The organism is Desulfatitalea alkaliphila (genome assembly GCF_022968795.1).
Taxonomy (GTDB): Bacteria; Desulfobacterota; Desulfobacteria; order Desulfobacterales; family Desulfosarcinaceae; genus Desulfatitalea; species Desulfatitalea alkaliphila.
The window spans coordinates 1-57,671 of sequence record NZ_JALJRB010000008.1; the positions used below are offsets into that span (position 1 = coordinate 1).

At 58.5% G+C, this 57,671-nt stretch carries 54 protein-coding genes and 3 tRNA genes (1 of these 57 running past the window's edge); 32 read left to right on the top strand and 25 right to left on the bottom strand.

The features are described 5' to 3' along the window. Positions 1–742: DUF3553 domain-containing protein (locus MRX98_RS08850; protein WP_246905802.1), on the bottom strand; the 742-nt coding region annotated here is incomplete at its 3' end. 708 nt (positions 743–1,450) lie between these two features. Continuing rightward, a complete protein-coding gene (locus MRX98_RS08855) occupies positions 1,451–3,181 on the bottom strand; it encodes a sigma 54-interacting transcriptional regulator (RefSeq protein ID WP_246905813.1) in 1,731 nt (576 codons plus the stop codon). Positions 3,182–3,468: 287 nt separating this feature from the next. Between MRX98_RS08855 and MRX98_RS08860 the strand changes: the two genes are divergently transcribed. From MRX98_RS08860 to MRX98_RS08910, 11 genes are all read left to right on the top strand, one after another. Further along, complete coding sequence (locus MRX98_RS08860) at positions 3,469–5,085, top strand: carboxyl transferase domain-containing protein (RefSeq protein WP_246905816.1); 1,617 nt, start codon at positions 3,469–3,471, stop codon at positions 5,083–5,085. 20 nt (positions 5,086–5,105) lie between these two features. After that, entirely contained in the window at positions 5,106–6,590 is a 1,485-nt protein-coding gene (locus tag MRX98_RS08865) for an acetyl-CoA carboxylase biotin carboxylase subunit (protein WP_246905819.1), read from the top strand. 39 nt (positions 6,591–6,629) lie between these two features. Next, positions 6,630–7,187 carry an acyl-CoA carboxylase biotin carboxyl carrier protein subunit gene (locus tag MRX98_RS08870; protein ID WP_246905821.1) on the top strand — a complete coding sequence of 186 codons (558 nt, stop codon included), beginning with the start codon at positions 6,630–6,632 and terminating at the stop codon, positions 7,185–7,187. Next, positions 7,187–7,966, top strand: coding sequence for an enoyl-CoA hydratase/isomerase family protein (locus tag MRX98_RS08875; protein WP_246905824.1), 780 nt, complete (start codon positions 7,187–7,189; stop codon positions 7,964–7,966). The genes MRX98_RS08870 and MRX98_RS08875 overlap by 1 nt, the downstream gene beginning before the upstream one ends. A 5-nt stretch (positions 7,967–7,971) precedes the next feature. Further along, the gene (locus MRX98_RS08880) at positions 7,972–8,121 is read left to right on the top strand and encodes a hypothetical protein (protein WP_246905827.1); all 150 of its coding nucleotides are present in this window, start codon (positions 7,972–7,974) and stop codon (positions 8,119–8,121) included. After that, on the top strand, positions 8,108–9,895 hold the full coding sequence (locus MRX98_RS08885; protein WP_246905842.1) for an acyclic terpene utilization AtuA family protein: 1,788 nt from the start codon (positions 8,108–8,110) through the stop codon (positions 9,893–9,895). The genes MRX98_RS08880 and MRX98_RS08885 overlap by 14 nt, the downstream gene beginning before the upstream one ends. Beyond that, on the top strand, positions 9,895–10,713 hold the full coding sequence (locus MRX98_RS08890; RefSeq protein ID WP_246905845.1) for a TIGR03084 family metal-binding protein: 819 nt from the start codon (positions 9,895–9,897) through the stop codon (positions 10,711–10,713). Before MRX98_RS08885 ends, MRX98_RS08890 begins: the two co-directional genes overlap by 1 nt. Next, positions 10,710–11,861 (top strand): acyl-CoA dehydrogenase family protein, encoded by a 1,152-nt coding sequence (locus tag MRX98_RS08895; RefSeq protein WP_246905863.1) that lies wholly within the window; start codon positions 10,710–10,712, stop codon positions 11,859–11,861. Before MRX98_RS08890 ends, MRX98_RS08895 begins: the two co-directional genes overlap by 4 nt. Positions 11,862–11,938: 77 nt before the next feature. Then, positions 11,939–13,447, top strand: a complete 1,509-nt coding sequence (locus MRX98_RS08900) for a long-chain-fatty-acid--CoA ligase (protein ID WP_246905866.1) — start codon at positions 11,939–11,941, stop codon at positions 13,445–13,447. A 213-nt stretch (positions 13,448–13,660) separates the two neighbouring features. After that, positions 13,661–13,897, top strand: a complete 237-nt coding sequence (locus MRX98_RS08905; RefSeq protein ID WP_246905869.1) for a hypothetical protein — start codon at positions 13,661–13,663, stop codon at positions 13,895–13,897. A 352-nt stretch (positions 13,898–14,249) separates the two neighbouring features. After that, positions 14,250–16,187: a TIGR03768 family metallophosphoesterase gene (locus MRX98_RS08910; RefSeq protein ID WP_246905872.1), complete on the top strand. Its 1,938-nt coding sequence runs from the start codon at positions 14,250–14,252 to the stop codon at positions 16,185–16,187. A gap of 240 nt (positions 16,188–16,427) precedes the next feature. On the opposite strand, the gene MRX98_RS08915 is transcribed toward MRX98_RS08910, so the two are convergent. From MRX98_RS08915 to MRX98_RS08930, 5 genes are all read right to left on the bottom strand, one after another. Further along, the gene (locus MRX98_RS08915) at positions 16,428–17,630 is read right to left on the bottom strand and encodes an FAD-dependent oxidoreductase (protein ID WP_343217744.1); all 1,203 of its coding nucleotides are present in this window, start codon (positions 17,628–17,630) and stop codon (positions 16,428–16,430) included. A 15-nt stretch (positions 17,631–17,645) separates the two neighbouring features. After that, positions 17,646–17,780 carry a hypothetical protein gene (locus tag MRX98_RS22010; RefSeq protein ID WP_281432283.1) on the bottom strand — a complete coding sequence of 45 codons (135 nt, stop codon included), beginning with the start codon at positions 17,778–17,780 and terminating at the stop codon, positions 17,646–17,648. A 165-nt stretch (positions 17,781–17,945) separates the two neighbouring features. Next, positions 17,946–18,290 carry a CGGC domain-containing protein gene (locus MRX98_RS08920; RefSeq protein WP_246905878.1) on the bottom strand — a complete coding sequence of 115 codons (345 nt, stop codon included), beginning with the start codon at positions 18,288–18,290 and terminating at the stop codon, positions 17,946–17,948. A 120-nt stretch (positions 18,291–18,410) separates the two neighbouring features. Then, complete coding sequence (locus MRX98_RS08925) at positions 18,411–19,268, bottom strand: GAF domain-containing protein (RefSeq protein ID WP_246905881.1); 858 nt, start codon at positions 19,266–19,268, stop codon at positions 18,411–18,413. Positions 19,269–19,295: 27 nt separating this feature from the next. Then, complete coding sequence (locus tag MRX98_RS08930; protein ID WP_343217745.1) at positions 19,296–21,635, bottom strand: hybrid sensor histidine kinase/response regulator; 2,340 nt, start codon at positions 21,633–21,635, stop codon at positions 19,296–19,298. A 356-nt stretch (positions 21,636–21,991) separates the two neighbouring features. Here MRX98_RS08930 and MRX98_RS08935 point away from each other — a divergent pair, with 356 nt between their 5' ends. From MRX98_RS08935 to MRX98_RS08965, 7 genes are all read left to right on the top strand, one after another. Then, positions 21,992–22,678, top strand: coding sequence for a GntR family transcriptional regulator (locus MRX98_RS08935; protein ID WP_246905887.1), 687 nt, complete (start codon positions 21,992–21,994; stop codon positions 22,676–22,678). 30 nt (positions 22,679–22,708) lie between these two features. Next, positions 22,709–23,491, top strand: a complete 783-nt coding sequence (locus tag MRX98_RS08940; protein ID WP_246905890.1) for an SDR family NAD(P)-dependent oxidoreductase — start codon at positions 22,709–22,711, stop codon at positions 23,489–23,491. A 20-nt stretch (positions 23,492–23,511) separates the two neighbouring features. Further along, positions 23,512–25,020: a class I adenylate-forming enzyme family protein gene (locus tag MRX98_RS08945; RefSeq protein ID WP_246905893.1), complete on the top strand. Its 1,509-nt coding sequence runs from the start codon at positions 23,512–23,514 to the stop codon at positions 25,018–25,020. A gap of 53 nt (positions 25,021–25,073) precedes the next feature. Then, the gene (locus MRX98_RS08950) at positions 25,074–25,871 is read left to right on the top strand and encodes a cyclase family protein (protein ID WP_246905896.1); all 798 of its coding nucleotides are present in this window, start codon (positions 25,074–25,076) and stop codon (positions 25,869–25,871) included. 128 nt (positions 25,872–25,999) lie between these two features. Continuing rightward, entirely contained in the window at positions 26,000–27,028 is a 1,029-nt protein-coding gene (locus tag MRX98_RS08955; RefSeq protein ID WP_281432284.1) for a TAXI family TRAP transporter solute-binding subunit, read from the top strand. A gap of 43 nt (positions 27,029–27,071) precedes the next feature. Continuing rightward, complete coding sequence (locus MRX98_RS08960) at positions 27,072–28,952, top strand: TRAP transporter permease (protein WP_246905901.1); 1,881 nt, start codon at positions 27,072–27,074, stop codon at positions 28,950–28,952. 47 nt (positions 28,953–28,999) lie between these two features. Then, a complete protein-coding gene (locus MRX98_RS08965) occupies positions 29,000–30,163 on the top strand; it encodes an acyl-CoA dehydrogenase family protein (RefSeq protein WP_246905904.1) in 1,164 nt (387 codons plus the stop codon). Positions 30,164–30,442: 279 nt separating this feature from the next. Here MRX98_RS08965 and MRX98_RS08970 read toward each other — a convergent pair whose 3' ends face one another. From MRX98_RS08970 to MRX98_RS08980, 3 genes are all read right to left on the bottom strand, one after another. Next, on the bottom strand, positions 30,443–31,267 hold the full coding sequence (locus tag MRX98_RS08970) for a nitroreductase family protein (protein ID WP_246905913.1): 825 nt from the start codon (positions 31,265–31,267) through the stop codon (positions 30,443–30,445). Between the two features lie 329 nt (positions 31,268–31,596). After that, positions 31,597–31,674, bottom strand: a tRNA-Glu gene (locus MRX98_RS08975). Positions 31,675–31,712: 38 nt separating this feature from the next. Beyond that, positions 31,713–31,788: transfer RNA gene (locus MRX98_RS08980), tRNA-Lys, on the bottom strand. Between the two features lie 205 nt (positions 31,789–31,993). Here MRX98_RS08980 and MRX98_RS08985 point away from each other — a divergent pair. The 3 genes from MRX98_RS08985 to MRX98_RS08995 all read left to right on the top strand — a co-directional run bounded on the left by MRX98_RS08985 (position 31,994) and on the right by MRX98_RS08995 (position 33,454). Then, a complete protein-coding gene (locus MRX98_RS08985; protein WP_246905915.1) occupies positions 31,994–32,710 on the top strand; it encodes an RNA 2'-phosphotransferase in 717 nt (238 codons plus the stop codon). Between the two features lie 80 nt (positions 32,711–32,790). Then, positions 32,791–32,867, top strand: a tRNA-Lys gene (locus MRX98_RS08990). Between the two features lie 119 nt (positions 32,868–32,986). Further along, positions 32,987–33,454, top strand: a complete 468-nt coding sequence (locus tag MRX98_RS08995) for a TspO/MBR family protein (protein ID WP_246906469.1) — start codon at positions 32,987–32,989, stop codon at positions 33,452–33,454. Positions 33,455–33,515: 61 nt separating this feature from the next. Here the strand turns inward: MRX98_RS08995 and MRX98_RS09000 are convergent, their stop codons facing one another. Beyond that, positions 33,516–35,174, bottom strand: coding sequence for a long-chain-fatty-acid--CoA ligase (locus MRX98_RS09000; RefSeq protein WP_246905917.1), 1,659 nt, complete (start codon positions 35,172–35,174; stop codon positions 33,516–33,518). Positions 35,175–35,686: 512 nt separating this feature from the next. Here MRX98_RS09000 and MRX98_RS09005 point away from each other — a divergent pair. The 10 genes from MRX98_RS09005 (at position 35,687) to MRX98_RS09050 (ending at position 43,063) form a co-directional block, all read left to right on the top strand. Next, positions 35,687–36,061 (top strand): hypothetical protein, encoded by a 375-nt coding sequence (locus MRX98_RS09005; protein WP_246905919.1) that lies wholly within the window; start codon positions 35,687–35,689, stop codon positions 36,059–36,061. 45 nt (positions 36,062–36,106) lie between these two features. Further along, positions 36,107–36,964 carry a thiolase family protein gene (locus MRX98_RS09010; RefSeq protein ID WP_246905922.1) on the top strand — a complete coding sequence of 286 codons (858 nt, stop codon included), beginning with the start codon at positions 36,107–36,109 and terminating at the stop codon, positions 36,962–36,964. Between the two features lie 2 nt (positions 36,965–36,966). Next, entirely contained in the window at positions 36,967–37,374 is a 408-nt protein-coding gene (locus MRX98_RS09015; protein WP_246905925.1) for a Zn-ribbon domain-containing OB-fold protein, read from the top strand. Between the two features lie 232 nt (positions 37,375–37,606). Then, positions 37,607–38,116: a 30S ribosomal protein S6 gene (gene rpsF, locus MRX98_RS09020; protein ID WP_246905928.1), complete on the top strand. Its 510-nt coding sequence runs from the start codon at positions 37,607–37,609 to the stop codon at positions 38,114–38,116. A 12-nt stretch (positions 38,117–38,128) separates the two neighbouring features. Beyond that, a complete protein-coding gene (gene rpsR, locus MRX98_RS09025) occupies positions 38,129–38,395 on the top strand; it encodes a 30S ribosomal protein S18 (RefSeq protein ID WP_246905931.1) in 267 nt (88 codons plus the stop codon). A 119-nt stretch (positions 38,396–38,514) separates the two neighbouring features. Continuing rightward, positions 38,515–38,958 (top strand): 50S ribosomal protein L9, encoded by a 444-nt coding sequence (rplI, locus tag MRX98_RS09030; protein ID WP_246905934.1) that lies wholly within the window; start codon positions 38,515–38,517, stop codon positions 38,956–38,958. A 79-nt stretch (positions 38,959–39,037) separates the two neighbouring features. After that, a complete protein-coding gene (dnaB, locus tag MRX98_RS09035) occupies positions 39,038–40,393 on the top strand; it encodes a replicative DNA helicase (protein ID WP_246905937.1) in 1,356 nt (451 codons plus the stop codon). Then, complete coding sequence (gene hflX, locus MRX98_RS09040) at positions 40,390–42,039, top strand: GTPase HflX (RefSeq protein WP_246905940.1); 1,650 nt, start codon at positions 40,390–40,392, stop codon at positions 42,037–42,039. Before dnaB ends, hflX begins: the two co-directional genes overlap by 4 nt. A 35-nt stretch (positions 42,040–42,074) precedes the next feature. Next, positions 42,075–42,863: an inositol monophosphatase family protein gene (locus MRX98_RS09045; protein ID WP_246905943.1), complete on the top strand. Its 789-nt coding sequence runs from the start codon at positions 42,075–42,077 to the stop codon at positions 42,861–42,863. Between the two features lie 2 nt (positions 42,864–42,865). Next, complete coding sequence (locus tag MRX98_RS09050; RefSeq protein ID WP_246905946.1) at positions 42,866–43,063, top strand: hypothetical protein; 198 nt, start codon at positions 42,866–42,868, stop codon at positions 43,061–43,063. A gap of 236 nt (positions 43,064–43,299) precedes the next feature. On the opposite strand, the gene dnaA is transcribed toward MRX98_RS09050, so the two are convergent. Beyond that, complete coding sequence (gene dnaA, locus MRX98_RS09055; protein ID WP_246905962.1) at positions 43,300–44,664, bottom strand: chromosomal replication initiator protein DnaA; 1,365 nt, start codon at positions 44,662–44,664, stop codon at positions 43,300–43,302. Positions 44,665–45,631: 967 nt separating this feature from the next. Here dnaA and uvrA point away from each other — a divergent pair. Further along, the gene (gene uvrA / locus MRX98_RS09060) at positions 45,632–48,484 is read left to right on the top strand and encodes an excinuclease ABC subunit UvrA (RefSeq protein ID WP_425523876.1); all 2,853 of its coding nucleotides are present in this window, start codon (positions 45,632–45,634) and stop codon (positions 48,482–48,484) included. A 330-nt stretch (positions 48,485–48,814) separates the two neighbouring features. On the opposite strand, the gene atpE is transcribed toward uvrA, so the two are convergent. From atpE to MRX98_RS09125, 13 genes are all read right to left on the bottom strand, one after another. Then, positions 48,815–49,093 (bottom strand): ATP synthase F0 subunit C, encoded by a 279-nt coding sequence (atpE, locus tag MRX98_RS09065; protein WP_246905977.1) that lies wholly within the window; start codon positions 49,091–49,093, stop codon positions 48,815–48,817. Positions 49,094–49,257: 164 nt separating this feature from the next. Then, entirely contained in the window at positions 49,258–49,947 is a 690-nt protein-coding gene (atpB, locus tag MRX98_RS09070) for a F0F1 ATP synthase subunit A (RefSeq protein ID WP_246905980.1), read from the bottom strand. Between the two features lies 1 nt (position 49,948). Then, positions 49,949–50,335 (bottom strand): ATP synthase subunit I, encoded by a 387-nt coding sequence (locus MRX98_RS09075; protein ID WP_246905982.1) that lies wholly within the window; start codon positions 50,333–50,335, stop codon positions 49,949–49,951. A gap of 39 nt (positions 50,336–50,374) precedes the next feature. After that, a complete protein-coding gene (locus tag MRX98_RS09080) occupies positions 50,375–50,596 on the bottom strand; it encodes an AtpZ/AtpI family protein (protein ID WP_246905985.1) in 222 nt (73 codons plus the stop codon). 175 nt (positions 50,597–50,771) lie between these two features. Next, positions 50,772–51,569 (bottom strand): dihydroorotate dehydrogenase electron transfer subunit, encoded by a 798-nt coding sequence (locus tag MRX98_RS09085; RefSeq protein ID WP_246905988.1) that lies wholly within the window; start codon positions 51,567–51,569, stop codon positions 50,772–50,774. A 53-nt stretch (positions 51,570–51,622) separates the two neighbouring features. Further along, positions 51,623–52,405, bottom strand: a complete 783-nt coding sequence (locus MRX98_RS09090) for a purine nucleoside phosphorylase YfiH/LACC1 family protein (protein ID WP_246906001.1) — start codon at positions 52,403–52,405, stop codon at positions 51,623–51,625. 44 nt (positions 52,406–52,449) lie between these two features. Then, on the bottom strand, positions 52,450–53,286 hold the full coding sequence (locus MRX98_RS09095) for a ComF family protein (protein WP_246906004.1): 837 nt from the start codon (positions 53,284–53,286) through the stop codon (positions 52,450–52,452). After that, positions 53,279–54,511 carry an isocitrate dehydrogenase (NADP(+)) gene (gene icd, locus MRX98_RS09100; protein ID WP_246906007.1) on the bottom strand — a complete coding sequence of 411 codons (1,233 nt, stop codon included), beginning with the start codon at positions 54,509–54,511 and terminating at the stop codon, positions 53,279–53,281. Before icd ends, MRX98_RS09095 begins: the two co-directional genes overlap by 8 nt. Before the next feature lie 181 nt (positions 54,512–54,692). After that, positions 54,693–55,484 (bottom strand): 23S rRNA (guanosine(2251)-2'-O)-methyltransferase RlmB, encoded by a 792-nt coding sequence (gene rlmB, locus MRX98_RS09105; RefSeq protein ID WP_246906010.1) that lies wholly within the window; start codon positions 55,482–55,484, stop codon positions 54,693–54,695. A 17-nt stretch (positions 55,485–55,501) separates the two neighbouring features. Continuing rightward, positions 55,502–56,116 carry a guanylate kinase gene (gene gmk / locus MRX98_RS09110; RefSeq protein ID WP_246906013.1) on the bottom strand — a complete coding sequence of 205 codons (615 nt, stop codon included), beginning with the start codon at positions 56,114–56,116 and terminating at the stop codon, positions 55,502–55,504. Continuing rightward, positions 56,113–56,379 (bottom strand): extracellular matrix/biofilm regulator RemA, encoded by a 267-nt coding sequence (gene remA, locus MRX98_RS09115; protein WP_246906015.1) that lies wholly within the window; start codon positions 56,377–56,379, stop codon positions 56,113–56,115. Before remA ends, gmk begins: the two co-directional genes overlap by 4 nt. A 39-nt stretch (positions 56,380–56,418) precedes the next feature. Beyond that, entirely contained in the window at positions 56,419–57,300 is an 882-nt protein-coding gene (locus MRX98_RS09120; RefSeq protein ID WP_246906018.1) for a YicC/YloC family endoribonuclease, read from the bottom strand. 13 nt (positions 57,301–57,313) lie between these two features. Beyond that, a protein-coding gene (locus tag MRX98_RS09125; protein WP_246906020.1) for a DUF4416 family protein crosses the window boundary here: on the bottom strand, positions 57,314–57,671 show its 3' portion. 206 nt of this gene lie beyond the right edge of the window; only the last 358 of its 564 coding nucleotides appear in the window; the start codon falls outside the window, past its right edge; its stop codon occupies positions 57,314–57,316.

Genomic DNA, 57,671 nt, shown 5'->3' on the forward strand with positions numbered 1-57,671 from the left:
AATTCAATTCGGGCTTGTAATTCAACTCGGCCTTGGCGAGGGCGGCGGCGTTTTGGGTGACTTTCGGCTTAAGGAACATGTGCTTTTCAGGATAAGCCAAAAAGGGAAAGTAAGTCATGGTGGTCCACTTTGCCGCCACAACCTCCGTCAGACATTGGGCGAAGCCCTCAAACCGTTTCAAGTATTCGCTGCGGCCGTAAAGCAGATCAAACAAACGCCCGGAAAATAGTCGCATGTTGTCGGCCGTTTTCAGACCATCCTTGAGGTCCATCTTCTCATTGGGAAATATCAGGTTGGTCTTATTGACCACCTTAAGCGCCCGGCGCACGATTTCATCAAACTTTCCGCCTTCGAGCAGTTCCCGGTATGCCTTCTCGTTGAGTAATTCCAACAAAAGATCCCTGGCAGCGACCTTGTAATCGCGTTCCTCCCGGAGATAAACGGGATCCTCAAATCCTTCCGGAAAACTTTTAAGAAAGTCCGACCGGGCATCCGGCAGACTTCTGTGCCCTTTCTCGGCGACTCGCTCAAAAAAGGATGGACTGTCGAGAATCGGATGTTTGGCTTCTTCGCCCTCGATTTTTTCAAAAGCCACATGGCTCAATAGAAAGTATCTATCACCGGCATTAATAAAAAATATTCTCGCCTTTCCATCAGCAGTGATCTGCATGACCTTGCCGCTCCCCCAATCATGCTTCTCCGGATGTCGCACCTTATCCCCGGCCTTGATCTTCATCGCCATCAAATCCCTCCTCAAATCTCGCCCTTCAACCACAGTTGTTGGACTTCCGGAAAACGGATGACGGACACCTGACCACCGCGGGATATCGGATGCCGAAATATCCCGCGGTAAAGGTCACTTCTTGCCAACTGGGCAGTTCCATCACCTGTGCCTCCTATCAATTCCTCGCATCAACGGCCACTCCAGCCATGTCGGTCTTGTACCCTTGTCAACAACAACGCTTTCGTTTCAATCAACGCCCCTGTAAATTATTGCAGTGCGGCGCCTCCATGCAATGTTGTATCCTGGAGCATACCACCCCTCTTTGTCGGATGGGGTCAATTGTGCTGGTGTTTTCACCCTGCACCTTTTTCCTAAACGATGGCCGTCATCCCGATTCACCTGAACCCCGGCGCAATGAAGCGGTAATTCAATCTGTCATCGGCCGGAGCCTTGCAATCTTGAGTTTTCGATAGGGATACACAATCCATATGAAAGCCGCTGACAGCCGCAGCCATTTTGATAACGCGGACGCATCGCACTGCGGGCTGGAGTTTAGAATATTAAAAACGCAGCGTTGGTAAGTTGGGAAGGTGCCGCACACTGGATGCAAGAAGGGTGGCCCGGAGGTGGTGTTTCAAGATCCAGCCGAATGAAAAAACCAAAGCCATTGTTCCGGACAGGATCGATGAGGCCGTGAAAACCAAGGCCGATGTCGTGATCATCGATTCAAGGTCCTTGCCTGCGCGACGGTGCTTGTAACGGATCGTACTTTTTTCTTCTCCGCCACAATGTCACCCGGGATATGCCCAACTCCCCGGCGGCGGCGCCCAGGTTGCCGTCATGTTTGGCGATGGCCGCAGTGATGGCCCGGTACTCTTGCTCGCGCCGTTTTTTTTGCACGTCGAGGGTGGTGGCGAGGTCGGTTTCACAGGCATCGGCCGGCACAACTGTTTCCGGACTGGAAATTTGCAAGGGCAGGCAGTCCGGGGTGATTTCACTTTCGCGGCTCATGGCGAGGGCGTGCTCGATGGCGTTCTCGAGCTCGCGAATGTTGCCCGGCCAGTGGTAGCGCAGCAGGAGTTGTTGGGTGGACAGGCTGAAGGTTTTCAAATGCCGGCGCTCGTTTTTCTGATGCTTGTCGATGAAATGACCCGCAAGTCTCAGGATGTCTTCGGTTCTTTCCCGCAGTGGTGGGATGTGCAGGGGGATCACGGCCACCCGGTAGTATAAATCCATCCGGAATTTACCTTGCTGGATGCGGGCCGCAAGATTCTGATTGGTGGCGCAAAGGATGCGTACATCCACTGGATATAAGCGGTCCGAGCCGACAGGGCGCACCTTGCGTTCCTGCAGCACCCGGAGCAGCTTGACCTGCATGCTCATGTCCAGCTCTCCGATTTCATCCAGAAAAAGCGTGCCCTCCCGGGCTTCCCGGAAAAGGCCGGCCCGGTCCGAAATGGCGCCGGTGAAGGCGCCTTTGACATGACCGAACAGTTCCGACTCGAGCAGTGCTTCCGGTAGGGCGCCACAGTTGACGGCCACGAAGGGTTTGTTCTTGCGATGGCTCTGGCCGTGAATGGCCCGGGCGGCCACCTCCTTGCCCACCCCGGTTTCGCCGCTGATCAAAACGCTCGAATCGACTTCGGCGCAGCGCACGATGGTCTCGAAGACGCCCTGCATCTTGCGGTCGCCGCCGATCATGCCCGTCTGCAATGCGTTGCGGCGCTGCTGGCGTTTGAAGTGAAACAACTCCCGCTCCTTTTCGGCCAGGCGCAGGTTGTCGGTGATGTCGGTGAGGGTTTCGGCCTGGGCGAACAAACGGCCCCGGGCGTCGTAGATCGGGCGGATCTCGCCGATGAATTGGCGCAATCGGCCGTCCACGGTCAGGGTCAACTCCACCGGCCCCTTGACGCCCAAGGGCAGCAGCGGCGATTTGCGGCCGCAGTGCAGGGCCGCGCTCTCGGGGCTGCCGAACATGTAGCGCCCGTTTTCATCGAAGATCGAGACGCAATCCCGGATGCCGAAAAGGATGCTTTGGAGCATGCGCTTTTCCTTTTCCAGTTCGTCGCGCATGCGCTTTTGCTCGCTGATGTCCACCAAGATAACGTTGACGGTGGCCGGTCGTCCGTTTTCGTCGGTGTTGAGGGACTGGTGAAACAGGATCGGTATCTTCTCCCTGTTCTCCGGTCCGTAGATGTAGAGTTCATACTGGACCGACTGGTGGCCCTCCCGGAGCAGCCGGGCATAATGTTCCACCATTTGGATTTCTTCGACGCTGATCAGGGTGCGCATGTCCCGGCCGATCAGATTGGCGCGGTCGGCGCCGGCGAATTCGAGAAAGGTGTCGTTGACATCCAGCAGAATGAAGTTGAGATCGGTAAGCCAGAAGCTGACCTTCAGATCGTCCAGGATGCGCTTGAGATTGACGTTGGGGTGGACCGTCGGGCTTGGAGGCATGGGATGCCGCTCCTGATATCTCGAGGCTGTTTCACCTGTGATTCAGATGATTCACATGTTTCAGTGATGTTAAGCATAAAGTGAAACATGCCGAACTGTCAACCGGCTGCGCCGTCCGCCAATGTCTTTGATTTCAAAACAAAAGCAACTTCGGGCAGGTTGGCATCAACCTTGAATTACTTACTCTGATGGCTGGGCCGTCGTTCCTGGCGCCCTGACTACCGGCTGCGTTCATCCCGCCACAGGCTATCGCTTAAATGCAAGCGTTCAAAGGAGGCCGCGACACCATGCATGTGATCGAGTCCCGCATCGACACCCAATCGGATGCCTATCGAAAAAACTACGAGGCCATGGCGGCCCGGGTGGCCGAGTTGAACACGGAATTGGACCGGGCGTTGAACGATCGCCCGGACAAGGATTTGAAACGGCTGACGGCAGCGGGAAAGCTGCCGACCCCTAAAAAGCTCGAGCTGCTGCTGGACCCCAACACGCCCTTTCTCGAAATCGGGCCATTGGCCGCCAAAGGGATGTACGACGGCAAGGTGCACAAGGCCGGCATGATCATCGGGGTCGGCCTGGTCTCCGGCAAGGAGGTGCTCTTATCGGTCAACGACCCCAGCATCAAGGGGGGCGCCTCCTTTCCCATGAGCGTGAAAAAAACCCTGCGCAGCCAGGTCATTGCCATGGAGAACCGGCTGCCCATGGTGAATCTGCTGGATTCGGCGGGCGCCTTTTTGCCGTTGCAGTCCGAGATTTTCCCGGATGTGGATGACGGTGGTCGCGTCTTCTACCATCAGGCGCTCATCAGCAAGATGGGGATTGCCCAAATCACGGCCGTCATGGGTTTGTGCACGGCCGGCGGCGCCTATATACCGGCCATGAGCGACGAGGTGGTGCACGTGCAGGGCCACGGCGCGATCTTCCTGGGCGGCCCGCCGCTGGTCAAGGCCGCCACCGGCGAGGAGGTCACGGCGGACGAATTGGGCGGCGCGGAGGTGCACTGCGCCGAATCGGGCGTATCGGATTACTTCGCCGAAGACGACGCCCATGCCATCGAAATCGTGCGCCGACTGGTGGCCAACCTGCCGGACAGCCCCAAGGCCCTATCCCCCCTCCGGGAGCCCCGGCCGCCGATCTACGACCCCAAGGAGATCTACGGCATCGTTCCGGGGGATATCGCCGAACCCTACGACATCCGGGAAGTCATCGCCCGGATCGTCGACGGCAGCGAGTTCATCGAATTCAAGCAGATGTACGGGCCGACCTTGATTTGCGGTTTCGCCCACATCCACGGCTACCCGGTGGGCATTCTGGGCAACAACGGCATCCTTTTTTCGGAAAGCGCCTTGAAGGGCACCCATTTCATCCAGTTGTGCGACAAGCGCCAAATCCCCCTGGTCTTCCTGCAAAACATCACCGGCTTTATCATCGGACGGGATTACGAGCGCGGCGGGATCACCAAAAACGGCCACAAAATGGTCAACGCGGTGGCCACGGCCACCGTTCCCAAGTTCACCGTGATGGTGGGGGCTTCGTTCGGCGCCGGCAACTACGCCATGTGCGGCCGGGCCTACGGTCCCCGCTTCTTATGGACCTGGCCCAATCACCAGATCGGGGTGATGGGCGGCCGGCAGGCGGCCGATGTGCTCGTCACCCTGCAAAACGACCAGCGCGCGCGGGCCGGGCAGCCGCCGATGAGCGAAGCGGAAGCCGCCGCCATCCGCGAGCCGGTGGTGGCGGCCGCCCTCAAGGAGGGCAACGCCTATTACAGCACCGCCAATCTTTGGGATGACGGCATCATCGATCCGGCCAAGACCCGCGACGTGCTGGGGTTGAGTATCGGCGCGGCGCTCAATGCGCCGATTCGCAGCGATGTGCACGGCTACGGCATTTTCCGTATGTAACCCAACCCATGGGGAACCTGATGTTCAAGAAAATATTGATTGCCAACCGCGGCGAGATCGCGGTGCGGATCATGCGCACTTGCCGGGAGATGGGCATCGCCGCGGTCGCCGTCCATTCCGAGGCCGACCGGCATGCCCCGCACGCCCTTTCGGCCGACGAGGCCGTGCCCATCGGACCCGCCGAGCCGTCCCAAAGCTACCTGAACATGGACCGCATCATCGCGGCCGTGAGACAGACCGGCGCCGATGCCGTTCATCCGGGCTACGGTTTTCTGGCCGAAAATGCCGACTTCGCCGAACGCTGCGAGCGGGAAGGGATCGTCTTCATCGGCCCCCCGGCCCGGGTGATCCGGCAACTGGGCGACAAAATCACGGCCCGGCGCATCATGCACAAGGGCGGGGTACCCATTATCCCCGGCATGCTCGAGGCGGCGGATGACCCCGCCGCCTGGGCGGCCGCTGCCGCGCAGACCGGTTTTCCATTGTTGATCAAGGCTTCGGCCGGCGGGGGCGGCAAAGGCATGCGCATCGTCGAGCGCCCGGCGGACCTGGCGGAAGCCTGCCGGGCCGCCTCCCGGGAAGCCGCCGCCGCTTTCGGCAGCGGCACCATCTACTTGGAAAAATTTCTTCCCCGATCCCGTCATGTGGAGATCCAGATCTTGGCTGACGGCCGGGGCCACACCGTCCACCTCCTGGAACGGGAATGCTCCATCCAGCGCCGGCATCAGAAGATCATCGAAGAGACCCCCAGTTCGGCACTGTACCCGGTGCTGCGCGCCGCCATGGGGCAGGCGGCGGTGGCGGCCGCCCGCGCGGCAGGTTACGTGAACGCGGGCACGGTGGAGTTCATCCTGGACCCGGAAGGCCGCTTTTACTTCCTGGAAGTCAACACGCGCCTGCAGGTGGAGCACCCCATCACGGAGATGATCACCGGCTTGGATTTGGTGCGCCGGCAGATCGAAATCGCCGCCGGCCGGCCGCTCTCATTGACCCAGGAAGAAGTATGCGGCCGGGGGCATGCCATCGAATGCCGCATTTACGCCGAAGATCCCGAGCGGGATTTCATGCCCTCGCCGGGACGGATCGCCTATCTGCGGGAACCGGCCGGACCGGGTGTCCGCAACGACTGCGGCGTTTGTGCCGGCTTCGAGGTACCGGTGGAGTACGATCCCATCCTGTCCAAGCTTGTGGTCCACGCGGAAAGCCGCGATCTGGCCATCCGGCGCATGATCCGGGCGTTGCAATCGTATGTTGTTCTGGGGGTGAGGACACCCATCGACTTTTTGCTGGATGTGCTCGCCTCGGCACCGTTCCGGTCCGGAAAGACTTATACCGATTTCATCGCCACGCATATGGCCGAGTGGGCGCCGGACGGCCAAGCGCTGGAACTGGCCGCCCTGGCGCATGCGGCGGACGCCATGGCACCCAAGGCGCGCCCGGCCGGGCGCGTTGCGGCGGAAACCCGCCCCGGCCCCTGGCATACCTTGAAGCACTGGCGACTGTAACCAAAATCGACCTTTACCGGCAAGCGGAGGACCGTCTGCATGGATGTCCGACTGAGACACAAAGAGAATATCATCGCCTTTGCAGTGGAACCGGCGGGCGACGGCAAGTTCAGCGCCACCTTCGGCGATCGGCGGGTCGATGTGGCTTTCGAGCGCATTTCCGAACACCAGATACGCCTGAGCGTGGACGGCCGCCAGACCCTGGCCTTCGTGGCCGAGACCCCTGAGGGCAAATCGGTGATGGTGGACGGGCGCACCTTCCTGCTTGCGGACGAGCGCGCCGCGGGAACACGGCCCCGGGCAAGATCGACCGACGGCCCCAAGGCGGTTACACCGCCCATGCCGGCAGTGGTGACCCAAATCCTGGTGACCGAGGGCGGGGCGGTAGAAAAAGGGCAAGGGCTGCTGGTGGTCTCGGCCATGAAGATGGACACCCTTCTCACCGCGCCGTTCGCGGGCGTGGTCAGGCGCATCAACGTGGCAGAAGGGCAGAAGGTGGCGCCCGGGCAGGTGTTGGTGGATATCGATCCCCCGGCGGCCGATGGTGTGGCGGCGCCCGCCGCCGACGCGGCAGCGAACGATCAAGGAGACCGTTGATGACGGAAAAGGATTTGCTCTACCGCGTCGAACGGCATGTGGGCACCATCACCATCCATCGGGCCGCCACGCGCAACGCCATCACCCTTGAAGCGGTGACACTGTTCCATGCGGCCCTGGACCAGGCCCTGGCGGATGTCGATGTGCGCGCGGTCTGCATCACCGGCGCCGGCGACAAGGCCTTCTGCTCGGGGGCCGACCTGGGAAGCGGCATGCAGGACGACGCGGCAGGCCGACGCGACCGCTTCGACAGCTATGCCCGGCTCATCAGCCGCCTGGCGGAATTTCCCAAGCCCACCGTGGCGCGGGTCAACGGCCACTGTCTGGCCGGCGGCACCGGTTTCATGCTGGCCTGCGACATCGTGATCGCCAAAGCGTCGGCCCAATTCGGCACCCCCGAGGTCAACGTCGGGCTGTTTCCCATGATGATCGGGGCGCTGATTTTCCGCAATGTTCCGCGCAAAAAGGCCATGGAGATGATCTTGCTGGGCCGGCGCCTCACAGCCGACCAAGCCCTTTCGATGGGACTGGTCACCCGGGTCGTGCCGGATGCCGATTTGGACGCCGAGGTGGACCAGGTGCTCGCTGAACTTGCCGCCAAGAGCCCCATCGGCCTCAAGCTGGGCAAGACGGCCTTTGCCGCCGCCGAGCAGATGCCCCTGACCGAGGCGGTGCGTTACCTGGGCAGTCAACTGGCGGTGGTGGCCGCGACGCAGGATGCCCGGGAAGGCATCCGCGCTTTTGTGGAAAAACGCGCCCCGCAATTCAAAGGAGAATGATCGCCATGCTGTATCGTTTCGCAGGCCACACCCCGTCCATCGGCGAAGGGACTTTTGTCGGCGCGCCGGCCGGTGTTATCGGCAACGTCGTCATCGGCGACGGGGCCGTCATCGGGCACCGCAACCAAGGAGGGTGGCAGCATGCGCGATCCTGAAAAACTGATCATCGCCAATTGCAGCGGCTTTTACGGCGACCGCCTGTCGGCGGCCAGGGAAATGGTTCAAGGCGGCCCCATCGATGTGCTCACCGGGGATTACCTGGCTGAACTCACCATGGCGATCCTGCTGCAGAAGAAACGCAAATCGGCCGAGGGCGGTTACGTCCCCACCTTTCTCAAACAGATGGAAGAGGTCATGGGAAAATGCCTGGAAAAGGGCATACGCGTGGTCTCCAACGCCGGCGGGCTGAACCCGGCGGCCCTGGCCCGTGCGCTGGGAGCCGTCGCTGAGGCGCTCGGGCTTTCGCCCAAGATCGCCTATATCGAAGGGGACGATTTGATGCCGCGGCTGGCGGAGCTCCAGCAGGCGGGTGAACCTTTCACGCATATGGACAAGGGCATCCGCCTGGCCGATGCCGGGGCCGTTCCTATTTCGGCCAATGCCTACCTGGGCGCCTGGGGGATCGCCGCGGCCCTGGCGCAGGAAGCGGACATTGTGGTCTGCGGCCGCGTGGCCGATGCCGCCCTGGTGGCCGGCCCCTGCGCCTGGCGCTTCGGCTGGCGGCGCACCGACTGGGACCCGTTGGCCGGTGCTTATGCCGCCGGGCACATCATCGAGTGCGGCGCCCAGGCGACGGGCGGCAACTATTCCTTTATTCACGAAGTGCCTTCCTACCACGATGTGGGATTTCCCATCGCCGAGATGCATGCCGACGGCAGCTTTGTCATCACCAAGCACCCCGGTACCGGCGGACTGGTGTCGGTCGGCACGGTGACCGCCCAGTTGCTCTACGAAATCGACGCCCCCACCTACCTGACGCCCGACGTGGCAGTGCGCTTCGACACCCTTTCGCTGATCCAGGAGGGGCCTGACCGGGTGCGCGGCACGGGCACGCGGGGCGAACCGCCCCCTGCGACCACCAAGGTCTGCATCAACACCCTGGGCGGGTACAAGAATACCATGACGGTTGTCCTGACCGGTCTGGACATCGACCGCAAGGCCGAGATCGTCAGCCGAACCCTGCTCGACAGCCTGGGCGGCCGCGAGCGGTTCCAGACGGTGGACGTGCAGCTCGTGCATTCCGAAAAGAGCGACCCGCGCAGCAACGACGAGGCCTTCGCCTATCTGCGCATCACGGTGATGGACCCGGATGCGGACAAGGTCGGAAAAGGCTTTTCGGCCAAGGTGGTGGAGATGGCCCTGGCCGGCATTCCCGGCTTCACCTTGACTTCGCCGCCCACCAACGGGGCGCCGGCGGTGGTGCATTGGCCTGCGCTGGTTGCAAACCGCCACATCCATCAAACGGTCTGCATCGACGGCCGGCCGGCCGAGGTGATCGAGGCCGCCGTGGTCTGCGAACCCTTTACGGTGTCTCCCGGCGAACCCGAGATCATGGCGGTTCCGGGCGGCAAAACCGTCCGGGCGCCTCTGGGGAGGGCCTTTGCCACGCGCTCCGGCGACAAAGGCGGTAATGCCAACCTCGGCATCTGGGGCAAAACGCCGGAAGCCTACGCGTTCCTGCAAAGTTTTCTGACCACCGAACGCCTCAAGGCGCTGCTGCCCGATTGCGCTTCTTTTACCATCGACCGATATGCGCTGCCCAACCTGCTCGCGCTCAATTTCTACATCCGCGGGTTGCTGGGCGACGGCGTGGCGGCGTCGGTGCGCAGCGATCCCCAAGCCAAGACCCTGGGGGAATACCTAAGGGCGAAAATGGTGGAGATGCCCGCCTCGATCCTGGTGGCCTTTCCGGACAACAAGGAGCAATGATGAAATCGATATGCGCCGATCTGGCTGGGGAACAAAACCGCCTGGATGCCCTGGTGAGCGATCTTGCCCCCGCCGATTGGGAAACCCTGGCGCCCTGCGGCAACTGGACGGTCAAGGATGAGATTTGCCACCTGGCTTACTTCGACTATACAGGCCGCCTGTCCGCCACCGATCCCGCCGCATTCCAGCGACACCTGGCCGAGGACCTGGGACGCTTCAAGAACATGGACGAAGCCGTTGCATTCACCCTGGCCAAGGGGCGGGCCATGTCCACCAGCGAGCTGCTCGCCTGGTGGCGCCAGGAGCGCGGGCAACTGGTCGACGCCCTGTCGCGCCTGAGCCCCAAGGCGCGCCTGCCGTGGTACGGACCGACCATGAGCGCACGCTCGTTCGCCGGCGCCCGGCTCATGGAGACCTGGGCCCACGGTCAGGATATCCATGATGTCCTGGGGGTCCAACGCACCGCCGGCCCGGGGTTGCGCCATATCGCCCATCTGGGCGTCGTCACCTTCGGCTGGAGCTTCAGCAACCGGGGTCTGCAAATTCCCGAAACCCCGGTGCGCGTGGAACTGACCGCGCCCTCGGGCGAAATCTGGACCTGGGGCGATGCGGCCGCGGCCCAACGCATCAGCGGCCCGGCCGTGGATTTTTGCTTGGTGGTCATCCAGCGGCGCCACGTGGACGATACCGCCCTGGTGGTCATCGGCGATGTGGCCCGCAAATGGATGGCGGTGGCCCAGTGCTTCGCCGGACCGCCCACGCCGGGCCCGGCCCCGGGGACCCGGCTCACGCGGCAGCAAAAGGGAGACACAGCATGAGTCAAAATTTGTATTTCAGCAAAGAACACGAGCAGGTGCGCGCGGCGGTGCGTGATTTCGTGAACAAGCGCATCAACCCTTTCATCGATGAATGGGAGGAAAAGGGGGCCGCGCCGCTGCACGCGCTGTTCAAGGAGATGGGCGAACTCGGCTTCCTGGGCATCCGCTACGACGAAAAATACGGCGGAGAAGGCCTGGACTACTGGTACGAGACGGTGATGCTCGAGGAGATCGCCCGCGCGCGCTGCGGCGGCGTGCCCATGGCCATCGCCGTCCAGACCAACATGGCGACCCCGGCGATTGCGGAGTTCGGCAGCGAGTATCAGAAGCAGACATATCTGCGCCCGGCCATCCGCGGGGAAATGGTGGGCGCCATCGCCGTCACGGAACCCGATGCCGGCTCGGATGTGGCGGCGATCAAGACGTTCGCCAAACGGGACGGCGACAGTTACGTGCTCAACGGGTCGAAGACCTATATCACCAACGGCACCCAGGCCGACTTTCTGACGCTCCTGGCCCGCACCAGCGATGCGCCGGGGTATCACTCCTTCAGCCTCTTCGTGGTGCCCACCGATCTTCCCGGATTCAAGATCAGCAAGAAGCTCGACAAGCTGGGCATGCGCAGCAGCGATACGGCCGAGATCTACTTCGACGACCTGCGGATTCCGGCCGAAAACCTCATCGGCCGGGAAGGCGAAGGGTTCATTTACCAAATGAAGCAGTTTCAGCATGAGCGCTTTTCGGCCCTGCCCATCTGCTACATCGGCGCCGAAGAGATGATCAACGAAACCGTGACCTATATCAAAGGGCGCCTCGTTTTCGGCAAGCCTCTGATCACGAAGCAGGTCCTGCGCCATCGCCTGGTGGACTGGCTCAGCGAGATCGAGTGTCTGCGGCAGCTCACCTATCACATCGTGCGCCTGAAGATGGCCGGCCGGGACGCCACCCGTGAGATTTCCATGGGCAAATTGATGGGCGGGCGGGTCCTGAACCAGGTGGCCGACGGCTGTCTGCAAATGCACGGCGGCATGGGGTTCATGAACGAAATGCGGGTGTCGCGGTTTTTCCGGGATGCCCGGCTGATCTCCATCGGGGCCGGCGCCAGTGAAGTCATGAGCGATATCATCGCCAAACTCGAAGGGTTTTGACACAGGAGACATCGGAAGTGCCATAAGCGTACGTAGGGTCCAGAACGATTCAACCATTTTCAGAAGGAGCTGGGATCATGAAAATCAACATCGGTTATCTGCTCTACAAGCGGGCTATGCTGAGTCCCAAGCTGGAGGCCCTGGTGGTGGGTGATGTGCGGCGTTCCTATCGGGAGTTGAACGATCGCGCCAACCGGGTTGCCAACGCCATGCGCGCCATGGGGGTCGATCGGGGCGATCGCGTGGCGGTGCTGGCCTTGAACGATCCGGAATATCTGGAACTCTACTTCGGACTGGCAAAAATCGGTGTGGTCATGGTGCCCATGAATTATCGTCTGGCGCCTCCCGAGGTGGCCTACATCGCCAATGACTGCGGGACACAGCTTCTCATCTTCGGCAAGGAGTTCGTCCCGGTGGCCGAAGCCATCCGCACCCAGATCCCGGCCAAGCGCTTCATCGGCATCATGGAGGACCCCCCGGCCTGGGCCCAATCCTACCAAACGCTCATGGAAGCCGCCCCGACCGACGAACCCGAGCACATCGGCGGGGATGACGACACCTTGACGATCCTCTACACCTCCGGCACCACCGGCCGGCCCAAAGGGGCTGAATTGACCCACAACGGCTATTATCATACATCGGTGGACCTCAAGGCCACGCTTACCGATGTCGGCACCCGCATGCTGATGCCCCTGCCCCTGTTTCATATCGGCGCCCTGGCGCCGGTGCCCATGTGCGCCCACTTCGGTACGACAATGATATTTCAGCGCGCCTTCGAACCGGCCGAATTTCTCAATCTGATTCAGACCGAGCATGTTTCCTGGTTCGGCTCGGTGCCCCAGGTGCTGATGTTCCTGCGCTCGGTGCCCCAATTCGAAACCTTCGATTGGTCCACCATCAAACTGGCCCTGGTCTATGCGGCGCCCGTGCCGGTGCCCCTGATCGAGGCCTTTGCCGAAAAGGGAATGGAGGTGCGCCAACTCTACGGCTTGACCGAATGCACCGGCCCGGCATCGGTCATCGATGGGGAATGGGCGATCCGCAAAGCCGGCTCCTGCGGCCCCCCGTTCTTCCACACCGACATCCGGGTGGTGGACCTGGACGGCAAGCAGGTCGCCCCCGACGCGCCCGGCGAGTTGCTCATGCGCACCACCCACCTCATGAAGGGTTACTACAACAACCCGACGGCGACGGCGCAGACCATCATCGACGGGTGGCTCCACACCGGTGATATCGCCAGGATGGACGCCGACGGGTTTTTGTACATCCTGGACCGCAAAAAGGACATGATCATCTCCGGCGGCGAGAACATCTATCCGGCCGAAGTGGAGGGGTGCCTGCTCGGCCACCCGAGCATCGCCGACATCGGCGTGATCGGCATTCCGGACGCAAAGTGGGGTGAAGCCGTCAAGGCCGTCGTGGTGCTCAAAAAGGGGGAAAGCCTCACGCAGGAAGACCTCATCGACTGGTGCCGGGACAAACTGGCGAAGTACAAAACCCCGAAGCAGGTGGTCTTCACCGATCAAATCCCGCGCACACCCACGGGCAAAATTCTTAAACGGATACTGCGCGAACAGTTCGCATAGTCAAACCAATCGTTCAAGGTGACCCATGTGGGACGGGCGCCCCGAAGCGCGGGGCGCCACTCACCAGACGGGCAGTTGCCGTCCCCTATCATGAGTTCGCCATCGGCGATGCACTGGGATGGCCGACTGGGTTTTTAAAAAGGGTATAAAGGTTTTATGCGGATCCGCCGATACTATTTCCAGCCCGAAACTCCAAAAATAGGATCCTGGTCGATGTTGGAAATATTGGTGGGCCTGGCGACATTATGGATCTTGAAGCGGCGCTTCCCGAATGCCGGTGCCGCAGATGGAAAAGACGCTGAGATCGTCCCCTTCCCCTTCATTCATCACCAAGACCGGGGGGATGGCGCGCCTTTTTCGTTTGTGGATGACGATTTCGACAGCGACTGCGACACTGCTCTGATTGATGAAATCCTCGATGAAGGCGGCGATGATGAATTCATAGAATGACCCGCCCGGGGCGTCAATCCATCCAAAATGGACATGGCGATCCTGATGGGCGGTGATCGAAGGTATCTCTCCAATCCCTGAACAATGGCCTTCCCGACGGCTACCCGGCTTCACAGCTTTTTCCGGTTCAACAAACGACTACCTGGCGCACCTGGCGGTTCACTGTATTCAAGGTCGGTGAGCGTGCCATCGTCATCGGTGCTGATCACCGGTGCTCAAGTTAATATCCAACTGGCCGATATTGACCGCAGATATTTGTGCCGAAGGGTAAGGCACGCATGCGAGCGGATATGGCCCATGGAATTGCAATTGGATTTTCACTTTGGCACAAATCATTGAGCAGGAGCGACGAATGAAAAACCACTTTTCGAATCACAGCGGCGATGCCGTGCAGGGCAGCGGCTTATCGCGCCGTGACTTTATAAAAGCGACCGCCGGTGGTGTTGCATGTATTTCTTTCAGTACATGGATGCTTGGGTGCGGCGGCCACGGCAACCGGTCGGCCCAGGTCCCGAGTTATCCGATTGATACCGATGTTCAAACGACGCTTGAGAGGACCATCGAGCCCGGCATGACATCGGGCGCGATTGCGCCTGAAGATCTCCGCAGGATTTCAGACTATGACCAAAACGGCTATGGTTTCTGGAATTATGGCGCACCGCTGGTTGCCGAACAACGCGACGACATCATGGGGACGTCCTATGCTCCTCCGAGAAGCAATGATCCTGCGACCCTGCTGAGATTTTTTGCCATTTCCGACATCCATATCACGGATAAAGAATCGCCATCGCAGTTGATCTATTTGCAACCGCTGAATCAATATGGGTTCGAGGCCGGCGTCACATCGGTCTATTCGCCCGTCATGCTGTACACCACCCATGTGCTCGACGCGGCGATCCAAACGGTGAACGCCCTGCACAAAAGCAATCCCATCGACTTCGGCATCTCTCTGGGAGACACCTGCAACAGCACTCAGAACAACGAGCTGCGATGGTATATCGATGTGTTCGACGGCCGGATCATCCACCCCGCTTCCGGTGCGCAGGTGGGCGCCGACCGCATCGATTATCAGCGGCCTTTCAAGGCCGCGGGGCTCCATCCGTCGATTCCCTGGTATCAAACCATGGGAAATCACGATCATTTCTGGATGGGCTCGATCCCACCGGACGGCCGAGAGGGCAATGATTCGAGCCTGCGGGATTCCTGCACCAGCAACGAAGTGATTGCCATGTCGAATCTCCTCGTCAGGGGTAACGACATATACAGCTATAAACAACCCGGGGAGACCAGGTACTATATGGGCGTCCTTGATGGCGCCACCCCGAACGGGGAGATCATAAATTGCGGTCAAGTCGAAAACTTCAGCAGGCCGCCCAGGGTTGTCGCCGACCGGGACCGCTATTCATTGACCAAAAGGGAATGGGTTGAAGCCTTTTTCAACACCTCCACCGAGCCGGCCGGTCACGGCTTCGGTCTGGTCCCCGCCGGCAAGGATCCCGATTTTGCCTGTTACAGCTTCGTGCCGAAAGCAGATATCCCCATCAAGGTGATCGTCCTGGACAACACCCAACGGGAAGACGACCAATCCACCGCCATCCATGGGCATGGTTATCTGGACGAAGCCCGCTGGCAATGGCTCAAGGCGGAGCTTGCGGACGGTGATGCACGGCATCAACTCATGATCATCGCATCGCACGTGCCGATTTGCGTCCAGAAAACCGGTAGCTTTATGGAGTGGCTCGATAATTCCACCAATCCCGATGCACCGCAAAATGCGGCCACCCTCGTCGAACTGCTTGAAGAACTGCACAGCCATCCCAATTTACTGATGTGGATGGCCGGTCATCGTCATTTCAATACCGTCAAGGCATTTGAATCGCCTGATGAAAACTTTCCTGAGAATGGCTTCTGGCAGGTGGAAACCTCGTCGCTGCGTGATTTTCCGCAGCAGCTGCGCATGTTTGATATCAAGCTCAACAGCGACTATACCGTTTCCATCATGACGACCAATGTCGATCCGGCCGCCAAGGAGGGAACGCCCGCCTGGACCGCACGCAAGTATGCCGTCGCGGCGCAGCAGATTGTCAACACAGAGGGGATTTATCAAGCGGACAACACGACCAATTACCTTGTCGATCCCGTCACTCAAAACGAAACACGCTCGGACGGCGAGGTTCTTATGGACCCGAGCATTCGGCCGATGCCGACGGGTTCGTACAATGCCGAGCTGCGCATGCAATTGAGCCCGGCAATGAGGGCGCAAATGCAGTCGCTGTTCCCCGCACTGTAGGCGAACAGAGGTCAGCGATGAAACGCCGGTCGGCAAGCGGTGCTTTGGTATTGTGCGGCAAGCCGCAAAGACCTATGGGCTGGCCAGGAAGCAATTATGGATGAATGCTGTTCGCGTGGCAACCGTCACCAAGTGGTGGTTGCCACGCTCCAATACATGGTTTCAGTTGCGCTTTTGCAAGAAGATCGGCCCGGCGCAAAACGGTGCTGATCGACCGGATGCGCCGGGATTGGCAAGATGTCATCCTGATTGCTGCAGAGCCTGTTCCGCCGCGATGGTGATGGGTTCCATGCTCGGCTCGGAGGAGATGTCCGGGTTGCAGGCCGATGTGAAGGTGGTGAGATCGGCCATGGTTTTGCCGCCGAGAATGAACGCGCTGACGGCGTCGATTTCGCGGGCGGGCGCAACGTCGTGGCTGACGATCTGACCGCCGATCAGCTTTTTGGTTTCCCGGTCGAAAACCAGCTTGATCCGCCAGGGCTGCATGCCGGGGATCATGCCGTGCTTGCTGCGAGAATCCACGGCGGCACAGATCGTTTCGAACCCTTCCCGGGCGGCGGTCTCTTCGGTCAGACCGGTGGAGGCGACCACAAGGTCGAACATCCGACAGCCGCCGGCGTTGAGCACGCCGGGAAAGCCGATGTCGAATCCGGCGAGGCGCTTTGCCGCCAGGCGTCCCTGCATCACCGCCGGCCCCCTGAGGCATCCGGCGTCGATCTTGCCGGTGATGAAGTTGATCTTTTCGACACAATCGCCGCCCGCCAGGATGTCCGGGTCGGATGTTTCCTGGAACCGATTCACCTGTATCCCGAACCGGCCCATTTTCAGGCCTGCTTTTTCCGCCAGCGCGACGTTGGGTCTGACCCCCACATTGACAAAAACCATATCCGCGTCGATGATCTTTCCGGAATCGAGGGCCACGCCGCGGACATGGGTGTCTTGCCCCACAATTTGTTCCACCTTTGCGTCGGTCATCAGGCGAATCCCCTGCTTATCAAGATATTCCGCAACCGGACCGGCCATATCTTTATCCAGCATCAGGGGCAGGGGTCGATCGCACTGTTCCACCACGGTGATGTCATAGGCGCCGGGGTTCTGGGTGGCCAACAGCGACGCGATTTCCATGCTGATAAAGCCCGCGCCGATAAAGACCAGCTTGGCGGGCTTTGTTTCAGCCAGAAAAGCTTTGATCCGTTCGGCGTCGTCAAGGCCGCGAAGGGCGCACACCCCGTTGAGCTCCCGGCCGCCGAGTGGCGGGATGAATGCGCTCGATCCGGTGGCCAGAAACAGCTTGTCATAGGGAAATCGCCGGCCGTCGGCCGTCAACGCCTGCTTTTGGGCGGTATCCAGCTCCGTTACTTCACCTACGGTGACGTTGATGCCTGCTTCCTCGAGTTTTTTGTCCGGCACCACAATGGACTCCGGCGCGGCCAGACCGGCCACGACATGGGGAAGCGCTCATCGGACGATGAAATTGGGTTCCTTGCGGATCACCGTGACATCGACCTCGGGCATCAATTTCTTGGCCAGCATGGCGGCTGGACCGCCCGCGCCGCTGCAACCGACGACAACCAATTTTTCACCTTTTTTCATGGAAGCCTCCTTGCCGCGTGGAAATTCAAAGACACGCGGACCTTTTACCGCTTCAACCGTGCGGACGGGAAGCGGCCTGGACCGGCCCATATCGATGGATGTGGGCCGGCATGAATCATAAAGATCGACTTGGAAGTCGGATCTTCAGGGCCCGCGAAACCGCACCTAGTGATAGTCATGGGTGCCCAGAAAAACGGGTACGCCGGTTTTTTCGCCGATGATGGTGGCCATCTCCTCGGCGGATGTGTAGGGGCATGCTGGTTTGGCATTGGCCATGCAGGAACTCAGATAGATCGCGTCGGGCTTGACCTGGGACATTTTGATGGCCACGCCGGTGTTGGGCGCGACACTGCGGCCCGGACACTCGCATTTTACAAACGCCACCACCGCCACCGGCTCGTCAAACTTGCCCTCTCCCATGGCTGCCGCCTTAAGACAGCGCCATTCACCGGCGCATCCGTATCCACTGTCCATGTAGGCGCCGCATCCGATAATCGCAACTTTTTTCATTTGCTACTCCTTTCGTGTCTGGAAATATTATTGCTGACAAAGCGTCGCGGCTGCTGATGCAGCCGCAGCATACATCAGATTCACCCCCTTCCCTTTGCGGAAATGTATTGTTGCGGTGAATCAATCGTCATAGATATCAATATCGGGATAATATTCCTTGGCGCAATCCGGGCAAACACTATGGCTGAATTCAGCTTCCGAATGCTTATGGATATAGGTTTCAATTCGATTCCAATACCCCTTGTCATCGCGAACATTCTTGCAGTGGCTGCATATGGGCAGCAAACCGCTCAACTTTTTAACTTCAGCCAGGGCTTGCTTCAAATCGCCGATTGTTTTTTCACGCTGTTTTTCAGCCTGTATTCTATCATCCAGGTTTCTACTGTTCTGTAAAGCGATCGCTGCCAATTCGCCAAATCCGGTCGCCATTTTTGCATCGTTATCATTAAAGTCGCCATCCTTATTGGCAAGACCAATGATCCCGACCGTTTTCCCTTTCAGCACAAGGGGTGCAAACATCACATTTCTTAATATCATATGGCCTTTGGGCATTAAATGGACCCATTCGCTGTTCATAAAATGATTGTGATAAACCGCCTTATTGGTATGATAAGCTTCCGCTCGCAATCCTTGAATCGGCATTGGCAAATCTGGATCGACATTACAAGAATGCCCTCCTGCTTCCAGAAAGAGAACCTCATTTTCTTCCCCGGTTTCATTTAGCAGGGCAACATAACCGGAGGTAGCTCCAATCAAATCTTTACAGTGGTCGAAAATGGATCGTGCCGACTCTGCAAACCCTTTCTGGTCAAGTACTGCCTTCGATCCATTCATGATTGCACGCAATTCTTTTTCGCGAAGGGATGATTCTTGTATGACTTCGCACACTTGGTCCAATAGTCCATCTTCGATAAAGGATTTCGCCTTGAGCTTTTGTACTTTTTGGAGCAACTCCTCTTTTGCAATATCAGTACTCATAGACCACTCCTGATTGATTTTATTCGGCTATTTCTGGTCCAATGTTGCTCTCACCTGAAAGCTTAACTCCTTGATGGAAAAAGGCTTTTGAATGAAATTCACACCCTTTTCCAGCACGCCTCTCTGAGCGATCACATCGGCCGTGTAGCCTGACATGTACAAAGTCTTCAGGTTCGGATAGAGGGAATGCATTTGATGGGCCAGATCGCGACCGTTCATCTCGGGCATCACCACATCGGTCACCAGCAGATCGATGTCATCGGTGTGCGTTTTGGCCAACTGCAGCGCCTGGCTCGGCGAGCCGACAGCAAACACTCGGTAGCCCAACCGTTGTAGCAGCGCCTGGGTCATCTTCATGATGGCCGGCTCATCCTCTACCACTAGAACCGATTCGCCGTGACCCACCGGCGGCTGCAGCTCGGTTTCCATTTCGATGGGTGCCGGGTCGGCGGCGTGCCGCGGCAGGTGGATCTTGAAGGTGGTCCCTTGCCCCGGCGCGCTATGTACATTGATGAATCCCTCGTTTTGTTGGACAATACCGTAGATTGTGGCCAGACCGAGCCCGGTGCCCTCGGCGACGCCTTTGGTAGTGAAAAACGGCTCGAAGATCCGTCCCAAGGTCTCTTTATCCATCCCGCAACCGTCGTCGGACACGGTCAGGACCACAAACTCACCGGGTCGGCTGCCTGCATTGGCGTTACACCAGGCATCATCGCAGACCGCGTTGCCGGTCTCGATGGTCACCCTGCCCACCCCGTCGATGGCATCGCGGGCATTGACGCACAGATTGGCCAGGATCTGGTCCACCTGGGCCGGGTCCATTTCAACGGCCCACAGGTGCTTGCCGGGATACCAGACCAGCTCGACCTCCTCGCCGATCAGCCGCCGCAGCATCCGAAGCATGCTTTCCACCAGCTCATTGAGATCCACCACCTGCGGGTCGATGGTCTGCTTGCGGGCAAAGGCCAGCAATTGCCGGGTGATATCGATGGAGCGCTTGGCCGCCGCCTGGACCTCCTTCAAATCGGCGTGCAGTTCGCTGTCGGGAGCGGCCCTCTCCAGGGCCAGCTCAGTGTAACCTGCGATCACGCTGAGCATGTTGTTGTAATCGTGGGCCACGCCCCCGGCCAAACGGCCCACCGACTCCAACTTTTGCGCTTGGAGCAGTTGCCCCTGCATCCCTGCCCGCTCCTCCTCCGCCTTGATGCGTGCGGTGATGTCAATGATATTGCCCAGGACGCGAACCACCCGGCCCTCATGCATCTCGGGCCGTCCAATGGTGCGCACCCATTGGACGGCACGGTTTTCGGAGCACAAACGCAGTTCCAGATCATAGGGCTCGCCCTTCTCCACCGCACGCCTGAAGGCCTCAGAAATGATCTTTTGATCCTCGGGATGATACAGTTGGATGTTGCGGTCAGGATCGACGGGGTTGAATTCACCCTTGGCAAGACCATGAATGGCATAGGTGCCATCGGTCCATGATACTTTCTGAGTGGACAGCTCATATTCCCAGCCGCCGACCCTGGATATTTTTTCCATGGATTGCAGCAAGTACCGTTGCTTCTCGATCTCCTTTTGGGCAACCTTGCGATCGGTGACATCAAAGGCATAATGCAGATACAGGTCATCGGAGACCGGCACCCAGTGCGCCTCCCAGGCCGCCGACAACCCCTCGAACTCCAGGTGGTGGGCCTTGCCGTCGGCCCATGCGGCGGGAGCCAAGCACCAGGGACAGGGCTCCTTGAACTTGGGCCAAGTCTCGTAACAGGTATGGCTGTATTCGCAACCGGCCTCTTTGGCCGCTTTGTTCATTGCGACAATTTCCCTGGTTTCGGGGCGCAAAAGAATTGCGATACAAGGAATTGAGTCGAGCAGCAGCTGGTTCAGGTACTCCTGCCGATCATGCCGCTCTTGAGCGAGCTTGCGCTCCGAGATGTCCCTTACGATAATGCTGGCCCGTTCGTCGCCCGCCTTGGTGTTGAAAACAACCGATGTGATCTCCACCGGCACGATGGTGCCATCCTTGCGTTTGAAGTTGAGCTCCCCGGAAAAATATCTGTTTTCAGCCCTTTGCCGCAAGGCGGGCGCAAGTCTGGGATCATCCGGATCGACGATGGCCTCTCTGCCCAAGCGAAGCAGCTCTTCCAAGCGATATCCAAACATTGCGCAGGCAGCGGGGTTGGCCTCCAAAATCGCGCCATCCGGTTTTGTGATCAACAGCCCATCCAGATTGTTATCGAAAAAGGCGCGGAATTTATTGTCGCTATCGGACATTTGGAGAACTCTGCGGCGAAGCTCGGCACATTCATTTTCAAGGGATCGGATGCGTTGAATGAGCTCTTCGTGAGTCGGAGTTTGATTCATGTTTGCGATCTCCTACCCGTTTGAATAGATCCGCGCTGCTTGAGCACCTTGACATTAAACGCGCAAAGCCCCCGGATCTCGATCCGATCGCCCTGCATCGCGGCGATGTCCGTACATTCTTCAATTTGCCACTTCCCGGTTGTAAAATCAACGACCTCACCCACATTCGGTGAGCGTGCTTCTGAATTGACCGATTTTCATTTTTTCATCTGGGGGCATCACTATTTCCTCCATACTGATCCTTCTGCGGTATCTCAGAATCTGAACGTCCATATTTGTGCTTGACAAAGACCCTGTCATTGGTTTTATTGTTGGACAATATTGTCGGACAATTATTCAAGGATCAAAAAACACCCATGGAGAAAAATAGTCGACTGCCACTCAGGGAGAGAGTTTGCCGGGAACTTCGGCAGGCAATCGTTTTTGGCTCTCTGACGCCGAACGAACACCTCAAGGAAATTCCGCTGGCCAAACATTTCGGGTGCTCACGCGGATCCATCCGCGAAGCCCTCGGCCTTCTCGAACAACAAGGTTTTGTCACTCATGTGCCCAATCAGGGCGCAACCGTTAAGGAGCCGTCAGCAAAAGAGGTCGAGGATTATTACAATTTATTGGCTGTAATGGAGGGCAAGGCAGTCCAATGGGCCACGCCGAATTTATCGCAGGGCGATATCGATCGTCTCAAGTCGATCAACGATATGCTTAAACGCTCTCTGCAAAAAAGTGGCGCCTCGGTGGAGGCATGGATTCCCTTGAATATTGAATTCCACCGAATGTTCCGGGAAAAGTGTGGCAATGCCAAAATGAACTGGGTCGTGGAGGAAATCCGTACCAGAATCACACGATATCGTTACACCAGTTTGATGGTGACAGCTTTCGGCGATTACGCTGATGATCATGACGAAATTATTGCTTCGATTGCCGATAAAGATGCCCCGAAAGCCGGCAAGGCCATGGAGAATCACATCCAAAGGGCCAAACAGATTCTCGTCAAGTTTCTTGTCAACGACCCACCTGCAAACGCCATTTTTCCAATTGGTTAAGCTGCAGGCATACTTACAGAGGAAACAACCATGGAGGAAATTCATCTTCCTGACATGCGATTGAACGGCCAGGTTGCCATGGTGACAGGCGCATCGCGCGGCATCGGCAAGTGGATTGCTCTGGGGCTTGCCGATGCCGGCGCGCGTGTGGCCGTTGTTTCGCGAAGCCTGGAAGGCAGCCGGGCGACAGCCCAGGAAATTGGCGAGCGGGGAGGAAGCGCCGCATTACCCATCGAGGCAGATGTAAGCGATGTCGATGCAATTCAACGCATGGTGCAGGAAGTGGTGGAACACTTCGGTCGCATCGACTGTTTGATCAACAACGCCGGCATCAATGTGCACAAACCCATGCTGGAAATAACACCGGCCGATTTCGATGCTGTTAGCGGCGTCAATTTCAGGGGGGTCTATTTCACCAGCCAGGTCGTTGCCAAGGCAATGATCGCTCAAGGCGGCGGAAGGATCGTCAATATATCTTCATCGGCGGGGGTACTTCTGCGACCCGGTATTCCAAATTCGGTTTATGCCGGTACCAAGGCAGCCGTCATCATGCTCACCAAGGCGTTTGCAGAAGAACTGGCACAGCACAAGATCAATGTGAACGCAGTAGCACCAGGTTACTTTGCAACACCCATGACCACTGATCGGATCAGCGACCCGGAAATTCACCGCACCATCCTTGCTTTGACCCCAATTAAACAGATAGGCGGTCCTGCGGACATCATCGGACCGGTGCTTTTCCTGGCATCGGAGGCCGCAAGATTCATCACCGGCCAGACCATTTTCGTGGATGGAGGCAGAACGATCATTTAGCCGCCATGGCAGAGGGTAACATGGCTAAAGACCTTGCAACGTTTGTAAAAGATAAGGCCCAAAAGTACACCGACCGGGTTTTCTTGAAAGACTTTGGATCAGATCGCGAAATTAGTTACAAACAGCTGGAGGAGATCACCAACAGGCTTGCCTGGGGTTTCAGGGCGATAGGACTCAAAAAGAATGATCGTGTCGCCCTTTTGCATCCCAACCACTCAGATGTCATTCTCGCCTATATTGCCATCGCTAAAGCCGGCGGCGCCACCGTTCCGATCAACACCCTCTATTCTCCGGCCGAAATCGAATACATCATCAACGATGCCGGGGCTTCATTCCTTGTAACCACCGCAGATCACCACGATCAGTTGGCGCAAATCATTCCGAACCTGACCGAAATGAAACAGGTTCTGGTCAAAAGAGGCGCCCAAACGATTGAAGATGTCTTCGAAGGGCATATTGGACCATTAAAAACGGTAAAACAGGAACATTCCGACCCGGAGGCACCGGCAATCATATTCTATACCTCGGGGACCACGGGAAAACCTAAAGGGGTCAAGATCACCCATAAAAACCTTACTTTTTCGGGCCCCAATGTCGCCCAAAGCTATGGCTTGCGGGAAAACGACGTCACCATCGCCGCCCTTCCCTTGGTGCATGTGTTTGCAAACGCAAGCCCTGTCTTTGGAAGCCTGAGCTCTGGTGGCACTGTGGTGGTGATGGAGCGCTTCAAAAGCGAGGATGTGTTTGCAGCTGTAGTGAGGCACGGGGTCACTTGGTACCCGGGTGTCCCTACCATGTTCCATTACCTGCTATCAGCCCATTCAAAAGATCAATACGACTTGCGCTCGCTGCGAATGATGTTGTCCGGGGGTGCGTCTCTTTCGGTGGAGGCCCTAACCAAACTTGAAAAGCAATTCAACATAGATGTCCTTGAAGTATATGGCTTGACCGAATCTACCGGGTTGGTCACCGCCAACCCGGTCTATGGCGTTCGCAAGCAGGGATCTATCGGGATTGCGGTGTCCGGCGTGGAGGTCAAGGTCGTCGACACCGAAGGCAGGCACCTTGCACCCGGAGAGGTCGGCGAACTTGTTTTCCGTGGACCCAATGTCTGTCAAGGTTATTGGCATCTGCCACAACTGACCGAGAAGAAAATTTTTAACGGATGGATGCACACCGGCGATCATGCCTACAAGGATGAAGACGGGTATTATTTCATCGTGGGACGCGAAAACGATCTTATTATCACCATGGGCTACAACATTTATCCAAGAGAAATCGAAGAGATTTTCTATAAACACCCGGACGTACTTGAAGTGGCGGTCATCGGCCTGCCTCACCCTGAAAAAGGCGAGATTCCAAAGGCATATGTAGCGGTTCGATCAGGAACAAGCGTCAACGAAGCGGATCTTCAAGAATTTTGCAGGACACAATTGGCAGGTTACAAAGTCCCCGAAATCAGCTTTCTGGAAGATCTCCCCAAAAATCATACCGGAAAAATCATGAAAAACATGCTGCCCAAAACCTGAAATGTCCGATTTGCTGAAAGCATAGTTCGAAGATTATCAAAGGAGACACAATAATGAAGGATTATATAGAAACCTTGTTGAATAATAGCCGCGTTTTCGACTTGGGCCAACCCATCTACCCGGGCATGCCGCATCATCCCAATCAACCGCCCTTTGGTTACGTGCTTTTGAAAAAGCATGGTGATATCACAATGGGCGATCAAGAGATCAGCTTTTTGAATGATCTTTTCATGATGGGTGGCCACACAGGCACCCATCTGGATGCCGTGGGCCATGTTGCCTGCAACAACCGCGTCTATAACGACCTTGATATCTCCGATTTGCAAAGCTACCAAAACGGCCTGCAGCGCTGGAGCATCGAGGAAACCGCTCCCGTGGTGCGACGCGGCATATTGCTGGACATCCCTGATCTTCTCGACATGGAGGTTTTGCCAAACGATTTCGCCATTGGCCAAAAAGAACTGCAGGATGCGTGCAGCCGCAAGAAGGTGCGGATTCAGCGGGGGGATGTGGTGCTCATTCGCACCGGATGGATCCGATATTGGGAGGACCGCAAAAAATACCTGTCCATAAAGGAGGGCGTGCCGGGCGTCGTAGAATCAGGCGCACGTTTTTTGGCATCCTGCCAAGCAGGCTTTGTTGGCAGCGACACTACCGCATTCGAAAAGGTACCCCCACACCATCTTCCGTGTCATGTTATTCTCTTGAAGGAAAACGGCATCCAGATCATGGAAATGCTCAATTTAGAAGAACTTTCGTCCAATGGGATCATCGACTTTTTGTTCATCGCGCTTCCTTTGAAAATTCGGGGAGGCGCAGGCTCGCCCATAAGACCCATTGCAATTGTATGAAAACGGTTTTTTCAGTGTGTTGACCCGACAATCAAAGGAAAAATAGATCCGCATAATACTCTTGCATACCCTGAAACACCCGGCAACCATAAACCCAGGCGTTAGCAATCGGAAAGGAGCGTCACTCCATGAAAAAGAACGATAACAGCGGTCGGATTGAAGTGATTCGGAGGGAAGGTTTCAACAGGAGAGAATTTCTCAAACTCACAACCGCCGGCGTCGCCGCCGCAAGCCTGCTGCACTGCCTTCCCGGCAAGGTCTTGGCCCAACGGATCCAGCAATACACCTTCGGCTCTGCCAGCGCCTCCGGCGCTTGGTATCCACTTGCGGTAGCAATGTCAAAGGTGATCAACGACAATGTTCCAGGCTATCATGTCACCGGGGTGACCACAGCCGGCGCTTCCAGAGAAAACATCATGCGGATTCACCGGCGAGAAATGGAGTTGGGATGGACCACTGCGGATTTCCTGCGCAAGGGGTACAACGGAATGGATCCGTTTGAAGCAACACAAGACGTCCTGGGCTGGTTTGCCGCCTACCCGGGCATATTCACCATCGTTGCCCGCAGCGCCACCGGGGCCAAAAAGATCAGCGATCTCAAAGGGATGACCATCGCCACCAGCACACCCGGTTCAATGACCCAAATCAATAACGACGAAATCATTTTTCCGGCTCATGGCCTGCTCCCCGGCAGGGATTACCGTTCGGAGCAGATTCAATTCGACGATGCCATCCAGAAATTGATCGACGGTCATATCGATGCTTGCTCCTACTTCATGGGAGCAGGAGTCCCTGGCTTCACACGAATGGCCGAATCGACCCGCTTAAATTTCATCCCCATCGAAGAATCGGCCAAAGCCGCAATCCAATCCAAGGAAGGTGCACTCTATTTTGATTACCTCCCGGCCAACACCTACCGCGGACAAAAGGAGCCAGTGGAATATGCCATGCTGGCCTACACCATGTGCTGCGGGGCCTATTTGGAGGACGAGTTCATGTACAAGGCCACCAAGGCGATCATGGATAATCTTGGTTTCATAACAAGCGCCTCGGCGGTGTTCAAGGATACCAAACCACAAAAAGTTTATGACGGCATGCCCATCCCCGTGCATCCCGGTGCCGCCAAGTATTATGCTGAACACGGCGTTGCCATTTAACATCCGGGGCTACGCGACAGCCATATTCTTCAAGGGGGGGCGAATGGAAGTTCCTAAAAAAAAGGCAATCGATCATTTCTTGATGGTATGCGCGGTGATCCTTTCCGTAGTGTCGCTCTATACCGCTTTTTTCGGTACTTTCCCGACCATGATTCAAAGAACGTTTCATCTGACCATGGTCTTCATAATCGCGCTTTTCTTGTATCGATACCCGTTCGCCCAACGTTTCCCGAAAATCGATCTTACCATCAACATGTTGTTCGCCGGGCTGTTCATAGCCGCCAATCTCTACCTGGCCTTTAATTGGCAGGCGCTGTATGTTTCCCCGTTTCTTACCAACATGGAAATTTTTCTTGGGGTTGCGGCCATCGTCATCATCCTTGAGCTCACCAGAAGAACTGTAGGCATTTTCCTTTCCATCATAGTTCTCTTATTCATGGTGTATGCCTATTTCGGTGCCTACTTTCCAGGTTTTCTCGCCCACAGAGGTTATAGTCTGGAACGTATCGTCGTTCAGGTTTTCGCAGGGACCGAAGGTATTTATGGCATCCCTATCGGCGTCAGCGCCACATTGGTCATTGTCTTTGTCGTTTTCGGGGCTTTCATCGAAAAAGGCGGCGCATCGGATGTTTTTTTGAATATCGCCACCGCCTTGGCCGGGGGTCGAAGAGGAGGACCGGCCAAGGCCTCCATTTTTTCCAGCGGCTTTATGGGTATGCTCTCAGGCAGTTCTGCGGCCAATGTGGCCACCACCGGATCGGTTACCATTCCCATGATGAAAAAATCCGGTATGGAAAGCTACGTTGCCGGCGCTGTTGAAGCCGTGGCCTCTTCCGGCGGTTACAAAACACCGCCGATCATGGGCGCCGTGGCCTTCATCATGGCCCAAATGGCAGGCATGAGTTACTGGGATGTAGCGTTGGCAGCCACTTTACCGGCGTTTTTCCATTACTATGGTCTCTATCTGATGGTCGATCTGTATGCCGGCTACAAAGGGTTCAAGGGAATAGAGAAACAACTTATACCCCCATTTCTGCCGGCCGTCAAAAAAGGGCTTGTATTTATGGTCCCGGTTGTGATCCTGGTCGTGCTCATGGCCATGCGCTACTCGGCCATGTATGCCTGCGCCTATTCTTTGTTGTCGCTGTGGATCATTTCAATTTTCACCCGGTCATTGAATTTATCCAAAATTATCGGCGCCCTTTATGACGGCGCCGTGCGGATGATCTGGATCACCGTGCCCTGTGCCGCCGCCGGAATCATCCTTGGCATCCTGACAATGACCGGTGTGGGAATGAAGCTCAATGAGATCATCGCCTTCCTGGCGGGCCAGAGCCTGTTTTTCACATTGTTCTGGATCATGGTGATTTCAATCATTTTGGGGATGGGACTTCCGCCGGTTGTTTCATATTTGGTATTGGCGGCCCTCGAAGTGCCGGTGCTGGTCCAAATGGGTGTCACGCCTTTGGCAGCCCACATGTTTATTTTCTACTTTTGTGCCCTGTCTCTGATCACTCCACCCATTTGCACCACGGCTTTCACGGCGGCGGCCATCGCCGGTGCACCTCCAATGAAAACCGGGTTGGAAGCGGTCCGCTTCGGCATAGTACTTTACACGCTGCCGTACCTTTTTGTCTACAACCCTGCATTGCTGCTTCATGGCAATCTATTGCAAATTATCTTCGTATTCATAATCGCGGCCATCGGAATTTTCGCGCTGGCAATCGCCGCACAGGGATATTTCAAACGAAATGTTGGTTGGATCGTGCGCGTCCTGTTTTTTGCCAGCTCCATTCTCGTTTTTTCGCCTAGCCTGAGGGTGACAGCGGCGGGCATGGTGTTGTTAATTTTCCTGTTGGTTTTTGAGATGCGGGCCGCCAAGAAGCTCAATGCTCAGTCGATTACAGTGGCCAAATCACTTTAAGAGCGGCGATCAAAACCCCTTCGGTTGAATTCACGTAGGAGACGACTATGTTCACACTACTTCCTTTAGAAGATCAAGAGTTCAAAGAACGCTGTTTGCAATATGCCCGGTCCGTTTTGGCACCTTTGGCCAAGCAGCTTGGCGACGTCAACGACGTTCCTGAGGCACTGCGTGCTTCTCTGGCCGATTCAGACATCTACGGGCCACTATTTCCCAAAGCCTATGGCGGCACGGGTTTGAGTGCCGTTCGGATTTGCCTGGTCCGGGAAACCATCGCCGGAATCTATGCACCAGCGGATACCACGTTTGCTATGCAGGGACTCGGGGGATACCCAATTGTGCTGGCCGGCAGCGAATCACAGAAAGCGCGCTATTTACCAGAACTGGCGGCAGGCAGGCGACTTTCCACTTTTTGCCTTACCGAACCAGAAGCAGGCTCGGATGTGTCCGCTCTGCAAACCGAAGCACGAGATGCGGGGGACCACTATGTGATCAATGGGCGCAAGCGATTTATCTCAAACGGCTATTCGGCCGACATGGGCGTACTTTTTGCCCGGACACCCACCTCGGAAAACCCAATGGCGCTTTCAGCATTCATTGTCGAAAAAGACATGACTGGATGGAATGTCGATTGGCGAATCGAACTGATGGCCAGCCACGACATTGTAGAATTTGAAATCAAGGATTTGCACGTCCCAAAGGAAAACTTGTTAGGACCACCGGGTGCTGGGTTTAAGCTGGCCATGCAAACCCTGGACTTGATGCGCATGTCGGTGGGTGCTGCAGCGGTGGGCATGGCCCAAACCGCCCTGGACGAAAGCATGCGCTATGCCCGCAAACGCGTTCAGTTCGGAAGGCCCATCGTCGATTATCAATCCACTGGTTTCAAGTTGGCCGATATGGTCACAGAGATCCAGGCCGCTCGCAGCCTGGTATACTTGGCGGCGATCAAAAAAGACCGCGCCGATCCTAGCGCCACCTTGCATTCGTCTATCGCCAAAATGTATGCTACCGAAGCCGCCTTCCGCTGCATCGACCAGGCCGTCCAGATCCACGGCGGCATGGGTGTAGTTAAAGGTGCGACGGTAGAGCGCCTCTACCGCGAGATCCGCCCCCTGCGCGTTTACGAAGGCACTACCGAGATTCAGAAATTGATCATTGCCAACCAACTGCTCAAGGAGGCCAAAAAGAACGAGCCGCTGACACCCTGACCTGTAAGCTAAAAAAGATAGAATGCCGTGTTATCGACTGCCCTCGGTTCAACTGTTTTGCGGGGAACCGGATGACGTGCTCTTACCAAAGCTGATACGGCCGGAAGCACAAACCGTCCCCGGCCATTGACTGTCCTGGACAGCTGCATTGCAACCTGTGCGATCAGGTAAAGTACGACATCGCCGAAGCAGTATGACCGCAGAATCCATCCATCCCCGACCTGACCCTTAAGAAAGATCCGGTGGAGTTCACATCCCCGGGCGCCCCTTTTTTATTGCCTATTTCCAGAAAATACGGGCCGCTTTTCTCTCCGGCAGGCGGTAGTATTTGAATTTGGGATGCCCCAGCACCATGGCATAAAAGTGCGTATGGTTCTCGGGCAGACCCACCAATGCTTTGAGCGGTTCGGAAAATTTCAAAGCCCGGGTAATCAACCCGAGCCATAACGTCCCGAGTCCTTTGGCAGTGGCAATCAATTCAAAGTAAGACAAGGCAATGGACAGATCCACCATGCCATTGTCATAATAGCCAGGGGCGGAAGCCACAATCAGACAAGGCGCATCCCGGGTGATGGAATTGATACCGGCATCATAAGCTGCCACAATTCTGGCAAAATAAGGCGGCAGCTTCTTGGCGGTCTCCGATGTCAGCATCATTTTCATCCACTGCACCGTCAGATCCGATATTTCTTTTAATTCGGCCTTATCCGTATGAACCGTCCAGGCCAGCAGCTGCGAATTGCCACCGGTGGGGGCATAGCGCGCCGTGTCGATCAGGGCCTGTATCGTCTCGCGAGCCACCGGCTCATCCTTATACCTCCGGATCGATCGCCTGGTCCTTAGGAACTGGTTGGCCCGGGCGGTATCCAATACCAACTCTTTTTCAATTTCCGGGCTGTTCGCCAGGGGTACATTGTCATGATCCAGGGCGCCATGGGGACACACCGCTACACAATGCCCGCACCGCAGGCAGCTTTTATCCCCCTGAGAAATCATCACTGGCACACTCTCCTTGTCCGCCTGTTTGATAATGCCGGCCGGACAGTCCATGACGCATAACCCATCTTTCTTGCACTTGCTTTCATCAATTTTTATCAATGCCATCTATTACCTCTATAAACGAAACGGGTTGAAGTTGCCCGCCAATTATGTCCTTGATCTGAAAAATACGCAATCATGGATTTGCCGCCCCACCAAACAATCTGTTGTTTTTGCGTCTGATATTATTCTCAACGGATCGGTATTTGCGTGCTCCGGGATAAAATTTTGTAAAGGAAGCCCTGGTGGAAGGTTTGAAACGCGAAGCTGAAATAATCCCGTTTCCACTGAACGTACATATCGCAACCGGATAGGAGGTTGGGCCCCCTTTGCACCAACCTTTGCATCCAGCACCAAAACGAAAGGGGGTTGCATTATGCAACCCCCGATATAATTGGCGTCCCCAAGGGGATTTGAACCCCTGTCGCCGGCGTGAAAGGCCGGTGTCCTGGACCGGGCTAGACGATGGGGACGAAACTGCGTGTCCTTTTGTTTCGTCCTAGCAGTGAGCTGGTGGGCCGTGTTGGACTCGAACCAACGACTCTCTGCTTAAAAGGCAGATACTCTACCGACTGAGTTAACGGCCCCGTCGGACGAAAAATGGGTTTTTAACCCCTTCTCCCACCGTTGTCAACACAAAATAGTGCAAAATTTTGCAGCCTCGCGGCGCGCGCGCCTTGGTTGACTTTATCGCCCGGGAATCATATGGGGGAATCAGGTTGAGTGATGCCTGTGACAATGGATTCAGGTGGGTGGTGTGCAATGGCGATGTCTCCGAACGAGTTGCGTAAGTTGGCAAAATTTTTGGGGTACGCGCTGGGGCGCCGGCCGGATGCCTTCGGGCTGGTGCCGGATGCCGAGGGATTTGTCAAGATCAAGACGCTGCTGCAAGGATTGCAGGGTGATCCGGAATGGCGTCATGTGCGCCAGGGGGACCTGCAGATGGTGGTGCTGACCGAACAGCCGCCCCCCATCGAGATTCATGAGGCGCAGGTGCGCGCCACCGACCGTGCCCATTTGCCAAAAATGGCGATGGCACAAGATCTGCCCAAACTGCTGTACACGACGGTGCGGCGACGGGCCTATCCGGCGGTGCATGCCAACGGCATAGGCCCGATCGGCGGATCCCATGTCATGCTGACGACGGATGCCCGGCAGGCCGAGCGCATCGGCCGGCGCTGGGACAATGAACCGGTGGTGCTGACGGTGCAAGTTGCCGAGGCCCGGACTGCCGGCGTGGTGTTCCACTGTTATGGCGATGCATTGTTTCTCGCCGACGGGATCCCGGTGGGCGCCTTCACCGGGCCGCCCTTGCCCAAGGTGCCACCGGCCAAGGCGGCCGTGGAACCATCGCCACGACCGAAAACACCAGGCAGTTTTTTTCCGGACATATCCGCCCTGGCCGGCAAGGGCGATCCGGATCGCAACGAACGCACCCGGCGCGATGAAGCATCCTGGAAAAAAGACCGGCGCCGAGCGCGGCGGGAAAAGGAGCGGGAGCGATTCTGAGGTGTATCGTATTTGGATGGGGTCGGAAAACCGTTTGACAAGCGGTTGGTGATTTGGTACCAAGCCCCCGGTGTTTCACTGGGCCGTTAGCTCAATTAGGCAGAGCACCTGACTCTTAATCAGTAGGTTGATGGTTCGATTCCATCACGGCCCACCAAATTAGAGAAAAGAAGGGTTACAGGCGTCGCACTGTAACCCTTTTCTTTTTTTGTGGAACGCTTTATGGCACAATGTGTTCAATCGCTTCTTAGAAACCACCAACGTGCCTGATTGAAAATGAAAGTCCTGCAACTCATCATCGCCATCCTCATCGCCCAATGCGCCGGTCTGATCGGCTCCCTGTTCACGACACCGGCCATCCCGACCTGGTATGCCCAACTGGTCAAACCCGTCTTCACGCCGCCAGGGTGGCTTTTCGGGCCGGTTTGGCTGTCGCTCTACAGCCTCATGGGCATCGCATCCTTTTGGATCTGGCGGCGGCGGGGGCGCCATCCGTTGGCCGGTAAGGCGCTTGTGGTCTATGGGGTCCACCTGGCATTCAATGCCTTGTGGTCGGTTCTGTTCTTCGGGCTGAAAAACCCGGGGCTGGCCTTTGTGGAGATCGTCCTTTTGTGGGGTATGATCGGCGTCACGGGCATCCTGTTTTTCCAGGTCGACCGGCGCGCGGCTTACCTCCTGGTCCCTTACTGGCTTTGGGTGAGCTATGCCGCCGTCTTGAATTTTTCCATTTGGCAGTTGAATTGACCGTTGCCGGATGCCACTTCACACGCCCTGCTGTTGATGAAAGGGCGCGAACGGTTCGCCATCAATCCTGTCCGTGCTTGTTGAGTGCCTCATCCCTGAGCACCCGCCGGAGAATCTTGCCCGCGGTGGACTGGGGAAGCGCGTCCCGAAACTCAATCTGCCGCGGCACCTTGTAGGGGGCCATCTTCTCTTTGCAGAAAGCGATGATCTCCTCGGCCGAAATCGTTTGCCCTTCCTTGGGGACGATAAAGGCCTGGACCGTTTCGCCGCGATAGGCATCCGGTATGCCCACGGTGACGGCGTCTTTGACCTTGGGATGGCTGTAGAGCACCTCGTCCACCTCCCGCGGGTAGATGTTGAAACCGCCGGCGATGATCATGTCTTTTTTGCGATCCACGATGAAGAGAAAACCGTCCTCGTCCTGGACGACGATGTCACCCGTGTGGAGCCAGCCGTCCACCAGTTGACGCGCCGTTTCCTCGGGGTTGTTCCAATACCCCTTCATCACCGACGGCCCCTTGATGAGCAGTTCTCCCGGCTGTCCCCGGGGCACTTCGGTGGTGCCGTCGACAGTGTCCACGATGCGGATATCGTTATCCGGGGCGGGCACGCCGATGCTGCCGGGTTTCTTTTTGCCGAGGATGGGATTGAACGCCCCCATGCTCGCGGTTTCGGTCATGCCCCAGGCTTCCGTTATAAAAACACCCATGTCGCGCAGCCGCTCGAGCAGCTCCACCGGACAAGGGGCCGCACCGGAATTGACCACATGTATTTTGCGGCCCAAATCGATCTCGCCGATGCGCGGATGGTTGATCAGGGCGGTGAGCATGGTGGGTACGGCTGGAAAATAGGTCACCTCTTCCACTTCCAGAAGCAGGTCGATCACCTCATCGGGGTCGAAGCGGGGCACCAGGATCAGTGTCACGGCGTTGAACAGGGACCAGTTGGCGATCAGGTTGCCGTAGACATGGTAAAGGGGGATGATAATCAGCGCCGTCCGTCGCTCGGGTGGAATGAACTGCATGATGGGAAACATTCGCGGCGAGGTCTGCATCACGGCCGCGAGGATATTGGCGTGGGTCAGTACGGCCCCCTTGGGAATTCCGGTGGTGCCTCCGGTGAACTGGATGACGGCTGGGTCCTCGGTGTCGACTTCGATCCGCGGCCTGCGTTCATCGTCACCGCCTTCCAACAGGGATGCAAAGAGATGCCAATCCAGCCGGGCACTGTTGGTGGACACGGCCGCTTTGCGCTTGGCGAACTCATAGCGCCCGGTGAGGATGACATGGGGTATGGGTACCCGGCTGCACAAATCCCGGATGCGGGGGGCGGTTTCATCCAGGGTGAACAGGGTGCAGAGGCCCGTGTCGGAGGCGATTTTGGTGAGCTCCTCCAGAGCGTAGGCGGGGTTCAGGTTGACCACGACGGCGCCCAGGGAAAGGGCGGCGTAATATGCAATCAGAAACTGAGGGCAATTGGGCAGCTGGATGCCCACGCGGTCGCCCTTTTCCACACCCATGGCCGCCAGCGCATTGGCCATGCGCAATATGGTGCGACGATACGCCTGGAAAGTGATGGCGGCGCCCTCGTAGTTTATGGCCTGCTTGTCCGGAAGGGTGTTGGCCGGGATCTGTAACAACTCCGGCAAGGCGATCCGAGGGTAGCGGATGGTGGTTGGCACATTGTAATCGTAATGCGCTTGCCAAAAACGTTCGTTCATTTCGCCCTCTCATTTCTCTTTGCGGTTATGCAGAAAGCCCAAGTAAGATGAGAAGCGGGCAAAAGCAGCATCGAAATCGAAATCGGGATCGGGATCGATTCAGGTCCGTTTTGCGCCTCGTTTCGCTTCGATTTCGATAGCGATCCCGGTAGCGATTTCGATTTCCAACGGGGCAAGCCCCAACTTGGGTTTTGTGCATAACCGCGTTTCTCTTTGACGGAAATTTGTTATTGCGTCAAAATGATCTATGAGTCTACCAGTTCAGTCAACCGGGGACAAGTTCGCAGCATGAAGATCGCAAGACGATTGCCTCCCACGGCACCTTGGCAGGGTGTGTGTTTTCGCTTCATTGGATGGGGATTCGGGTTGTGAGATGTATGATGAAGGCGAACAGCAATTCTTTATAGCGAAGGCGAGCGACCGATGAAAAACAGTGCCCGTTAGGGTTTGGCCACCATGTGCGTCGGCCGCGGACAAGGCCGTGCCATGATCCGGGAAAACCTGATGCGCGGATGAAGGTCAAACAGCCGCTTCTCTCCGGCATCCCCGGCTTCGGCGCCGCCGGGGACGTCAAGGGCATCCCCGGCGCCACGCCCTCACGGTATAAAGGAGGCTCGATCATGCGTTCATCGCTCAAGGACAAATACGCCATCGTCGGCATAGGTTACACACCCCAGGGCCGGATTCCCGACAGGACATCGCTCAGCTTTCATTTGGAGGCATCGGCCAACGCCATCGCGGATGCCGGTTTGAACCCTGCCGATGTGGACGGGCTGATCAGCTACCGCCACTTTCCGGCGGCATCCAATGAGATCGACCTGACCCCTCAATTGATCGCGCAGCATCTGGGCATCACGCCGAACTACATGAGCCAGGATGCCAATTGATCGCGGAATCACCTACAGCACGCAGTTGGCGCGCTCGAATCCGGAATGTGTCATTATGTATTGATCTCTTACGGCCACAATGCCTCTTCCAGCGACAGCATGCAGCAGATGCTGTTCGATCTGGCCAGGGATGGTGCCCCCTTCGGCCATTTCGGGGCGGTCGGCGGTTACGCCCTGGCGGCCCGGCGGGCGATGGCGACGTTCGGCTCGGGGCCCGAAACCTGGCAAGAGATCGCCGTGGGTCAACGCAAGTGGGCCAATCTGAACCCGATTGCCAAAATGTACCGCAAAACCATGACGGCGGCGGATTATGACAATGCCGACTGGGTTGTCGAACCGTTCCGCCTGCCGGACATGTGCCTGATGAACGACGGCGGCCGCGCCCTGATCGTCACCTCCCTGGAGCGGGCGCGGGACTTGAAACAACCCCCGGCCGTGATCATGGGCATGGGCCAGCACAATCCCTCGACGGCCATTGAACAGTCCGATTGGATGGACGGACCCACCGGGGCCAAGAAGGCCGGTGCAGAGGCCCTCGCCATGGCCGGCATCACCCTCGATGCGGTGGATGCCTGCCAGATTTACGACTGCTTTACCTACACCGTGGAGATCACCCTGCAGGATTATGGGTTTTTCAAACCCGGCGAAGGGCGTGATTGGTTCCAGGGCGGGACGATCGCGCCCGGCGGCCGCATGCCGGTCAACACCTCGGGGGGGCAGCTCTCGGAAGCCTACTATATGGGCTTGACGCCCGTCAGCGAGGGGGCCATGCAGTTGATGGGACGCTGCGGCGAGCGGCAGCTGGGCCCCGCAACGGGGAACAAAACACCGCAAATCATCATGTGCAGCGATAACGGTGGGATCTTGCAAAGCCACGCGTGTATCCTGTTGAGGAGGGCGTAACCATGGCCTACGAAAAACCTTTGCCGAGGATCAATGGGGACAACAGCGGCTTCTGGGAGGGCTGCCGTGGGCACCTGCTCAAGTTCCAGCAGTGCCGCGACTGCGGGCATGTCCGATGGCCGCCGGCCGATCTCTGCCCTGCTTGCCTTTCCAAGGCGCATGACTTTTTGGCATCCAAAGGATTGGGACGGATCTACACCTTCGCCGTCTATCACCAGGCCTTCCACCCGGCATTTGCAGCCGATCTGCCCTATACGGTGGCCATCGTGGCCCTGGATGAAGGGCCCCACCTGCTGACCAACATCATCCAGTGCCCGCCTGAAGCGGTGCGCTGCGGCATGCGGGTCACGGTAGTGTGGGAGGCGGTGGACGACACGATTACGCTGCCCAAATTCAAGCCCGCGGCGTAGGGGCACGGCATGCCGTGCCCGGGGGTTGCGCATTGCGGTCGCGGTGGGCACGGCATGCCGTGCCCCTACGGGGGGGGTTGCTGCGTCCTGCCGGGCTATTTTTGATCCGGGCTTGATCCGGGCTTGACATTTAATCGGACATGGTGGTAGGGGTTGCTGTTTAAAAATTGATGATAGTGCCCATCCTTGCTCCGGCTGCGTGCCGGGGCTCAATTATCCATGAGGAGGCAACATGCGACGGTACGAAACTATTTTCATTGTCGATCCCGACCTTCCGGAAGAGGATCGCGTCTCCCTGCTCGACCGGTTCAAAGAGATCATCCCGCAACAAGAAGGTGTTCTGATCGAGGAAGATCTTTGGGGCGTCCGCAAGCTGGCTTATGATGTAAAGAAAAAGCCGCGCGGTTTTTATGCCCGCTTGGACTACTGCGGCACTGCCAAGGTGGTGGACGAGCTGGAGCGGTTTTCCCGCATCGATGACCGGGTGATGAAGTATCTGACGGTGCAGTTGGATGCCGATGCCGATGTGGAGAAGATCCAGGCCGACATCGCGGCGGCCAAGGCGGCTGTGGCGGAGCAGCAGGCACCGACCGCGGAGACCACAGCGGAAGCCACGACGGATGCCGCGACCACGGACACCGCGACGACCCCGGCCGAACAACCGGCTGAAACGGCAGCGGCGACCGACAGTGCCGCCCCCACCCCGGAAACCGAAGTCAAGGAAACCACCCCGGAGAGCTAAAAGGAGCAGTTCATGGCCACGACAAATACTCGCAGACCACCGGCAAGAAGAAAACGCAGGGTTTTTCATCGGCGCAAGGTGTGCCGTTTTTGCGCGGACAGCAAGATCATCATCGATTACAAGGACGCCCGCACCCTCAGGTATTTCATCACCGAACGGGGTAAGATCATTCCGCGGCGCATCACCGGCACGTGCGCGACCCATCAGCGCACCTTGACGTTGGCCATCAAACGCGCCCGCGCCATCGCGCTGCTGCCGTTTGTGGGCACCCTGGACTAGAATCCGCCTTTCCCGCCGACAGGGGGAAACTTACGGGCCTCGGCAGTACCGGCCGACGCCCCCCGGCGAGACCGGACCCGGCCGGAGACCTGCCGCCCGCGCGGCATTGGAGGTTGTGCATGAAAGTAATATTGAAAGAAACCATTGATTCCCTGGGTATCATCGGCACCGAAGTGAATGTGGCGCCCGGTTACGCCCGCAACTATCTGTTGCCCCAGGACAAGGCCGTTCCGGCCACGCCCCAGTATCGCAAGATCCTGGCGCAGGAGAAGGCCAAGTTCGATTTGCAGATCGCCAAGGAGAAGGAACTGGCCGAGCAGATGGCCGAGCGACTCAGCGGCGTGGAGTGCGAGGTGCCGGCCAAGGTCCATCAAGAGGATCGCCTCTACGGCTCGGTGACGGTGCGCGACATCGTCGATGCCTTGGCCAGGAAGGAGATCCAAGTGGAAAAACGGATGGTGCTGCTCAAGGAGCCCATCAAGACCATCGGTACCTTCCAGGTGCCCATCCGGGTATACAAGGAAGTGGAGCCGGAGATCACGGTGCACGTGGTGCCCGAGTAATTGCAGTTTCAATAGCCGGGGGCGCCGTGCGGCACAAACCGTGGCGCCCCCGGCGCTTCTCTTGCAAGCCGGCGTGAATATGGCACGGAATCCCGAAACCTTCCCCAAAGATCCCTCCCTGCAAAAGCTTCCGCCCCAGAGTGTCGAAGCGGAAGAGTCGATCCTGAGCACCGTACTGCTGGACAACAGCACCCTGGTGGATGTGGTCGAAATACTGCGAGCGGACGACTTCTACCGTACCGCCCACCAGAAGATTTTCAAGGCGGTGGAGGAGCTGTTCCGTAAAAGCGAGCCGGTGGACCTGATCACCATGGCCAACACCCTGCGTGATCGGGGGGAGTTGGAAGCCGTCGGCGGGGCGGCCTATCTGGCCCGGTTGGTGGATACGGTGCCGTCGGCGGTCAATGTTAGCCACTATGCGCGTATCGTGCGCGACAAGGCCTCCCTGCGCCGCCTGATCACCAAGGCGAACGAAATCACCCAGCACTGTTACGAGGATGCGGGCGATCTGGATCAGGTGCTCGATTTCGCCGAAGCGGCGGTTTTCGAGATCTCCGAAAACAAACACCGCGCCGCTTTTCATCCACTGAGCAAGATCATCGAGCTGAACATCGACGCCCTGGAGGAGCGCCAGGGCAACCGTGCCTTGGTGACCGGCATCCCCACGGGGTTCACTCGCCTGGACCACATGACGTCGGGTTTGCAGGGTTCCGACCTGATCATTCTGGCGGCCCGCCCCAGTATGGGCAAGACCGCCCTGGCATTGAACCTGGCCCGCAATGCGGCCCTGGACGGCAATGTGCCGGTGGCCGTTTTCTCATTGGAAATGTCCAAGGAGCAGCTCTCCATGCGCATGCTGTGCGCCGAGGCCCGGGTGGACGCGGGCCGGTTGCGCAGCGGTTTTCTCAATCCCGAGGATTGGAGCCGCATCACCGAGGCGGCCGGGGTGTTGTCCGAGGCGCCCATCTTCATCGACGACTCGCCGGACATCTCCGCCACCTCCATCCGCACCAAATCGCGCCGGCTCAAGATGGACAAGGATCTGGGATTGGTGATCGTCGACTATCTGCAGTTGATGCGCGGCGCGCCGGGAACCGAGCGGCGCGACCTGGAGATTTCCGAAATCTCCCGCGCCCTCAAGCTGTTGGCCAAGGAGTTGAATGTGCCGGTGCTGGCCCTCTCCCAGCTCAATCGCCGGCTGGAAGAACGCAGCGACAAGCGGCCGCAGCTGTCCGATTTGCGCGAATCCGGTGCCCTGGAGCAGGACGCCGATGTGGTGGCCTTCATCTACCGTGATGAAGTGTACAACAAAGAAGAAAACAACCCCAACCGCGGAACCGCCGAGATCATTTTGGCCAAGCAGCGCAACGGGCCCACCGGCGTGGTGCCCCTGACCTTCCTGGGCACTTACACCCGCTTCGAGAACCCGGCATGAAAAAGGTGTGGGGCAACACCAAGGGGCTCAAGGCCGCCCCCCTGCGCCGTCTGGAAAACCTCTACCGCCGCCGCATACCCCCCGCCCTGCTGGTCACTCCCGATATGGCCCGCGAGATGGCCGCCCTTTCTTATGATATTCAGCGCCAGATCGCCGTGCTGATCGACCGTGCCGGGCGCATCGCCTATGTGCTGGTGGGGGATGCACAACAAATTTTCATTCCCGAACTGGCCGAGTACCGCGCCTTTCCAGGGCGCTTGCGCGGGGTGCGTTGCGTGCACACCCACATCAAGGACGAACCGCTGGACCCGGACGATCTGACCGACCTGGCATTGTTGCGTCTGGACCTGATGGCGACCATCGCCATCGGCGCGGCCGGGCAACCCTTGTCCGTTCACTGGGCCCATATTCTTCCGGGCGCCGAGCCGCCCCAAATGCCCTACCAGGTTCGGGAGCGCCTACAGCCCCACGATCTGGACATCGGGTGCCAGGACCTGGTACTGGCCCTGGAGCGGGAGATGGGGCAATTGCAGGCGCGGTCCGCGGCAGCAGCCGGCAGCGAACGGGCGCTGCTGGTCAGCGTCACCACCGCACCCCGCAAAATCGCGTTGGACTCCCTGGCCGAGCTTACCGAACTGTGCCGCTCGGCGGACATCGAAGTGCAGGACACGGTGCTGCAGTTGCGCAAGCAGATCGACCCACGCACCCTCATGGGCAGCGGCAAGCTCAAGGAGCTCGCCATCCGGGCCCTGCAGTCGGGTGTCAGCCTGATCATCTTCGACCAGAACCTCAACCCCTCCCAGATCAAGACCATCACCGACCAGATCGAATTGAAGGTGATCGACCGCACCCAGTTGATTCTGGATATCTTCGCCCAAAGGGCCAGCAGCAAGGAGGGCAAGCTGCAAGTGGAGCTGGCCCAGCTTAAATATTTACTGCCGCGCCTGGTCACCAAGAACACGGCCATGTCGCGGCTCACCGGCGGCATCGGCGGCCGCGGGCCGGGCGAGACCAAGTTGGAGATCAATCGGCGGAGGGTGCGCGATCGCATCAACAACCTGGAAAAGGCCCTTTTGAATGTTCAGAAACACCGTCGCCAACAGCGGCGCCGACGGGAGCAGAAAGGGGTGCCGGTGATCTCCATCATCGGTTACACCAATGCCGGCAAATCGACCTTGCTCAACACCTTGACCCAAAGCCGGGTCCTGGCCGAAAGCCGCCTTTTCGCCACCCTGGACCCTTCCAGTCGGCGTTTGCGCTTTCCCCGCGACATGGAGGTGATCATCACCGACACGGTGGGCTTCATCCGCGACCTGCCCAAGGATCTGGTGGTGGCCTTTCGCGCCACCTTGGAAGCCTTGGAGGGGGCCGATCTTCTGTTGCATGTCATCGACCTGGCCAATCCCCGTCATGGGGAACAGATCCGCGCCGTGGAAAAGATCCTCGAAGAACTTTCGCTGAATCGCATTGCCCAGGTACGCGCCCTGAACAAGATGGATCTACTGCCGGCCGACAGCGTGGCGCAGCTGGCGCAAAAACTGGACGGCGTGCCCATCTGCGCCCGCGACCAGGCCTCGCTGACACCCTTGATCGAGCGGATGGCCCATATTATCGAAGCGTTGCCCCAGGACCCGATTGTACCTTGACAGATGGCCGCAAAGGCGGCTATTGTGACCCCCTTATGGATACGCAAACCCTGCAGCGCATCGGCATCCGGGCCGCCTACCGAGCCGGACGGATTCTCAACGACTATTTCGTCGGCGAATTCAAGATCAACAAGAAGGGCACCATCGATCTGGTGACAGAGGCCGATCTGGCTTCGGAAAAGATGATTGTCGAAACCCTCCGCGAAACCTTTCCCGATCATGGCGTTCTGGCCGAAGAGAGCGGCGCCTCCGGTGACAACCGCAGGGATCAGTGGATCATCGACCCGTTGGACGGCACCACCAATTTTGCCCACCGGCTGCCCATCTTCGCCGTTTCCATCGCCTATGCCCGCGATGATCAGGTCGAAGTGGGTATCGTTTTTCATCCGATCAGCGGCGAACTGTTCACCGCCATCCGGGGTGAAGGGGCCCGCTTGAACGACCAGCCCATCCGTGTATCCGAAACTGCACAGGTACGCGACAGTTTGCTGGTGACCGGTTTTCCCTACACCGTGGCCACCGGCGACACCATCCGCCCCATGGCCCGTTTCGCCCGTTGCCTCGCCGCGGCCCAGGGCGTGCGCCGCCTGGGGTCCGCGGCCCTGGATCTGTGCTATGTGGCCTGCGGTCGTTTCGATGGCTTCTGGGAAGAACATCTCAAGCCATGGGACACGGCGGCGGGCATGTTGATCGCCGCCGAAGCCGGCGCCCGGGTGTCCGATTTCAGCAATGGCCCGTATCATATTCGTCATCCCGAAATTTTGGCCGCCAATCCCCATCTTCATCCGGCGTTGGTGACCCTTTTGCATAATGAGGACAGTTGACCATGAAGCATCAACAAAGCACCATTTCCTTTCTGCTGGACCACCTGGATTGCTTCGGCGATTTCAGCAAGACCAATCCGCTTTGCGCCAAGCATTGCGTGCTGCGCTTGCGCTGCGCCATCGAGCAGGATTACGCCGTCCGCATGGAGGTGTTGGATGAGATGGCCACCGCGGAGCATGTGACTTTCACGATTCAGTAGTACTCGCGGTCGTCATTCACGGCGGATCACGCGGCGGCGCAAACACCTCCGGCCCATGCGCAAGTTCGGGATGCCGCCGTATCCGGGGCGGACATGGTGAATAAGATCAGCGGTTGCCGATGCGGCAACCGCTTTTGTTTGGCGAGAGGCATATTCTTGAAGGTGGATCAAACCGATTGGTCCGCCTTTTGCGTTTCTTCAGAGGGGCGATTGACCTTCTTCCGATGCGCAACGGATTAAAAGTCACCGCTTTCCAGTTTCTCCTGAAGGTAGTCCACCTGTCCTTTTATGGGGCTGCCTAAGCGAATGCCTTTTTCCACCGTGCCGATGGCATGCAGTGCGGTGGCGTGATAGCGATTGAAGCATTTGCCGATAGCTTGCAGGGGTTGGTCGGTGTAGTGCCGAGCCAGATACATGGCAACCTGGCGGGGCCGCACGATGCCCTGTTTGCGCGAGGGAGACACCAAATCCTTGGGGGTGATGTTGTAGTATTTGCAGACCAGCTGCTTGATGGCGTCGATGGTCACCTGGCGGGATTTTTGCACCATGTTTTCGATCACACCCGCCGCCAATTTAAGGTCGATGGCGCTGCCCAGCAAGGAAGCCCGGGTGGAAACCCCGACCAAACCGCTTTTGAGTTGGCGCACGTCGTTGGTCAGTTCGCAGGCCAGGTATTCGAGGACTTCAACGGGAATCCGCCAGCTGTTGGCCCTGGCGTATTGCTTCAAAATCCGCAATCGCACCCGATAGTCAGGCGGCTCGATGTTGGAGATCAAGCCGGATGTCAGCCGTGATCGCAGATTTTCGCTGATCTTGGGAATCTCCGTCGGAGAACAGCAACTGGAGAAGATAATGCGTTTGTTCTCGTTGAGCAGGGAATCGAGGGTGTGCGCCAACTCGATCTGGGTGCGCTCCTTACCGCTCAGGTAGTGAATATCCTCGAGCAGCAGCACATCGCATCCATTGTTGTACTTCTCTTTGAAAAGCGAAACCGAGTTGGTTTTATAAGAGGATACCATCTCGCTGGTAAAGTCTTCCGCGGTCATGTAGTACACCCGCTCGGTCGGAAAGGTGTTCATTATCTGATGACCGATGGCTTGGGAGAGATGGCTCTTGCCCATGCCGGTTTTGGATAGCAAAAAGAGGCTTTGCTGCTGATGGCTTTTGCGGGCGGCGACGGAAAGCGCGGCGGAGTAGGCGAATTCGTTGTTGCGGCCCACCACGAAATGATCGAAGGTGTAGTCCCGACGCAACATCCGGCCGCAATGGGGCTGTATGGTCATGTTGGGCAAGGGCAACTGCTCGGCCGCGGGCATCTCCCTTCGCTTGGCCGGCTTGCCGTTGCCGATCACCAACTCCAATTTCATTGATTGTCCGGCCAAACGCTGCAGCTCATTGAGAATCAGGTGGCTGAAATGCTCCTTGACCCGCTTTTGGAAAAACAGGTTGGGACATTGCAGGCGCATCACCGAATCATCGGCCGAACCGTTGTGCGGCGCATCGCTTTGGAGCGCTTCCAGCGGATCGATCCACATGCGAAAGGCATGCCCGGGAATTTGATCGCCCAACGAATTTTTAATGCCTTGCCAGAGTTGCTTCATATCACCATGCCCACAAATCATTGCGTAAAACCTATGCCGTTGCTGGTTGATTGAACAAAAGTCCTGGCCGCTGCCGAAAGCCAAGCAAATCGTAAGGGATTAAAAACTATTGATCGAAAATGCCGGATTAGCGGAAAAAAATATGATGAATGAAAAGCATGGGGGATTAATAGAGCAGGGCCCCCGGGGTGTCAAACCGGAATGCGCTAATTCTTCCAACACAATCCTAACATTTCCTGATAGAATCATAATGTATCGTTTTCACTAATTAAATTTTTATTTGACAAGCCAAGACCCGGAAAACAGATGCATTGTAACAGGATAAATTTCCATAAGTATTTTAAAGAGATCCGTAGTTATCAACAATGCGGGACGAAATCCCAAACTCCTATTTTCATCTATTTTCTTTCATTTTCGACGTTTTTCAAAACACCCGGTCATCATCGGCCGGACGTCAATAGGGCTGCTTTTTTCCTGATCGGAATAAAAATTTTAATTTGAAATTCCATTCATTTGTCTTCTCGATAGCGCCGACCTGTCAAATTTGCGCATGATTCCTGCAACAGGGCCGAGGTGCGGAAGGCCGATGGGTCGTTACCATTGGCGGTCGCCGTCGCCGTATGCAGCGTTTGTCGGGATTGGGATCGAAATCGATTCTGTTCACGCTTGCCTAATTTTTTCGTTCGATTTCGATAGCGATAGCGATTTCGATTGGTAATGGGGAAAGCCACAACCCGGGTTTTGTAGATAGCCGCAAACATATTTACATCCCTCGTTGCGAAAGATATGAAGGACGCTGTACATATCGCTCGTTACCGTGAACGTGCCCCACTCGGATGCGGCATCGAAATCGAAATCGGGATCGGGATCGGTTCAGTTCACGCCGGCCTAATTTTTTCGTTCGATTTCGATAGCGATACCGATTTCGATTACCGATGAGGCAAGCTGGAACATTCATATCTAAACCATGGTTATGCATATGATCCGTATTCGTGGCGCCCGGCAGCACAACCTGAAGAACATCGACCTGGACATTCCCCACCATCGGCTGGTGGTGATCACAGGCATTTCCGGTTCGGGCAAATCGACCCTGGCCTTCGACACCCTGTATGCCGAAGGCCAGCGGCGCTATGTGGAATCCCTTTCCACCTATGCGCGCCAATTCCTGGAGCGCATGGAGAAACCGGATCTGGATCTGATCGAGGGCTTGTCGCCGGCCATCGCCATCGAACAGCGCACCTCCGGACACAACCCCCGTTCCACCGTCGGCACGGTGACGGAAATTTACGATTATCTGCGTCTGCTTTACGCCCGCATCGGCACCCCCCACTGTCACCAGTGCGGTCAACCCATCATCGCCCAGAGCATCGACCAGATGGTCGATGCCGTGGTCTCCCGGCCGGTCGGAACGCGCCTGGTGCTTTTGTCGCCGGTGGTGAGCGCGCAAAAGGGGGATCACCAGAAGGTCCTTCAACGTCTGCGAAGGGACGGTTTCGCCCGGGTGCGCATCGACGGGAAGATCACCGAAATCGAGGCCGTCGGCCGGCTGGCGAAGAATCGGCCGCACACCGTTGAAGTGGTGGTGGACCGTCTGGTGGTCAAAGGGGACATGCACAACCGTTTGGCCGACTCTCTGGAGTTGGCCTTGTCGCTCTCCGGCGGCATCGCCCGGGTGGTTTTTCCCGATACACCCAAGGATCCCCCTGTGCCATCCGAAGGCCTGCTGTTCAGCGAAAAAGCCGCCTGCCACCGCTGCGGGATCCACTACCCGGAGTTCACGCCGGCCAGCTTTTCTTTCAATGCGCCGATGGGTGCCTGCCCGGCCTGCGACGGATTGGGCGCCAAGGCCGGATTGGACCCGGAAGCGATTGTGCCCAATCCGGCACTCTCCTTACGGGAAGGCGCTGTTCTGCCCTGGGCCAAACGGCAGTCGGTTTACTTCATCGAATTCCTGGAAGCCTTTGCCGGTCTTTATGGCACCGATATTTACACCCCTTTCAAAGCGCTTCCCGAGCCCTTTCGCAAAGCCTTGTTCCACGGTACCGGTGATCGCCCCATCCAGGTGGCGGCGGACCGGGAAAGCGGCCAACATCTCTACAACAAGCCCTTCGAGGGGTTGATGCCACAACTGGAACGGCGCTACCGGGAGTCCGATTCCCCCCAAATCCGGGAAGAGATCGAACGCTACATGCGTTTTCGCCCCTGCCCCGTTTGCAATGGAACACGATTGCGCCCCGAAAGCCGGGCGGTGAAAATAGGCGCCCACGGCATCGCCGATATCGTCGCCATGTCCATCCAGCAGTGCATCGCCCATTTTAGTGCCATGCAACTGGAAGGACAAAAAGCCTTGATCGCCGCCAAAATCGTCGCCGAGGTCATGGAGCGGCTCCACTTTTTGTCCGATGTGGGTCTGGGGTATCTGACCTTGGACCGCGCCGCACACACCCTGTCGGGGGGCGAGAGTCAGCGCATCCGGTTGGCGACGCAGATCGGCGCCAAACTCACCGGTGTGCTCTACGTGCTGGATGAACCCAGCATCGGCCTGCATCAACGCGACAACCGCAAGTTGCTGCAAACCTTGCGCAAGATGCGCGATCTGGGCAACACGGTTTTGGTGGTGGAACACGACCGGGAAACCATCGAAGCGGCGGACTTCGTCGTGGACATGGGCCCCGGCGCCGGATTGCAGGGCGGCGAGGTGGTGTTCGCCGGTCCGGTCCGGGATCTGACCGCCGCCCGCGGATCCCTGACGGCCAAATACTTCTCCGGGGAGCGTTATATTGCCATGTCTGCGCGCCGGCGGCGCATCGACCAAGGGGCCATCGCCATCGTCGGGGCCGAGCACAACAATCTGAAGGGGGTCACCGTCGCCTTTCCCCTGGGGTGCCTGATTTGTGTGACCGGCGTGTCGGGATCGGGAAAATCCAGTCTGGTGATCGAAACCCTCTATCAGGCTCTCCGCCAACAGCTGAACCTGACCCATCAGCGTGCCGGACATTATAAATCCATCCAAGGTCTGGCGCAGATCGACAAGGTGATCAACATCGACCAGGCGCCCATCGGTCGCACCCCGCGCTCCAACCCCGGCACCTATACCGGCTTGTTGACCTTTGTGCGGGGGCTTTTCGCCCAAACCCCGGAGGCCCGCATGCGAGGCTACAAACCGGGGCGCTTCAGTTTCAACGTCAAGGGCGGCCGTTGCGAAGCCTGCAGCGGCGACGGCATCGTCAAGATCGAGATGCATTTCCTGCCCGATGTGTATGTGCCCTGCGATGTGTGCCGGGGGCGGCGTTTCAACCGGGAAACCCTCGAGGTGCGCTACAAGGGCAAGAACATCGCCGAGGTGCTGGACTTGACCGTTGCGCAGGCATTGCACTTCTTCCAGTCCATCGGCCCCATTCGTGACCGCCTGCAAACACTGGTGGATGCAGGCCTCGGCTACATCCGCCTGGGCCAACCGGCCACCACCCTGTCCGGCGGTGAGGCCCAACGGGTAAAACTGTCCCGTGAGTTGAGCAAGCGGGCCACCGGCCGCACCCTCTACATTTTGGACGAACCCACCACGGGTCTGCACATGGAGGACATCAACACCTTGCTGCCGGTGCTCAATCGCCTGGTGGACAGCGGCAACACGGTGGTGGTGATCGAACACAATCTGGATGTGATCAAAACGGCCGACTACATCATCGACCTGGGGCCGGAAGGGGGGGACGCCGGCGGTCAGGTGGTCGCCGAAGGACCGCCCGAAGCGGTGGCGCTGGTAGAAGCATCGCATACGGGACGCTACTTGCGGCCCTACTTAGGGCTCGCAAAACAATAACTTCCCCTTTTTTGCATCCCTGCTTCAGGCCGTCTTGGCCCGATCATAGGATTCAAAATCCTCGGAATAGCTCGCTATGCCTCCGGTTTTGAATCCTATGATCAAACCCATCCGACCCAAATCCGGGCGCCTAAAATGCGAAGTTATTGTTTCGCGAGCCCTCGGCCGATCCGGGGTTGCAGGCGAACACGCGGGTATCAGGACGGCGGCCCGGGATGGCCGATGCATCCTGTCCCGGTTGCATTGAGAGGGGTCTGCAATGAAAAAAGCGGCTTCCGGATCTTGGATCCCGAAAGCCGCTTTTCTCGTCTTTATTGTTGCTGGTATAAACTAACCAAGCAACCGGGTGATGGGCTCCGCCGCGGGGTTCGCGTAGATCAGAATCAGCCCGATAACCAGGGTGTAAATACAAAGCGACTCGATCATGGCGAGACCGATCAGCATGGCCACGGTCACCTTACCGGAAGATTCGGGATTTCTGGCGATGCCTTCCACGGCGGCCTTCAGACCCATGGCTTGGGCCAGGCCACAACCCACGGCGGCGATGGCGATACCGAAACCGGCAGCGGCGACACTCCAAATAAAAAACTGTAATGCTTCAGGACCCATACGATACTACCTCCTTCTAAGAATGAAATGAAATTGAATTGGTTGGCTTCTTCCCAAGCCGGAACCGCTTCCCTACTCGACGAAAACAAATTCGAACTGCTTACGCGGCCGGCGCGGGCAACCAATGCCGGGCCGGCCGACGATACTTTGCGTGAATGCGCCCATCAATGGGCATCTTCCATGGCGCTGGCGAAATACATGATGGACAGCAGGAAAAACACCAGGGCCTGGACAAATTTGGCGAAGATGAACAGGATCATGATGGGAATGGGCGCCAAGTAGAGACCGGCCAGGGCGAAGAGGATCATCAGGGTCAACTCCTTGCCCAGCATGTTGCCGAAAAGACGGAAGGAGAGCGAGAGCACCCGGGCGAAATGGCCGACCAGCTCGATGGGCAGAATCAGGGGAATCATCCACCAAACGGGGCCGATGAAGTGTTTGTAATAGTGCATGCCATGGAACTTGAATCCGATGATGTGGGTCAGAAAGAAGGTGCACAGGGCCAGCGCGACGGTGGTGTTCAAGCTGGCGGTGGGTGCGAAGAAACCCGGTATCAAGCTGACCATGTTGCCGATAAAGATGAAGGTCAACAGGGTGAAGGCATAGGGGAAATAGGGACGCCCCTCCGGACCCGTGACCGTCAACATGAAGGTCTCCACCTCGTCGACGAGCCACTCGATCACGTTTTGCAGTTTCGAGGGAATCAGGTGGACGCTGCGTCCCGCCAGAACACCCACGATGATCATGAAGATCATGACGACCCACATGTAGACGATGTGTGGATAGTGGTGAGCGAAATCCCCCAATCCGACAAGCCCCAACAGTTCGACAAAGAATAGGTACGGGTGTTCCACCTTATGTTGCCTCCTTGAAAATGAGTTTGGTGATTTCGAGCAACGTGGCCAACATCATGCTGATCATCACGATGGACAAACCGATGATCAATCCCAGGGGATCGACGATGTGGTTGTAGATGAGCAGAAATATCAAAATGGCGCTGACGGTGAAGCGCACATAGTATTTGGCGATGATCGAGCTGATGGAGGCGGTGTGGGGCGGCGCGAAAGCCTTGCGCAGGGTGCGCGCCATGAGATGGAAATTGAGGGTCACGATGAAACCGCCGAACACGAGTCCCTTTAGAAAGGGGGGTGCCGTGAGCAGGTAACCGACAATGCAGGTCAGCGCGAACAGCACCCAATTGGTGCGCTTGATGAAGGTGATGAGGCGTTGTTGAATATCCACCGTTGACCCTGTCTTTTGGCGCCGATCACTGTTGCCGGTTCAGATGTCGCGACTCTTGCGAATGGCGTGGCCGATGTTGCGAAATCCGGCCAATATGCCCACCACAATGAACACCAGTGTAAAAACGGGACGGGTGTCGAACTTTCCGTCCAAGTACAGCCCCAATGCCAACCCGAGAAAAATCGCCACGGCGATGGAGACCCCCAGACTGCTGAAGTACGCCATTTGGCGGATGGGGCGCTGTTGCTTGTCGTCCTGCATGCAATGGAGCCGTTTCGGCTGTACTGATTGTCAAGTGATTCTGGTCGTTCTGTAAATCTGGGTTCAGCTATCACAGATGACCCGCGAAGTCAAATGTTTGATGGCCAAAAACAGGGGACGCCGCGGCTTGTCTTTCATGGCGATGCAAAAAGGAATGCTGGGATGGCGCGGGCCCTTACCACGCGATGCGCCGCACATCGAACACCGGCCCGTCGATGCAAACGTGACGATAGCCGGCCGCGGGATCGGCGTCGGGCACGGCGCATCCCAGGCAGGCGCCAATACCGCAGGCCATCATGGTTTCCATGGAAAGCTGGCACGGAATGTCGTGACGGATGGCGATACCGGCGACACATTGGAGCATGCCGTGGGGGCCGCAGCCGTAGAGCCGATCCGGCGGCTGATCCTGCACGGCCGCCTCCAGCGGATCGGTGATGAGGCATTGCCGTCCCTCGCTGCCGTCGTCGGTGGTGAGGGTCACCGCGATGCCCATATCCGCGAAGGCGTCGCGACACAACAGCTCTTCCCGGTTGCGCCCTCCCAAAAAGAGGTGCATGTCCACCGGCGGCACCCCTTGCCGGCACAGGTGAACTGCCAGGAAATAGATGGGCGCCACCCCCATGCCGCCGGCTGCCAGGTAGATCCGGCGGGGGTTGTCGGCCGTGGCGAATCCGCGCCCCAGGGGGCCCAGCAGGTCCACTGTATCGCCGGGCTGCAGGCGGGACATCCAGCGGGTGCCCTGCCCCAGAGCTTTGTAGAGCAGCTCGATGCCGGGTGGGTGGTTCGGGGAGGCGATGGGGGCGAAAATGGAGAAGGGGCGTCGCAACAGGGGCGTTAGGCCGCCGCCGATACGCACCATCACGAACTGGCCGGGCTGGGCGGATGCGTAGCCCTCGGGGCAGCTCAATCCCATCCGGTAACACGCCGGGCCCACTTGGTGTTGCCACACGACGGTGGCCGTCTGCTGGATCATGGTGCTGTCATGCCTTTCTCGCGCGGCGCAGCGGCGGCCGCGGGGTTTGCAGTTCAATCCGCCAGGCGTATCACTGCCGCAAAACGTCCGGTAGCGGCCCCTTCGCCGCGGTGGGAAAAGAACAGGCCGGGGTTGCAGCGGGTGCACAAGCCGCTGACGCTCACCTGTTCGGACGGCACCCCCGCGTCGGCCAGTTGATCCACCGTGATGCGCCAGAAGTCGAAGTGGTCGCCGGGCAGCCGGTAGGGCCAATAGGCTGCGGGGATCTCGCGCCGATAGTGGATGAATTCGGCGCAACAAGGTCCCAGCGAGGGTCCCACCCCGGCAATCAAGTGTTCGGGGTCACAGCCGAAGCGCTGCACCATGGTCTGGACGGTGCGTCCCACGATGTTGCGGATGCTGCCCCGCCAGCCGGAATGCACATTGGCCACCACCCGTCGCGCGGGGTCGGCCAGCAGCACGCTCTGGCAATCGGCGGTCTGGATCAGCAGGGCGGCGCCGGTCACGGCGGTGATCAAGGCATCGCCGCCCAAGGCGGTCCAGTGCTCCGGCGCAGGTGGTGCGGCGTGCGCCGCGGGGTCCCATACCGCCACCTCGGTGCCGTGCACCTGGCGGGCGAAAACGGCGGTATGCCCGCCGGCCGCCGCCAACATGCGCCGCCGATTGGCGGTGATAACGCCCCACGGGTCGCCGTTGTTCATCCCTATGTTCAACGGCAGGCGACGCCCGTCACCGTCATGGGCCCAGCGGGTACAGATGCCGTGCCACACTCCCGGCACCGCGGCCAGAGCGGGGAACTGTAAGAATCTCACCCCTCGGTGTGCGACCCAGCGCATGGTCCATCTCCATCCTTCAATCTCAATCCATCCCGTTGCCGTTCTTACACCGCCCGCGCCACCGTCAGCAAGCGCACTTCCGCGGCACCCCGATCCAACAGCACCCCGGCGCAAGCATCTGCGGTGGCGCCGGTGGTGAGCACATCGTCCACTACGAGGATGCGGCGACCGGCAATGGCGGCCGCCGGATGCACGCCGAAGGCCTGCTGCAGATTGGCGGCGCGTTCCTTGCGGGTCAACCCCGTTTGAGGCCGGGTGGGCCGTCGTCGCACCAGCCATCGGGGGGCCACCCAATCGTCGGCCGCCGCCACACCTTCCGACCGCGCCAACCGGGGCCAGCCCTGGATCAAGGCAAGGGACTGATTGAAGCCGCGCTGCCGCAGCCGTCTTGGGTGCAAGGGCACGGGCAACACATGGTCGATGACGGCCGGATCCCATTCACGGCGCAGCACCTCCCACAACAGCCGCCCCAGCAAACTGCCCAGGTGTTCCCGGCCGCCATATTTGTGCTGGTGAATCAGTGTCCGCAGCGGCCCTTCGTAACGCCCGGCGGCCCTGGCGGCGGCGAAGCGGGGCGGTTGCGCACGGCAAACGCCGCAAAGATGATCCAGTCCGTGGGGTGAGGCAAAGGGCTCACCGCAACAGGGGCACCGAGGGGATCCGACCGCCGCGAAGCGTTGTGCACATCCGGAGCACAAGTGTTGACGCAGCAAGAATCGAAACCAGTGCGCCAGGGGCGCCCGGGCCTCCGGCGCCATTGGCTCGGCAGGCATCCGAAACAGGCGGCCGCAATCGCAACAGACCGGCGGCAGGATGGCCGCCGACAACGACCGCACGAGCCGCACCAACGGGTTGCCGTCCATCCATCGGCCGCTAGCCAAGGCGCTCCACGATGGCCTCGGCAAAGGCCGAACACTTCACTTCCTTGGCGCCCGGCATCTGGCGCGCCAGATCGTAGGTGACCAGCCCGTCCTTGATGGTCGCCTGCAAAGCTTTGCGCAAGGCGGTGGCGGCTTCGTGCCATCCCATGTGTTCCAGCATCATGGCGCCCGATAAGATCAAGGAGCCGGGATTGACCTTGTCCTGGCCGGCATATTTGGGCGCGGTGCCGTGGGTGGCTTCGAAAACCGCGCACCCATCGCCGATGTTGGCGCCGGGGGCCATGCCGAGACCGCCCACCTGGGCCGCCAGGGCATCGGAGATGTAATCCCCGTTGAGGTTGGGGGTGGCGATCACGTCGAACTCATCGGGCCGCAGCAGCACCTGCTGAAACAACATGTCGGCGATACGGTCCTTGATGATCACCTTGCCTTCGGGGCGTCGGCCGTCGTAGCGGTCCCACAATTCGGCCTCGGTGATGGTGCGATCAGCGAACCGTTCCGCGGCCACCGCGTACCCCCAGCGCGCGAAGGCCCCTTCGGTGTACTTCATGATGTTGCCCTTGTGCATCAAAGTGACCGAGGCGCGGTCGTGCTCGATGGCATAGGCGATGGCCATGGCCACCAGCCGTTTGGTGTTGACGGCGCTGATGGGCTTGATGCCGATGCCGGTTTCGGGTCCCAGGGCGGTGCCCATGCGGGTGTTGAGAAAATCGATCACCTGGTCCGCTTCGGCACTGCCGGCCTGCCACTCGATGCCCGCGTACAGGTCCTCGGTGTTTTCACGGAAAACCACCATGTCGATCTTTTCGGGTGTTTTGAGCGGGCTGGGGACCGGGTCGATGTAAGCCACCGGCCGCACGCAGGCGTAAAGGTCCAGCTTCTGCCGAATGGCCACGTTCAAGCTGCGAATGCCGCTGCCCACGGGAGTGGTCATGGGGCCTTTGATAGCCACCACGTGGGTGCGAATGGTTTCCAGGGCTTCGTCGGACAGCCATTGTCCGGTTTCGTGAAACCCCTTCTCGCCCACCAACAATTCGCGCCACTCGATGCGGCGCTCAGCGCCGTAGGCCGCCTGTACCGACTGATCGATGACCAGCCGGGTGGCCGGCCAGATATCTTGTCCGATGCCGTCTCCTTCAATGAAGGGAATGATGGGTACATCGGGCACCTGCAGGGTGCCCTGGTCTGATACGGTGATTTTGCTCGGTTGCTTCGCTGCTTGCATTGTATCGCTCCTCTCCTATTACGCGGCCTCCTTTTGGAAGAACGCCTTTTCCTCGCGAATAAAAAAGCACAACTGCTTGTGTGCACCTTGCACACCGAATCGCGCCCGCTGCGGCACCCGTAAGCCGCCATGTCAATCCCGGTCAATGGCATCGCGGAAAGCCGCTGCAGCGGCCATCGGCTTATTTGAGGGCGTTGCGCTGCCGAAAGGCTTCGTAAATCACCACGGCGGCGGCCGCCGAGGCGTTCAACGATCCGATCGGCCCGGTTTGGGGAATGGACAATAGAAAGTCGCACTCCCGTTTGACCAGGGGGCGCAACCCTTTCTCCTCGCCGCCGATCACCAGGGCCAGGGGACCGCGCAGGTCCGCATCGAACAGGCGCCGCTCACCGTCGCGGTCGGCACCGGCAATCCAGAACCCCCGGGCTTTCATGGCCTGCATGGCCGCCACCAGGTTGGTCACGTAGGCCACCGGCATGTGTTCCAAGGCGCCGGCCGAGGCCTTGCTGGCGGCCGCCGAGGGGGGCGCCGACCGATCCTTGGGCGCCACGATGCCCTGCACGCCGGCGCAATGGGCGGTGCGTACGATGGCGCCGAAGTTCTGAGGGTCCACCAGTTGGTCCAGCAGCAGCACCCAGCGGCTGTCGGCCGGCCTGTCCAGCGCGAGGATGGCTTCAAGGGAGCAGACCGGATAATCGCCCACCGCCGCGGCCACATCCTGGTGACGGTCGTGGCCCACCAGTGATCGCATCTTCTCAGGTGTCACCCAGTGCACCGCGATGCCTTGCGCCTGGCACACGGCGGCAATGGCCTCTCGCCGAGCGGCCCCCTGCCCTTCGGCCAGATAGACGGCTTGAATCCGGCGCCGCCGGGCCCGCAGTGCCTCGTTGACGGGATGGTACCCCCACAGCAGGGGCCGGGTCCGATGCCGGTCGCCCTTGGCATCATGGTCATTGCGCTTCTTTTTGTCCATACCCTTCGCCTGGCGTGTCATCGGGAGGCTTCTCCGGCGTTTTGTATCAGGGCCGCCAACGCCTGTTCGGCCCGGGCCAAATCGTCATTGACCACCACGTGGCGGTATTGCCGGGCCTGGGCCATCTCTTCGCGCGCGTTGGCCAGGCGGGTGGCGATGGCCGCCTCATCGTCCGTGCCCCGCTGCCGCAGACGTTGCGCCAGCACCGCAAGGGAGGGCGGCTGGATGAAGATGGTGATGGCGTCGGGAAACTTTTGCAAAATCTGGCGTGTCCCCTGCACGTCGATGTCCATCAGAATGTCCCGTCCGGCGGCCAGGGTGTCGGCGATCCAGCGGGCCGAGGTGCCGTAAAGGTTGCCGTGCACCCGCGCCCATTCGGCCCATTGCCCTTCGGCGATGCCCTTCTCGAAGGCTTCGCGGCTGATGAAGTAATAGTCCTGGCCGTGCTGTTCGCCCGGTCGCGCTTTGCGGGTTGTGTAGGAGACGGAGTAGGCCAGTTGGGGATAGCGCCGCCGCACGGCACTGCACAGGGTGCTCTTGCCCGCGCCCGAAGGGGCCGAAACGATGAACAGACGGCCCGGGCGTTGCGCCGCGGCGCCCTGCCCCGCGGCGGTGTCGGCGGCGGTGGTCATTTGCCCTCCTTGCTTGCGTCCATCAGGGTTTCGTACCGCTGGGCGATGGTTTCGGGCTGAATGGCGGAAAGGACGATGTGGTTGCTGTCCATGACGATCAGGGCGCGGGTGCGGCGGCCTTGGGTGGCGTCGATGAGGTGCTTGTCCTCCCGGGCCTCGTCCTTGAGCCGTTTCATGGGAGCGGAGTTGGGCGACACGATGGCCACCACCCGTTCGGCCACCACTGTGTTGCCGAAACCGATATTGAGCAGTGTTTTCTCCATGGGGGCATCCTTCATTAATTAGGCGGCTTATTCAGCGAGCTATTCGATGTTTTGGACCTGCTCACGCAGTTTTTCGATTTCCGCTTTGACCGCCACGATGATATGGGCCAGGGCCGCCTGCCCCACTTTGGCGCCCATGGTGTTGAACTCCCGGTTGAATTCCTGCAACAGGAAGTTGAGCTTGCGGCCGGAGGGCTGGTCATCCTGCACTGTGTCGCGGAACTGCACCACGTGGCTGCGGGCGCGCACGATCTCTTCGGAAATATCGCTGCGGTCGGCCAGCAGGGCCGCCTCCTGGGCAATGCGCATGGGGTCCAGCTCGACCACGCCCCGGGTCATGGCTTCGATACGGCTTTGCAATTTTTCGCGATAGGACGCCAACAAACCGCCGGTGGCCTGTTCGATGGCGTCCAGCTGTTCTTCGATCCAGGCCAGCCGTTGCAGGAAATCGCGGCCCAGGTGTTCCCCTTCCTGAAGCCGCATGCGGTCCAGGGTCTCCAGGGCCTGGTCCAGGCCGCGGGCCATGAGGGGCCAGTGGCTGTCCGCCAGTTGGGGATTGTCCACCGGCTGGATCAAGCCGGGCAGGTTCAAAAGATGCTCCAGGGTCGGCTCGCCGGTCAGTCCCAAGGCGTGCTTCAACTCCCGCGCGGCATTGAAATAGGCTTTGGCCCTGGCCAGGTCGGCCTCATAGGCGGCGGCGCCTTCGGACATGTCGCGCACCTTGATACGCACCTCCACCCGGCCACGGGCCACCCGGGCCGCGATGGCGGCCTTGATCTTCTCTTCCAGACCGGCATAGCCGTTGGACAGGCGCAACACCGTGTCCAGATTGCGGCTGTTGTAGGTGCGTATCTCCACGGCCACGGTCACATCGTTTTCGGTCAACTCCGCGCCGGCATAGGCGGTCATGCTTTTGAGCATGGGAAAGGTCTCCTTACGAGGCGTTGCCGGACAACCGCAACCCCGCGCTTTTCAGGGCCGCCATCTCGGCGGCGTAATGGTGCCGGACCACGGACAAAAAAGCACGCATCTCATCGGCGGCATAGTCCGGGTAGGTCCACGGCAGCGGCTGGAAATCCCCCTTGCGGTAAACCAAGGTCAGATCGGCATAGATCCCGCTGTCCAGATAGATGCGGTGCGCGAAGTTCTTGCCGGTGGCCAAGACGAACCGCTCGTGGAGCAGATAGCCCGGATCCAGATTGACCCGCCGCCGCCCGTTGCGGGTAAAACGCTGCTCCAGGGCATTGGTTTGGCGTTTGATGCCGGCCAGCGCCGCCTGGTCGACGAAACCC

Bases quoted from the DNA above. Each gene is read 5' to 3' on its own strand.
- MRX98_RS08855 (WP_246905813.1), bottom strand. From the start codon at position 3,181: ATGCCTCCAAGCCCGACGGTCCACCCCAACGTCAATCTCAAGCGCATC.
- MRX98_RS08860 (WP_246905816.1), top strand. From the start codon at position 3,469: ATGCATGTGATCGAGTCCCGCATCGACACCCAATCGGATGCCTATCGA.
- MRX98_RS08865 (WP_246905819.1), top strand. From the start codon at position 5,106: ATGTTCAAGAAAATATTGATTGCCAACCGCGGCGAGATCGCGGTGCGG.
- MRX98_RS08870 (WP_246905821.1), top strand. From the start codon at position 6,630: ATGGATGTCCGACTGAGACACAAAGAGAATATCATCGCCTTTGCAGTG.
- MRX98_RS08875 (WP_246905824.1), top strand. From the start codon at position 7,187: ATGACGGAAAAGGATTTGCTCTACCGCGTCGAACGGCATGTGGGCACC.
- MRX98_RS08880 (WP_246905827.1), top strand. From the start codon at position 7,972: ATGCTGTATCGTTTCGCAGGCCACACCCCGTCCATCGGCGAAGGGACT.
- MRX98_RS08885 (WP_246905842.1), top strand. From the start codon at position 8,108: ATGCGCGATCCTGAAAAACTGATCATCGCCAATTGCAGCGGCTTTTAC.
- MRX98_RS08890 (WP_246905845.1), top strand. From the start codon at position 9,895: ATGAAATCGATATGCGCCGATCTGGCTGGGGAACAAAACCGCCTGGAT.
- MRX98_RS08895 (WP_246905863.1), top strand. From the start codon at position 10,710: ATGAGTCAAAATTTGTATTTCAGCAAAGAACACGAGCAGGTGCGCGCG.
- MRX98_RS08900 (WP_246905866.1), top strand. From the start codon at position 11,939: ATGAAAATCAACATCGGTTATCTGCTCTACAAGCGGGCTATGCTGAGT.
- MRX98_RS08905 (WP_246905869.1), top strand. From the start codon at position 13,661: ATGTTGGAAATATTGGTGGGCCTGGCGACATTATGGATCTTGAAGCGG.
- MRX98_RS08910 (WP_246905872.1), top strand. From the start codon at position 14,250: ATGAAAAACCACTTTTCGAATCACAGCGGCGATGCCGTGCAGGGCAGC.
- MRX98_RS22010 (WP_281432283.1), bottom strand. From the start codon at position 17,780: ATGAAAAAAGGTGAAAAATTGGTTGTCGTCGGTTGCAGCGGCGCGGGC.
- MRX98_RS08920 (WP_246905878.1), bottom strand. From the start codon at position 18,290: ATGAAAAAAGTTGCGATTATCGGATGCGGCGCCTACATGGACAGTGGA.
- MRX98_RS08925 (WP_246905881.1), bottom strand. From the start codon at position 19,268: ATGAGTACTGATATTGCAAAAGAGGAGTTGCTCCAAAAAGTACAAAAG.
- MRX98_RS08930 (WP_343217745.1), bottom strand. From the start codon at position 21,635: ATGAATCAAACTCCGACTCACGAAGAGCTCATTCAACGCATCCGATCC.
- MRX98_RS08935 (WP_246905887.1), top strand. From the start codon at position 21,992: ATGGAGAAAAATAGTCGACTGCCACTCAGGGAGAGAGTTTGCCGGGAA.
- MRX98_RS08940 (WP_246905890.1), top strand. From the start codon at position 22,709: ATGGAGGAAATTCATCTTCCTGACATGCGATTGAACGGCCAGGTTGCC.
- MRX98_RS08945 (WP_246905893.1), top strand. From the start codon at position 23,512: ATGGCTAAAGACCTTGCAACGTTTGTAAAAGATAAGGCCCAAAAGTAC.
- MRX98_RS08950 (WP_246905896.1), top strand. From the start codon at position 25,074: ATGAAGGATTATATAGAAACCTTGTTGAATAATAGCCGCGTTTTCGAC.
- MRX98_RS08955 (WP_281432284.1), top strand. From the start codon at position 26,000: ATGAAAAAGAACGATAACAGCGGTCGGATTGAAGTGATTCGGAGGGAA.
- MRX98_RS08960 (WP_246905901.1), top strand. From the start codon at position 27,072: ATGGAAGTTCCTAAAAAAAAGGCAATCGATCATTTCTTGATGGTATGC.
- MRX98_RS08965 (WP_246905904.1), top strand. From the start codon at position 29,000: ATGTTCACACTACTTCCTTTAGAAGATCAAGAGTTCAAAGAACGCTGT.
- MRX98_RS08970 (WP_246905913.1), bottom strand. From the start codon at position 31,267: ATGGCATTGATAAAAATTGATGAAAGCAAGTGCAAGAAAGATGGGTTA.
- MRX98_RS08995 (WP_246906469.1), top strand. From the start codon at position 32,987: ATGAAAGTCCTGCAACTCATCATCGCCATCCTCATCGCCCAATGCGCC.
- MRX98_RS09000 (WP_246905917.1), bottom strand. From the start codon at position 35,174: ATGAACGAACGTTTTTGGCAAGCGCATTACGATTACAATGTGCCAACC.
- MRX98_RS09005 (WP_246905919.1), top strand. From the start codon at position 35,687: ATGAAGGTCAAACAGCCGCTTCTCTCCGGCATCCCCGGCTTCGGCGCC.
- MRX98_RS09010 (WP_246905922.1), top strand. From the start codon at position 36,107: ATGTGTCATTATGTATTGATCTCTTACGGCCACAATGCCTCTTCCAGC.
- MRX98_RS09015 (WP_246905925.1), top strand. From the start codon at position 36,967: ATGGCCTACGAAAAACCTTTGCCGAGGATCAATGGGGACAACAGCGGC.
- rpsF (WP_246905928.1), top strand. From the start codon at position 37,607: ATGCGACGGTACGAAACTATTTTCATTGTCGATCCCGACCTTCCGGAA.
- rpsR (WP_246905931.1), top strand. From the start codon at position 38,129: ATGGCCACGACAAATACTCGCAGACCACCGGCAAGAAGAAAACGCAGG.
- rplI (WP_246905934.1), top strand. From the start codon at position 38,515: ATGAAAGTAATATTGAAAGAAACCATTGATTCCCTGGGTATCATCGGC.
- dnaB (WP_246905937.1), top strand. From the start codon at position 39,038: ATGGCACGGAATCCCGAAACCTTCCCCAAAGATCCCTCCCTGCAAAAG.
- hflX (WP_246905940.1), top strand. From the start codon at position 40,390: ATGAAAAAGGTGTGGGGCAACACCAAGGGGCTCAAGGCCGCCCCCCTG.
- MRX98_RS09045 (WP_246905943.1), top strand. From the start codon at position 42,075: ATGGATACGCAAACCCTGCAGCGCATCGGCATCCGGGCCGCCTACCGA.
- MRX98_RS09050 (WP_246905946.1), top strand. From the start codon at position 42,866: ATGAAGCATCAACAAAGCACCATTTCCTTTCTGCTGGACCACCTGGAT.
- dnaA (WP_246905962.1), bottom strand. From the start codon at position 44,664: ATGAAGCAACTCTGGCAAGGCATTAAAAATTCGTTGGGCGATCAAATT.
- uvrA (WP_425523876.1), top strand. From the start codon at position 45,632: ATGGTTATGCATATGATCCGTATTCGTGGCGCCCGGCAGCACAACCTG.
- atpE (WP_246905977.1), bottom strand. From the start codon at position 49,093: ATGGGTCCTGAAGCATTACAGTTTTTTATTTGGAGTGTCGCCGCTGCC.
- MRX98_RS09080 (WP_246905985.1), bottom strand. From the start codon at position 50,596: ATGCAGGACGACAAGCAACAGCGCCCCATCCGCCAAATGGCGTACTTC.
- MRX98_RS09085 (WP_246905988.1), bottom strand. From the start codon at position 51,569: ATGATCCAGCAGACGGCCACCGTCGTGTGGCAACACCAAGTGGGCCCG.
- MRX98_RS09090 (WP_246906001.1), bottom strand. From the start codon at position 52,405: ATGCGCTGGGTCGCACACCGAGGGGTGAGATTCTTACAGTTCCCCGCT.
- icd (WP_246906007.1), bottom strand. From the start codon at position 54,511: ATGCAAGCAGCGAAGCAACCGAGCAAAATCACCGTATCAGACCAGGGC.
- rlmB (WP_246906010.1), bottom strand. From the start codon at position 55,484: ATGGACAAAAAGAAGCGCAATGACCATGATGCCAAGGGCGACCGGCAT.
- gmk (WP_246906013.1), bottom strand. From the start codon at position 56,116: ATGACCACCGCCGCCGACACCGCCGCGGGGCAGGGCGCCGCGGCGCAA.
- remA (WP_246906015.1), bottom strand. From the start codon at position 56,379: ATGGAGAAAACACTGCTCAATATCGGTTTCGGCAACACAGTGGTGGCC.
- MRX98_RS09120 (WP_246906018.1), bottom strand. From the start codon at position 57,300: ATGCTCAAAAGCATGACCGCCTATGCCGGCGCGGAGTTGACCGAAAAC.